The organism is Ravibacter arvi (genome assembly GCF_039540405.1).
In the GTDB taxonomy this organism is placed as follows: domain Bacteria; phylum Bacteroidota; class Bacteroidia; order Cytophagales; family Spirosomataceae; genus Ravibacter; species Ravibacter arvi.
Genome location: NZ_BAABEY010000002.1, coordinates 230,687 through 288,357, shown reverse-complemented (window position 1 = coordinate 288,357; position 57,671 = coordinate 230,687). Strand labels below are relative to the sequence as shown.

Here is a 57,671-nt window from a genome sequence, read left to right as displayed (position 1 = left end):
TCGAAATATCCAAGGGCCTCGCCGGGGTTACCCTCTTTCAGCAAAACCAGCCCACGGTTATTAAGCGCTTCTTTTTGCGCCGGATTAAGCGCCAGTGCCCTGGCAAAATCGTCGCCCGCCTCTTTGGTTTTGCCGTCTTCAAAAAACATGGCGCCCCGGTTGACAAGCGCCTCGACGTTCTCAGGATCAAGTAAAATGGCCTTGTCAAAATCGGCATAGGCTGCACCTTTTTGATTCTTATCTACCATCAGGTTGCCTCTGACCAGGTAAAAACGGGTGGAATCTTTATATACGTTGGTCAGCAACGAAAGGTCATCTTCGGCCTGGGCGGTCCGGCCCAGCACCAATGCGGCCTCCGCTCTCGCCATCCTGGCTTCATGGAAACCATCCTCCAGTTCAAGCGCCCTGGAAAGCGCGGCATAGGCTTCCTCTGATTTCCCCAGCTGGCTAAGTGCCAGCCCTTTATTCAGGTATGCGTCTGTCAGCTTTGGATATTTTTTGATCGCCTCGTCGTAAAACCGGATGGCTTCCGCAAACCGCTTGTCCTTGAATTGTATGTTGCCTTTAAGAAAAAAGACGCCGGCTTCCGACTTATCCTGGCTCGTACACGCCATCATCAGGCACAACAGGGAAGAGAGGACGGCAAAAATGATTATTTTCATGGCAGCAAGGTATGAGGTGTAAGTCATGAGCCCTCATACCTGACTGCTCACGCCTATTTCAATACTATTTATTAACTTTACGAATCCGCAAAACTATTTCAGACCCCTTTATGAGATATCTACGCGATATTCCGAATACCGCTTACAAAATTAGCCTTTATCAATGGAACGGAAAATACATTCTTAAATTTGAGGCGGGAGGGATGTATGAACAGATCTATAAACTGGATGAAACTGAGGTCGTTACTGATACCGAGATCGATGCGATCGTGGATGAAATACTGCTGGCACAGATCAGCGAAAGGTTTCAATTAATGCACCGGGATTTTACTGATTCGCTCCGCCGAAACAACGTGATCTTTTAGATTACCCACCCGAAACCCCTCTCAAATGATTATTTCCGGCCATTTTTCCCCGCCTTATACGCTTTTTGTACTACTTTCGTTTTCAATTGGTACGAGGAATTTGGCCGGTGAAAAGCCACTTTGGTAAATTTCCTTCGTATAACCGTGTAATACACTTTATTGTCGATATATGTCATTTAAACGAAGTCTTTTAATTGCCGGATGCCTCGTTACCTTGCATGGTACTTCGGTGGACGCTCAAAATACACTCGGTTATTCGGAGCCTGAAACAAGATTCAGACGGGGGCTTGAGTTTTTTGAAAAATCGAATTTCCTCGCCGCCCGCCAGGAATTTGACGAGTACCTGAAAGAGAACAGTCGTTTACTCAGTACCAGTGATTACAATTCGGTAACCGCCCAATACTATATAGCGGTAACGGGCCTGTACCTGAACTATCCGGAGGCCGAAATGCAGGTGGACCGTTTCGTCAGAAATCATGCCGAGCACCCCAAAGCACAGCAGATCTATTCGGATCTGGGAAAGCATTTTTATGACAATAAGGATTATGACAAAGCTATAGGCTACCTGGAGAAGGCGGTAAAATACGCAGGGTCAACTGCCAAAAAGGACGAAAGCACCTACCAGCTGGCCATGTCCTATTACAATACCAAACAGGAAGAAAAGGCGCTTGCGCTTTTCAACTCCCTCAAGGGCAATACCGGCTTTGCCAACTCGGCGGACGCGGCCTATTATGCCGGGGTTATCCAATACAAGAACAAGAACTACCAGGCTGCGTACAATGATTTCACCAGGATTGAAAACCATCCCTATTACAAGGACCAGGTTCCAAACTGGATCGTTACCTCCCTTTACCACCTGAATCGTTACGATGAGCTGGTAACCTACGGCGAGAAAATTCTCAAGCAGGGCGGGCAGAAAATGGATGAAGTGGCTTTATACGTCGCCGAAGTATATTACCTGAAAGGCGACTATAAAGGTGCGGTACCAGCCTACGAGCGTTACCAGAAGATGATTGGCAAGAAGGCGCTCAACCCGCTGGCGGCGCTTCACTACGGACACGCCCAATTCAGGAACGAAAACTTTAAAGGAGCGATCGACCAGCTTAAAAATGTTGCTACGGGAAAAGATTCTACCGCGCAATATGCATCATACCTGCTGGGAATCAGTTATTTGCAGGAAGGAAATCCGAATTTTGCCCTGACCTCATTCCAGAATGCGGCCCGTATGGATTTCAATCCTCAGGTAAAGGAAGAGGCGAGTTTCAACGGTGCAAAGGTCCTGATTGACGTGGGAAACCACAACGAAGCCCTGAAAGAATTGCAGAACTTCGCGTCGCGTTACCCGGGCAGCAAATATGCCGAAGAAGTAGACCAGCTGATTGCAGATACCTATGCAAAAGCCAACAACAATACGGCTGCCATTGCGTATATCGAGAAGTTGAAAAAACGCACCCCGGAGATAAACGCCACCTACCAGCGCCTTACCTATAACCAGGGGGTAACGGATTTCAATAAGCAGGCATACCCGGCAGCCATCCTGATGATGGATAAGTCGTTGAAAACGCCGATGGATGAGAACCTCAACATGGCTGCGCAGTACCTGAAAGCGGAATCTTACACGGCCATGGGCCAACTGGACAAGGCTACTCCGATTTATTCGCAGATGTCCCGCGACCCCAAAACCGGTATTTACGGACAGAAAAGCCTGTACGCGCTGGGTTATATACACTACAACCGCAAAGAATACAGGCAGGCACTGAATTATTTCAAAGATTTCGTGGCAAGGCCGGCGGGAATTGAAACGCAGATGCTGGAGGACGCCACCACGCGACTTGCCGACTGTTACCTGGCGGAAAAAAATTATGCAGAAGCGATGAAAACCTACGAAAGCGTTTCTGCTTCGGGTAAGGTAGACAACGATTATGCGCTCTTCCAAAAGGGAAGAACCATGGTTTATATGAACCGTGGAGACCAGGGAAAAGTACAGTTTGAGCAGCTGGTAAAACAGTATCCCAAGTCCAGCTATGTAGACGACGCGTTGTTCCAGATCGCGGACATTGATTTCCAGAAAGAAGATTACTCGCCGGCCATCAAGGGTTTTACAAGACTGATCAACGAGCAGCCCAAAAGCTACATGATCCCTGCCGCGTTGTTACGCCGTGCGCAATCCTACTATAACATCCAGGTTTACGAGCACGCGATTACCGATTTTAAGAGAATCCTGAGCGAATTTCCGTCTTCACCTTCAGCCAACAGCGCTTTGGAGGGGATCCAGGAGGCTTACACTGCTGTGGGCCGGCCGGAAGAATTCAACCAGGTACTCGGCATCGTCCGGAAGAACAACCCGGGCAACAACAAGCTGGAAGACGTTGAATTCGAAAATGCGCGCAACCTTTTCTATGCCCAGAAGTACCAGGCAGCGATTGATGCGCTCAACCAGTTTCAGCAGTCCTATGCCGGCAGCAAACACCTTTACGACTCCCGGTATTTCCTCGCTGCGTCCTATGACAAACTTAATGATATCGGAAAGGCCCTGCAACTGTACGGTGCAGTTATCCAGGACAACCGTTCAAGCTACGTAGCTGCTGCAGCGCAGCGTTCAGCGGAACTTGAAATTGACAGGGGCAATTTCTCCAACGCGGTTTCCAGTTACCGGGTGTTGCTCAGAAATGCGGAGAACAAGAAAGAACAGGGTATCGCGTGGGTAGGTTTAATGGATACTTATTACGCCATGAAGCGTTATGACAGCTCCATGGTGTACGTAAAAGAGGTGATTAACCTTGGCAATGTGGTGCCCGACGGTGTTGGCAAGGCCCGTTTGCTGGAGGGTAAAATAGCGTACGATCAAGGCAATATGCCCCAGGCGGCCGAGATCATGAAAAAAGTTTCCGGCGACTTCAAAGACGAAGTGGGAGCCGAAGCCAAATACTGGGTGGCAATGGCGGAATTTCGCCAGAAAAAATACAAGGAGACCGAAGCAACCGTTTTTGAATTGAGCAAAAACTTTGATGGTTATGACAAATGGCGGGTGAAATCGTTCCTCCTGCTTGCAGATGTATATGTCGCAACCAATGAGCCGGGCCAGGCAAAAGCCACGCTTCAGTCAATTATTGAAAATTCGGATGACCAGGAGGCGGTCGTCGAGGCTAAAGAAAAACTGGCTAAAATTGACGCAAACCGTTAGTACCTATGAAGTCATTCCGCAACCGATATACAGCAGGGCATATGAAACCCATTAAACGATATTTACTCTCGACGGTCATGGTTTGTACAGCGGCTGCCACCTATGCGCAGCGCGGCGAGATTGAAAGCCAGACTTACGAAATTCTCAAGGAAAAAAGCATTGAATTTCCAAAAGCGGACCGTCTGCTGGATAAAGTTCAGCCGGCCGCCGCAAAGACAGAACAATCCAAGGTAAACTACCGTTTCAACGACGTCAAAATGGCGCCCGGCAGTCCGACCATCGTACCTTCCGTGGCCGTTTCGTCGGATGAAAAAGAACGCAAGGAGCTGCCCGAACCGTTGAACAATTACATCAAGCTGGGGGCCGGCAATTTCAGCCGGTTTCTCGGGGAGGCTTTCATCAGCTCCCGTACCAGCGAAGATATGGTGGCAACCGGTGAAATCAAGCACCTTTCGGCCGGCACCGGGCCCGTTGACGGCAAAAATTCGGCTAACAGTAATTCGCTTTTCAGAGTCGGAGCGAAATACCTGGGCGCTTCATTCAAACTGGACGGCGGCATTGAGTACGAGCGCAAGAATTACTACTTCTATGGTTACCAGAAACAACCGGAGGGGGTTTCGGTAGACCGTGATTCCATCCGGCAAACGCTCAACAGGTTCGGCGTGAAGCTGGGGCTTGAGAATACCGAGCCCAACAGCCTGATTGACTACAAGGTTGTGACCATGCTGAACACCATCAAAGACCGCTACAGCTCTTCGGAAGTAGACTGGGGGACCAACCTGCAAACGTCACTGCCCGTAACCGAAAAAATTTATGCCATATTCGATGCCGACGCCTATGTTTCGCAGCGGGTTGACCTGGACAAAACCTATAACCGGAATATGTTCAGGGTTAAGCCTTCGTTCAAGTATGCGGATGAACTGTTCTCGCTGACGGTAGGGTTGAATGTGGTAAACGAAACCGACAACGGGCTGGATGTAAACCGCACCCGGGCGTTCCCGGTCGTGGATCTGGATGTGGCGCCCTTCCAGGGGCTGCATATCAAGGCCGGCTACAACGGGGACATCGTAAGAAATACGCTCAGGTCCTTTCTATCCGAAAACCAATGGCTCGGCCCCAACCTCCTGGTGGCCAACACCATCAAAAACTCTGACATCTATGCGGGTATCAAAGGAGAGGGCAACGGCCTGAACTATGAGGCGAAGGTGGCATTTACGGGGTATAAAAACTTTTACTTCTTTAACAACAGCCTTAGCGATACCAGCAAGTTTTCGGCGATTTACGATTCCGGTAAAACCAACGTGCTGACCATTTCGGGGGAAGCCGGCTACCAGGTAAACGACCTTTTCAACACCTCGGTAAAGGCCAGCTTTAATGACTATAGCGTAACCAATATAGAAGAGCCATGGCACCGTCCGAAATTCAACTTCAGCTGGTTCAACGCGCTTACCATCAGCAAAAAATTGTTCATCACAAGTGAGTTGTATACACTGAGCGGTATGAAAGGGGTCAACTTCCGGACAGGGGAGGTCAGGAAACTAAAAGCGATAGCAGACCTCAACCTTAAAATCGACTACCTGCTCACGCGTAACTTTTCTGCTTTTGTGAACATCAACAACATCTTCGGAAAAGAATACGAAAGATATATGAACTACCGCCAGCAGGGCCTGAATTTTGTTGGAGGTTTATCATTTTCTTTCTAACTTTCCCCATTCGTTGGATTAACTCCCGATAGATTATGGTAGAAGTAGAAAAATATATCAAACGGCTCCTTTACGATCACGACTGTGTGATTATCCCTGAGTTCGGCGGGGTAATCACGCACTATTTACCTGCCCGTTTTGATGCCGCATCCGGCAGGTACCTGCCTTCAGAGAGGAAAGTTGCCTTCAACGAGGTACTCAAAATTGACGACGGCCTTCTGGCAAAATTCATTTCGGAAAACGAAGGACTTAGCTATCCGGACGCCCAGCTTCATATTTCCGATTTTGTTCAGACTGCCCAGACGCTGATACGGAAAAACAAAATAATTACCCTGGCCGGTATCGGTACGTTTCGTTTGAGCGAGGAAGGCCGGATTTTGTTTCAACCCGACTTAAACCGTAATTTCCATGCTGATTTCTACGGACTGCAACCTGTGGGGGCGGCTGTTCTTAACGGTGGTTCGTTGCCGGTACTGCGGGAAGAGGCAGAAACGGATCAGCTAATTGTCCGGGACCTTTACCCGAAGAAAAAAGCAGGAAAGATCGCGTGGGGAAATTGGATCAGCGCAGCGAGCATTGCTTGCATTTTGGTTTACGTCAGCGCAGTGCTTTCCCAACAACCCGGTGCAACCAGTTCGCTTAGCCCGATAGAAACGATCCGGACTTTATTCAGCCCGGAGAAAAATACAAGCAAAGCCACCGAGATCGCGTCAATGCCTGAAGCCGCGCCTAAAGTTGTCCGGCCGATCGAGGAAGAACGCCCGGTAGAGGAACCGGCAGAGGAACCGGAAACTGTTCCCGCACCGGAGGTAGCAAAAGCGGTCACTGCCGGCAAATTCCATGTGATTGCCTCGGTATATGAATCGAAAAGCTCCCTGGACAAATACGGGGCCCAGATGGCCGGCACCCTGTCGTCAGAAGGATTCCAGAAGGTGCAAACCCTGACCGTCCGTGACAAGTACATGCTGAGCGCCGGGTCATACTCTACCTGGAATGAAGCGCAACGGGCACTTCCCCGCCTCGGTAAAATCGCAAAAGGGGCCTGGATTTACAGGCAGAGATAAAAAAGCAATTGTGGATAAGTTTATCCTTATTGTGGATAACTTATTTCCATTGTGGATAACTAACCGATCCGCGATTAAACCCAAGCGTAAAAACCCGGTCAAAGGCTTGTGAACAAGAACGAAAGAGATTTAAGAAGAATTGAATAATATGGCCATTGTAACAGCCGACGACCGCAAGCGGATCACAAAATCCTGGGGGTTTTCCTTCGGGATTATGGCCGTATTGCTACTTACCACGGCATTTATTAAGCTGACCCGTACCATGCCCCCGCTGGAGCCTATGGAGCTCTTCGTGGAAGTCAACTACGGGGTGGACCCGATCGGATCGGGCAATATACAGACCTTCAACAAAGCCAATGACTCGAAGGTAACCGAGAATATGCGGCCTGAACCGGAGAAAGCGGAAGTAAAGAAATCTGTTCCCAAACCGGTTCCTCCAACCCCTAAAGTAACCGAAGTAAAAAAAGCGCCCACCACCAAGGTGGTGGAAAAACCGGTAATCACTTCTAAAGTGGAAAGCCCGGTTGTGGAAAAGCCTGTGGAGCAGACCAAGAAAGCCCAGACCACTTCCAGTCAGCCCGCCGCTACTGCGCAGCCGACCAAAGCCCCGGAAAAGGCTATTAACAAGGACGCTCTTTTTTCCAAGTCAAAGGGAGGCGGCGCCAGCGGTTCTAACGGCACCAACGGCACGGCCAGTGGTGTTGGGGGCAACAACAATGGCGATGACGCGAGCGGAGTGGGAGATAAGGGGGCGAAAGAAGGAAGCCTGTATGCCAAGAGCTATAAAGGCAGTGGCGGAGGTGGCGGTACTGATGTCGGTTTCAACCTGAAAGGCTGGAAATGGAAACAACGCCCGCAGGTAAACGATAATTCCGACGCTACCGGTGACATTATTTTCAAGATCGTGGTGGATAAAAGCGGGCGTGTTAAAAATGTGATCACCCAAAGCACTACTATTACCGACTATGCTGTCGTTAACCAGTACAGGAATGCGGTAAGGGCGCTGACGTTTATTTCCGAATCTTCCAATGTGCCGGATGAATCCACCGGTACCATTACCTTCCGTATCCGCTCGAAGTAGTACCGTTCCCTATGAATTTTGAAGAGGCAATGGCCTACCTTTACAGTAGGCTGCCTGTTTTTCACAATATCGGGCACCGTGCTTACAAGCCGGGCCTGGAAACTACACGGGCTTTTTGCAAAAGATTAGGCGACCCGCACCTCGCTTATCCCACCATTCACGTGGCAGGAACCAATGGAAAGGGAAGCGTCTCCAATATGCTGGCGGCAATCCTGCAGCAGGCAGGCTACAGGACAGGCCTCTATACGTCTCCACACCTGAAGGATTTCAATGAACGTATCCGTGTAAACGGCATTCCGGTCCCCGGCGATTTTGTGGCGTCGTTTGTAGAAACCCACCAGGCTTACCTGGAAGAAATCAACCCTTCATTTTTCGAGGCAACGGTCGCGATGGCCTTTGACTTCTTCCGACAGGAGCAGGTAGACATTGCAGTCATTGAGGTAGGATTGGGCGGGCGACTGGATTCAACCAATGTTATTGAGCCGGTTGTTTCGGTGATCACGAATATCGGTCTCGACCATACACGGCAACTGGGGGAAACGCTCACGTTGATCGCGGGGGAGAAGGGCGGGATTATCAAGCCCGGTGTACCGGTGGTGGTAAGCGAGAGACAGGATGACGAAATACCGGGCGTACTCGAATCTATCGCTGGAGAGCGGGGAGCCCCCCTGTTTTACGGCGCAGACTACGGAAGGGTGGTGGCCGGGACCTTCTCAGAGGGGTTACTTCATCTCGATATTGAAAGAAATAACAATGATAAATATACTAACACTGTTAGTGTATCATTGGATTTATCCGGCAACTATCAGAAAAAGAACGTATTAGGCGTGTTAAGTGTGGTCGATCGCTTGAAAGAAAGCGGCTGGCAGATTCCTGATACCGCTGTGGGCGAAGCACTGGCCACTGTGACCAGGCTTACAGGATTTAAAGGGCGATGGACCCGGTTGATGGAGCGGCCGTTCGTAGTAGCGGATACTGCTCACAATTTGCCGGGGCTGCGGGGAACGCTTGAGCAGTTTATGACCGTGCCTTCGGCCCAACGGCATTTCGTGCTCGGCTTCGTCAGTGACAAAGACATCAGTGCTATGCTTGGTCTGCTACCGCGGGATGCAAAATACTACTTCTGCGCGCCCTCCAATACCCGCGCTATGCCGTCATTGGAGCTGCTGGCGAAGGCGGAAAGCGTAGGCCTGATCGGGACAGCCTTCAGCGATGTAAACGAGGCCCTGGAGCATGCACTCGCGGTTGCAGCCCCGGAGGACAGCATTTACATAGGCGGCAGCACCTTCGTAGTAGCCGACCTGCACCTGCTATAGAAAATCAAAAGTTAAACAACATAACCGGTCACCCGGGAAAATCCATCCCCGGATGGCGGCAACCCAAACATGACGCGTAAAAAAATGGCGCGCTTTTCGCATAATGCGGAGGCGTTTAATGTAATCGAAAGAGGAAAAGAACTCTACACGACGGTGAAGGGAAACTGGAGCACCGCGTACTTTGAAAATCCCAACCCGATTGTACTGGAGCTGGCTTGCGGAAAGGGTGAGTATACGGTAGGCTTGGGCCGGACATTCCCCGAGCGGAATTACATCGGAATAGATATCAAAGGGGACCGGATTGCGAGGGGGAGCCGGCAGGCCATTGAAAGCGACTTGCGAAACGTTGCCTTTCTCAGGACATCCATACAGTACCTGGAGGAATTTTTCGTCGCCGGGGAGGTAGATGAAATCTGGCTGGTGCACCCGGACCCTCAGCCACGGGACAAGGATGAAAAGAAAAGACTGACTAATGCCCATTTCCTGGGATTGTATGCGAAGACCATAAAAGAAGGCGGCATTTTTCACTTGAAGACGGACAACCCCTTCCTGTATGAATATAGCCTTGAAACCATCTCGAAGGCGCCTGGTTATACTATTCTTGCCCATACCGACGACCTGTACGAATCTGAACTGATGGCTGACCATCATAATGTCACCACGCATTACGAAAAGCTTTTCAGGGAAAAGGGTTTCAGTATCCGCTATATCAGGGCAATGGTAGGGCAGAAGGCCGGCCTGTAGATACCGGAGCACAAAAAAAATCCCCGGCAGCCAACTGTCGGGGATTTTTTTGATTCGGAACTAATTACTTCTTGATCAGGGAAGCAAAATAAGCCAGGGTGCGAACGAGTTGAGATACGTACGACATTTCGTTGTCATACCAGCTCACCACGCGAACCAGCTGTGTATCGCCTACGGTGAGTACCCTCGTCTGCGTAGCGTCGAAGAGCGAGCCGTAGTGCATCCCGATCACGTCGCTGCTGACGATTTCGTCTTCCGTATAACCGAAGCTTTCATCGGATACATTTTTGGCGGCAGCGTTTATTTCTTCAACGGAGGTCTTTTTCCCAAGAATAACGGTTACTTCAGTCGATGAACCGGTGATGGTAGGCACACGCTGAGCGCTGCCATCCAGTTTGCCTTTCAGGTTCGGCAGAACAAGCCCGATGGCTTTCGCCGCCCCGGTGCTGTTGGGAACAATGTTCTGTGCTGCAGCACGGGCTCTTCTCAAATCGTTTTTCGCGTGCGGAGCATCCTGCGTATTCTGGTCGTTGGTATAGGCATGGATGGTAGTCATCATACCGTTCAGGATACCGAATTGCTCATCTAGGAATTTAGCAACAGGAGCCAGGCAGTTGGTGGTGCAGGACGCCGCGCTGATGACGGTTTCCGATCCGTCCAGGATGTCATGGTTGACGTTGTAAACGACAGTTTTCAGGTCACCGGTAGCAGGAGCGGAGATCACTACTTTTTTGGCGCCGGCTGCGATGTGCGCCTCAGCCTTGGTTTTGTCGGCGAAAAAGCCGGTACATTCAAGCACTACGTCCACGTCGTGGTTCCCCCAGGGAATCTGGGCCGGATCTCTCTGGGCGTAGATTTTAATTTCTTCCCCGTTTACAATAATAGAACTATCGGTATGCTCAACTTTCTGGCCGAACCTTCCCTGAGCAGTATCATATTTCAATAAGTGAGCGAGAACAGAAGGACTTGTAAGATCATTGATGGCCACTACGTCGATACCTTCTTTGTTGTAAATCTGACGAAAAACCAATCGGCCAATTCTTCCAAAGCCATTGATTGCTACTTTAATCTGTGCCATGCTGTTAGAGATAATGTTTCATTATGATTTGCTGCAAAATTAGTGAAATACAGAGGAGAATAAAAGTGATAACCAGGATTTACAAAGCCCTGAAGTCTTTTTTATTTTTTTGCCGGGCTTGACGGAGATACAAGCACCTGAATGGTTTAGTAAATCGCTAATTTATCATTTACTACAATTACTAATATATGCGACTTGTATCACAATCCTGATTTCAGGCAATATTTTAAAGTGGGTCAATCTTCTTGGAAAGGCGGCCGGTGTGTGTAATTTTGTAAGAAGGTAAGAGGAGGGGAATGTGCTCTATTTGGGCTATATCATAGGATTCCTACCGTAGCGGATACGTAAAACTTTATATTTATTGAATTTGTAAGTTATTAAAAATAAGTTTCTTAGAATATTTTAATTAAACTAAAATTTTATGAGTGAAATTGCACAACAGATAGAACACGTTTGGGAGAACAGAGAGTTATTAAAAGAAGAGAATACCCAAAAAATCATCCGTGATATTATTGAAGAGGTAGATAAGGGCAGGTTGCGTGTTGCTCAGCCGGGCGATAGCGGAGAGTGGATCGTGAACGAATGGGTAAAAAAGGCCATCATCATGTATTTTCCTATTCGTCAAATGCATGTTAGTAAAGTTGGTATTTTTGAGTACCATGACAAGATGTTGCTAAAGACCGACTATGAAGCTTTAGGAGTTCGGGTGGTGCCGCCGGCAACAGCCCGCTATGGTGCTTATATTGCGAAGGGGGTCATCCTGATGCCTTCCTATGTAAATATCGGCGCCTACGTAGATTCAGGTACTATGGTTGATACCTGGGCTACCGTGGGTAGCTGTGCCCAGATCGGGAAAGATGTACACCTGAGTGGCGGCGTAGGAATTGGCGGTGTTCTGGAACCGGTACAAGCCTCGCCGGTCATTATTGAGGATGGCGCTTTTATAGGTTCCCGTTGCATTGTAGTAGAAGGTGCGCGCGTAGGAAAAAGGGCTGTGTTGGGCGCAGGGGTTACGATAACCGGAAGCTCCAAAATTATTGATGTAACCGGGCCTGAGCCTGTAGAATACAAAGGATATGTGCCAGAGAATGCAGTGGTTATTCCGGGATCGATTGCGAAGGAGTTCCCGGCTGGTACTTACCAGGTCCCTTGCGCGCTGATAATAGGTAAACGGAAACCCAGTACGGACCTCAAAACGTCACTGAACGATGCGTTGCGTGAGAACAATGTGAGCGTTTGATAGCTGGTCGGGGAGGGCTTTTTAAGAGCTATCTACAATAAGAGAAAGTGCCTTGTTTTTCCACAAACAAGGCACTTTTTTGTTTGTAACAAATGTAAATATTGTGAATTTCACAAAAGTAAATCAACAAAACATTTGTGAATGTGGGTAGTAACAATTGTGTATATTTGTGGAATACAGTTATCCACAAGCTCATAAACTATCATTTAGAATGGAACTTCTTGATAAAGTCCGGCTAATCATAGGAAACAAATGTGAATCGCCTTCACAATTCGCAGATGAGATCGGCATACCCAGATCAGCCGTATCGCACCTGCTGAATGGCCGGAACAAGCCCAGTCTTGACGTCGTAGGTAAGATTATCCGCAGGTATCCTGATTTGGGCGCAGATTGGATTTGGGACGACGAAAAAATGCCTCATCTGAACGCAGGTATAACTGACAGACAATCAAGCGCTACAAGTCCAAAAATAACCCGGGAAACGGTGCCGGGTAAGCCTTTAGATTTGTTTTCCCAGGCAAATGCTGTCCCGGAGCCCATGCAAGAAAACGTCAGGACGATTAGATCCGACAGCACTACGAGAAAAGTGGAGCGTGTGTTGTTGTTTTATTCAGACGGAACGTTCGAAGAGTTTGGCATTGGTTCTTAGCGACCCCAGGTTTCAGGAATCTATTTGTTTCATAATTTATATTATGTTAAGTAATAACATTGAGATATTTGTGCATTCCGTACAACCAACTTACAGAATAATGGAATGCATGGCTTCTATTGAATGGGTATCCAAAGATAAGCCTTCGACAGGCTCAGGCGCCGTCCGGATGGCGCCTGCCGGATGGCGGGTGAGCCCGTCGAACCCCTTTAACACAATCTGCAGGAACAAATCAGTCAATTCGTGCATTTGTGGCAGCACCAGGAGATTTCTCCGCTCCGTTTCACTCCGGTCGAAATGACGGCAGCGTCATCCTGACCGCAGCGGAAGGATCTCCCGCACTATGAAAGCCGCGAATTCACGAACAAATCAGTCAATTCGTGCATTCGTGGCGGCATCAGGAGATTTCTCCGCTCCGTTTCACTCCGGTCGAAATGACATAGCTAATCCCGATCAGCAGCATCAGCGCAGCTGTGCATCCAAAGGAAACCGAAAGACCGGCTTTTTCGGCTATGAAGCCAAGTGCTGCCGGACCGGCAAGCTGCCCGGCATAGCCTATCGTCGTTACAGCCGCAATTGCAGCGGTGGCCGGCACGCCCTTAACCCTTCCGCTTTCGCTAAAAAAAATCGGAACAATATTGGCCGCCCCCAATCCTACCAGGACAAACCCGAACAAGATTAAAGGTAGCCACGAAGCCATTACGGCAACCAGAAACCCGGTAGCCGTCACGAAACTTCCTGTAGCAACGATTACTCGTCCCGGAATTTTACTCACCACTTTATCGCCGACCAGTCGCATAAATGCCATAGCGACAGAAAAAGCCGCATAGCCAAGGCCCAGGAGATTTTCTTCCACCACCTTTACGTCACGGAGAAAGATACCGCTCCAGTCGAGCACCGCTCCTTCCGCCAGGAAGACAATAAAGCACATTACACCTAAAAACAGTACCCTCGGATGAAGCCAGGCAACTCCCCCACCCGGCTTTTTACCGTCCTCCCTCCCACCAGCGGTTTCCCGTTCGATCCCGGCTTTTAAAAGGTGGGAAGAAACACCAAAGACAAGAAAAATCAATAATACCGATACGATCACTAACGCATAGAAAGGAATAATATTAAAATAATCCAATAGTAGAATCACCATTGGACCCGCAAGTCCGCCTATGCTAAACCAACCATGTAAAGATGACATGACTGGTTTTTTGCCAATATCCTGGATCTGCAAACCCTGTGCATTGACGCCCACATCGATCGCGCCGATGCCGGATCCGAACAAAAAAAGTACAACGGCAGTGAGGGCGGGTGTATTGGTGGCCAGCAGGGACGGGAGGGTAATACCCAGTAAAATGGTAGCCAGTAAGATCACCATTTTGCTTCCTATCCTGGAAATTAACCAGCCGGTTGCCGGCATGGTCACAATGGCCCCGGCCCCCAGGAAAAGCAGCAGCCCCCCTATTCCACTGTCGTCCAGCGCGAGCCTCTCTTTTACAACGGGTACCATCGGCGCCCAGCTTGAAAGCGCAATGCCGCAGGCCAAAAAGACACAGCGGGCTGCAAGGATAGTTTTTTGTAGGGATGTTGAATTCAAGGGAAACCGTATTTGAACGGAGCATTGAGCCACGTACCTTAAAAATACGCAATCCCGGGAATGTAATTATGTTCAAGGCGTGTATTGCCCGAAAATGTTTGAGGCCAGCATGCCGTGCCGGATAGGTTTAACCTTTGTAGCTGCAAAGCATCTACTCACTTCGTAAACTCTTGACCGGGCTCATCAGCGCTGCCTTAATGCTCTGAAAACTTACCGTAACCAATGCAATTGCGGTTGCCAGCATTCCGGTCAGAGCGATAATCCACCATTCGAAGGGGGTTTGGTAGGCAAATCCCTGCAACCAATTGTTCATGGAATACCATGCAATCGGCGAGGCAATGACTATGGCCATTAGTATCGGTTTTAAAAAATCCCAGGAGAGCAAGCCCACGACACCGGCGACTGTCAAACCGAGCACTTTTCGCACACCGATTTCCTTGGTGCGTTGCTCAGCCATGAAGGCGGACAGTCCATATAAACCCAGGCAGGAAATGAAAATGGCCAGGCCGGCAAACAGATAGAAAATATTTCCCATCTGCTGTTCACTTCGGTAGAGATTATCCAGGTCCTTATCCAGGAAACCGAATCTGAAGGGAAAAGCGGGGTTGAGTTGTTGGTTGATCGCTTCTAATGCTTTGATAGTTTCTTCGTTATTTCCGGGAGCAGTACGGACAATTACCACACCGCCCCAGGTGTTGGGGCGCAGGATCAGCGGCTCCATTGCATATTGAAGGGATTTGAAATGAAAATCTTTAATTACGCCGATAATTGTCCCCTTCTTACCTCCGAGGGACATACTTTTTCCCACGGCATTCCGAAGGTTCATCCCCATGACCTCCATAGCTTTTTCATTGATCATATAGCTGGAACTGTCGCCCGGAAATGCCTTATCAAAACTGCGCCCCGCCAGCACCTGGGTTTTAAAAACACTTACAAAATTCTCATCCACGTCCAATGACGGGAAAACGACCTGGTTTCGGGAGATTTGTCCATCCCAAACCACATCGACGGTTCCTGATTCAACGGCAGAAGGCCGATCGGAAATGACCGTAAAGTTTTCTGTAAGCTGATTTTGACCCAATACCGATTTTAAGGCATGCTGTTTTCCCCAAAGATCTCCGTTCATCGGCATGTAAAGCAGATTCGATTGATCAAAACCGAGGTTTTGATTTTTCATAAAATTCAATTGTTTGTAGACCACGGCAGTGCCGACAAGCAGCAGGATGGCGACCACAAATTGTATCACCACCAGTGCATTCCGAAAAAGCAGGTTTCCGCCGGCCACCCTTAGTTTGCCCTTCAAGACTTTTACAGGTGCGAAACCCGACAGGAACAACGCGGGGTAGCTGCCGGAAAAAAGGCCGGTCAGTACCGCAATGCCCAACAGGCTCAGCAATAGGTTACCATCCATTGAATGAATGGTAAGGTTTTTCTCCGTCAACATTTTGAAAACGGGAAGCAGCAGGAAGACGATCCCGATTGAGATCATCAGAGAAAAGAAGGAGAAGAGAAGCGATTCACCTAAAAATTGCAAAACAAGCTGATAACGATTCGCGCCCACCACTTTACGCAGCCCTACCTCCCTGGCCCTGCGTTCGGAACGTGCAGTAGCGAGGTTCATAAAATTGATGCAGGCCACAACTAAAATGAATATTGCTACAACAAAGAAAATATTGACATACTGGATGTTGCCGTGGCCGGGAACATCCAGCTGAAAATGGGAGTGCAGGTGAATGTCCGTCAGGGGCTGCAGCTCGAAGTCAATTTTGATCGTCTGACCGTGCCTTTTAAAAATCGAAAAAATCTGCCTGATCAGTTGCTGCCGGGCCGGAACCGACGCTGAGGTTTTTTCGTCAAGCTCGAGATAAGTGTAGAAATTGAAGTTGCCCCATAAGTTTTTTTGCAGGTCCACGTTCGTCCGGGCCAGCGTTTGCATCGGGATCAGGCAATCGAACTGCAAATGCGAGTTGGGAGGCGTATTGGCAAGGATACCCTCTACGATAAAGTTTTCTTTATTGTCAATGCGAATGGTCTTGCCGATGGCATTACCGGTACCGAAATACTTTACCGCCATTTCTTCCGTGATCAGAATCGCTCCGGGATCTTTCAGAACTGTAGCTTTGTTTCCGCTCAAAAGCGGAAAGGAAAAAAGATCCAGGAAATTAGAATCTGCATACAGGACGCGCTTTTCTTCCAATTTCTTCTCCCCCACTTCAAAAAGCATCGGCGTCCATTTACTGATCCGTACCCCGTTTTTGATCTGCGGCAATTCTGATTTCAGCCCGGGCGCCATGCCCGCAGCGCTGACCGCAGCCCTGAAATCTCCGGCACTGCAAGTCAGGCGAAAAATTTGATCGGCGCGGGGGTGGAAGCGGTCATAACTGAGTTCATTCTGTACCCATAACAGGATCAAAATGCTGCAAGCCATACCGATAGACAAACCGGCAATATTTAAAATGGAGTAAGCCTTCGAGCGAATAATATTCCTCCAGGCAATTTTGAAATAATTTTTCAGCATGTCAGGGCTAAGAGAAAATCATTAAAAAATGATTGGTTACATTATCTGGTATAATAGGTATGCCAGGTTTGATAAAGCGCTGAAACCCGTTTTGATCTGCATTCCGGAAAGATTGATTGTTCGTAAACGAACGGATGTTGTCCGATATTGAACACTGCAGATACCGGGACGAGGCAATTGATTCCGGAGAGTATCGGTACTGTCTGGCTCCTTTACGGAAATAAAAAAGGCCGCCCACAAGGGGCGGCCCATTTTCAAAACGCTATACGGGTTACTATTCCGCGCAAGGAATATTTTTAGACTCCACTTGCTGAATAATATTGTTGATATTATCCAACGTGGTCTTCGCATCAGAATCCGGGTTCACTGCGGCAGCCCTTTCGAAATAGGGTCTTGACTTTTTAAAACGGCCACATACTTTCCCTTCCACCTCTTTTCCTTTCTGCTGGTATTCCTGCATGTTCATGTTGTCCACCTCACGCTTCAGTTCAACGCCTTCGTTGTAGTAGATAGCGCCAAGTCCAAACAATGCATCGTAATTTTTCTCGTCCACTGCAATCGCCTTCTCATAGGTTTTGAGGGCATTGTTTTTTGCTTCCGCCTGCTTCGCTTTCAGATCGTTGATCTGTCCTTCGATTTCGGATTTGTTGACTGCTTTTTCCTTTTCTTCGGCGGCTTTCAAATCACCCTCAATCTTAGCGATAGCGGTTTCGGTTTCTTTTTTGGAATTATTTACTTCCTGCAGCTGGCGTTTCAATTCAGCATTCTTGGGTTGGGCTTTAACCCGCGCAGCCAAACGCTTGATTTCACCGTCGTACACCTCAATTTTGGATTTTTCTGTCTGCAGTTCTTCGGCCAATTTTCCTTTTTGTCCACCGGAAGCCGCCAGTTTCTCCTCGAGCTCACGAAGGTTTTTAGTATGATTGGAATATGTGTTGTCATAAAGAATGCCGAGGTTGGTAAGATTGACCACATTATTCGGGTCTTTTTCTACCAAACCGGTCAGTTCTTTAATGGCCGCTTCTTCGCGTCCGGCGGCGAGCAATATGTTGACCTTTTCAGACATCAGGTCTTTGTGATTGGCATTGGCTTTCAGCCCCATGTCCAGCGCTTGCAAAGCGTTGTCGTAGTCCTTTTTTTCGCGGTAAAGCTGCGCATAACCGTAAAACGCGCTCGGATCTTTTCCACCGTTTTTGGCATAGCCGGCGTAGTTTTGAATGGCAACATCGTGGTTATTCAGCTGTTGCGCAGAAATGGCGGCATAGAGTGCTCCGGTAGTATCGCTTTTGAAAATACCGTGAGCGGCGCTGAAGTTGTCGAGTGCTCCCTGCAGGTTCTTACCTTGAAAAGCTTTCACACCCTGGTTGATAAAGGCGTCATAAAGCGGCGATTGCTTTTCTCCATCGACAATTGCCTGGGCTTCCTTGGCCAGTTTACCCGGTTCTCCTTTTTTGGTTTTGTCAAGCTCTGCCACCTTTTTGTAGGCTTCCAGTGCTTTGCTGGCTGCATCGGCGTCGATTACCTGCGTGGTGTCCCGTACAAGGGCGATATTCTCATACAGTTTAGCCCTGTCCATCCAGGTCGAAGCTTTTTCGGCAGCTTTGGGATCCTGGATCTTGGCATCGGATTTTTCCTTATCCTTTTTGTATTGGGAGATCATAGCACCTTCCAGGGCATCCTGGGAAAATGCTGGGATCACCAATAAGGCTAATATGAAAGAAACAAATACTCTTTTCATAAGTCAATGTAAAATGGTTTAAGTTGCTTGTATTACTCTTCTGTTTGGTTGCTGTCCATATCCTGCTGTTCATCAGCAGACTCGCCTGCGCTTCCGGAAATTCCTTCTGCCGGCACCTCATTTTCCGCCTCGTTTTCTACATCCTCATCCTCTTCCCGCACGAGCCTGGTAACAGAAGAAATCTCATCGGTTGAACCTAGCTTGATGAGTTTTACTCCCTGTGTGTTCCTTCCGGCCAGTCGCACATCCGAAACTGCCATCCTGATGGCAATTCCGTTTTTGGTAATGATCATCAGGTCATCCTGTTCGGTAACCTCTTCTATCGAAACCAATTTGCCGACTTTCTCGGTGGCGTTCATGGTGGTAACGCCCTTTCCTCCCCGGTTGGTGATACGGTAGTCCCCGATATCGGAACGTTTTCCGAAACCATGTTCGGAAACTACCAGCAGCTGGGTATCTTCCCGTGAGATACATACCATGCCGATCACCTTATTGCTCTGGTCCTCAGAGTCAAGGTTGACGCCCCGCACCCCGGTTGCGGTACGCCCGATCGGCCGTACCGTTTTCTCGTTGAACCTTACGGCCCTTCCGGCGCTGGTCGCGATTACAATTTCGTTGTCACCGTTGGTTAGGGCAACATTCAGAAGACGGTCTCCTTCGTTGATGTTGATCGCGATAATACCATTCTGGCGTGGCCGGGAATAGGCCTCAAGCAGCGTTTTCTTGATAACCCCCTGCTCGGTACACATAATGATATAGTTGTTGTTAATGTAATCCGGATCACTCAAGGTCCGTACATTAATCACGCTCCTGATCTTATCGCCCGGCTCTATGCTCAGGATGTTCTGGATAGGACGGCCTTTGGCACTTTTCGAACCTTCAGGAAGTTCATATACCTTCAGCCAGTACAGCTTACCGAACTCGGTAAAGAACAGGAGATAATTGAGCATGGTTGCAGAGAACAAATGCTCGGTAAAGTCCTCCTCTTTGGTCTTGACGCCGCGGGCGCCTACCCCGCCCCTGCTTTGGGTACGGTATTCTGCCAGTTGGGTACGTTTGATATATCCCTGGTGAGAAATGGTAATCAGCATTTTCTCATCGGCAATCATGTCTTCGTCGCTGAATTCTTCGGCGGCGTATTCGATCTGCGTGCGCCTGGCATCACCGTACCGGTCTTTGATTTCAGACAGCTCGGTTTTAATGATGTCATATTTCCGCCATTCGTTGGCCAGGATGTCCTTCAGATCTTCGATCAGTTTCACCAGCTCATTGTATTCCTGAACGATCTTTTCTCTTTCAAGACCGGTCAATCGCTGCAGACGCATTTCCAGGATCGCTTTGGCCTGGATCTCGGAGAGGCTGAACTGCTCCATCAACCCGGTTTTGGCAACTTCCGGATCCCTTGAATTCCGGATAAGCGTAATAACAGCGTCGAGATTATCGAGCGCGATCAATAAACCTTCCAGAATGTGCGCCCGCTTTTCGGCTTCCTTGAGCTCGTATTCAGTTCTGCGGGTAATCACCTCGACCCGGTGCTCGATGTAGTAACGGATCAGGTCTTTGAGGTTCAGGATCTGCGGCCGTCCTTTCACCAGCGCTACGTTGTTAACGCTGAAAGAAGACTGGAGCGGGGTGAACTTGTATAAGTGGTTAAGAACGATATTGGGAATCGCTCCTTTTTTGAGGTCGAAGACAATCCGCATCCCGTCCCGGTCCGATTCGTCGCGGATATCGGCAATGCCGTCCAGTTTCTTATCATTGATGAGGCCGGCGATCTTTTCGATCATCTGCGCCTTATTGGTCATGTAAGGAATTTCGGTAAAGATGATCTGCTCTTTACCGGTTTTGGTCTCTTCGAAATGCGACTTTCCCCTCACCACAACACGTCCCCGGCCGGTCTCGAAGGCAGACCTCACGCCCTGGTACCCGTAGATAGTCCCTCCGGTCGGGAAGTCGGGCGCCTTAATGAACTGCATCAACTCGGAAACGGAAATTTCCGGGTTTTCGATATAGGCGATGGTGCCGTCAATTACCTCGGAAAGATTGTGCGGCGCCATATTGGTAGCCATTCCCACGGCAATTCCCGAAGATCCGTTGACCAGCAGGTTAGGAAACTTTGCCGGAAGAACGGTCGGTTCCCGTAGCGAATCGTCGAAGTTGGGTTGAAAGTCGACGGTATCTTTATCAATGTCGGTGATAAGCTCATCGGCAAGTCTTTTCAGACGCGCTTCGGTATACCGCATTGCCGCCGGCGAATCGCCGTCGATTGATCCGAAGTTTCCCTGGCCGTCGACAAGCAGGTAGCGGAGCGACCACTCCTGGGCCATCCTGACCATAGTGTCGTAAACAGAAGCATCGCCGTGCGGGTGATATTTTCCTAGTACCTCTCCTACGATCCGCGCAGATTTTTTGTGCGGACGGTTGTATCTGACGCCCAAATCCTCCATCCCGAATAATACCCTCCTGTGAACAGGTTTCAGCCCGTCGCGTACGTCCGGAAGCGCGCGTGAGATAATTACGGACATCGAGTAGTCGATATACGCGCCACGCATTTCGTCCTCAATATTAATGGGGATTACGTTTTGTCCGGATGATGATTCCTCCATAAAAAGTTTTAAGGTGCTTTGTTCTAACTTACTTTAAAATATGGCAATTTAATCAAAATAAACCGATGTTTCCACATTTCCGCAAGCCAAATTACGTAATTAATGCTGGCTTAAACAAAAACCATACCTGGCGGACGGCTATTTGCCTTTTTGAATTTTCAGGGCCGGGAGAACCGGTTATCTCCCGGTAGCGGCAAGGCCGGAGTTGGTAATAGCGGAATGTATTTTTGAGGAAGGAAGTACCCAGGAATCGGCACTCCCCGAAACCGGTGACGAACCGCCGCCCGGGCCACGGCCGCCGCGATGCGCCGGGTATATGACGGCTCTGATCCTGCTTTATAACATAACGAAATTGCAAAAACTACATTATATATCGGCAAATACCTCCTTTTCTGTCGAAACGGAACCACCTAAATCCAGAAACTGTGCTACTCCTTTTAGTTTTTTTAAGTATACTTTGCCTGGTTCTCCTGATTTCCTGGGTAAAGCTCGACACCTTCATATCCTTTCTGCTGGTGTCCATCGGGCTTGGGTTTTCCGTCGGGCTTTCCGTTCCCCAGATTTCGGCTGCGGTTCAGAAAGGCATTGCCGGCACCCTCGGCGACCTGGTAATGATTGTGGGATTCGGCTCGATGCTTGGCAAGCTTGTCGCCGACAGCGGCGCGGCGCAGCGCATTACCGACGCGCTTATCAAATTATTCGGGCGTAAATACATGCTTTGGGGGCTGGCCCTGGCCGGGTTCGTCATTGGCATCCCGTTGTTTTATAACGCGGGTTTCATGATCGTGATCCCGCTGATTTTTATGATTTCGTCTGCGGCTAAGATCCCCATGCTGGTAGTGGCTGTGCCGATGTTGTCTGCGCTGTCGGTTGCGCACGGTTACCTGCCCCCGCACCCCTCTCCCGCCGCCATTGCCTCGCAGCTACAGGCCGACCTGGGGAAAACGCTGATCTATGGGGTTATCGTGTCCATCCCGGCTATTGCCATTGCCGGACCTATTTTCGGGAAAACCCTGGGGCGCTTCAAGCCCAACCCTAATACAGGCATGTTCAATCTTACGCCCCGGCCGGAATCGGAATTGCCCGGTCTGGGGATCAGTGTTTTGTGCGCTTTGCTACCGGTCATCCTGCTGGTAAGCATGTCGCCCATAAAAAATCGCTTCCCCGGCCACGCCGTACTGGAACTACTGGCCGAGCCGTGGTTCGGCATGCTTTTGTCGGTCCTGTTCGCCGCCGTGATGCTTGGCGTCAGGCGGGGAATGCCTATGCAGAATGTTTCCAAGGCATTTGAGGAGGCGATTAAAGGTGTCGCCGGCATCTTATTGATCGTGGCCGGCGCCGGGGTATTCAAGCAGGTTATGACCGAAGGGAATATTAATTCTTACCTGGGCGACCTCCTTGCCGGAATGAATGCTCCACCGCTGATACTGGCCTGGGGAATTGCAGCGGTAATCAGGGTCTGTGTGGGGTCTGCTACCGTTGCGGGCCTTACGACCGTAGGTATCCTCGCTCCGCTGCTGCAGGCCTCAAACGTATCGCCTGAGCTGACGGTGCTCGCTATCGGTTCCGGAAGCCTTATGTTTTCGCACGTAAATGACGGTGGTTTCTGGTTGTTCAAAGAGTATTTTAACATCAGCATCAAAGATACCATCCTGACCTGGTCTTTAATGGAAACCATTGTTTCCATCGTGGGATTAATCGGGGTCCTGCTGCTTAATCTGGTAGTTTGACATTCCTGCTAACAGATAATCAGAAAACACCCGCGTCGACCTGCCCTCAGGATTTGCCAAATAAGTTGAATAACACTAATTTTGGCTCTCCTCACTCTCTTTTTTAACAGATGGCTTCTACTCCGCTCAAAACAGGGATCGAGAAGTGATTTTCTTATTTAACTAACCGGATTATCAGAATGACACCTCAAAGCAAATTCGAAAGCTTAGGAATTGAATTGCCGCCTGCCCCCAAACCCGCAGGTGTTTATAAACCTGTTCTCCTCGTTGATGACCGTTGGCTTTATGTTTCGGGGCATGGGCCGTGCCTTCCTGATGGCACCCTGATGAAAGGCCGTGTCGGAAAAGACTTTGACATGGAGGGTGGTAAGGCGGCCGCACGCCAGGTCGGGATTTCCATTATTTCTACTCTAATCGCACAGGTAGGCTCACTCGATCGCGTGAAACGTGTGATAAAGGTATTGGGAATGGTGAATGGTACGCCGGATTTTGAGAGACACCCTTATGTGATCAACGGCTGCAGTGAACTATTTGCCGAAATCTGGGGAGAAGAAAACGGTATTGGCGTGAGAAGCGCTGTAGGTATGGGAACTTTGCCGGACAACATCCCGGTTGAAATAGAAGTGCTGTTTGAGCTGAACTAGTTTCAAAATAACTTTCATTACAGATATGCCCGCTTGGTACGAACTGAAAGACCCGAATCAGGTAGATTCGCCTGCTTTGGTCGTGTATAAAAAAAGGATTGAACAGAACATTAATTTTATGACCCGGATCGTGGGCGGCGATACCTCGAGGCTTATCCCTCATGTGAAGACGCACAAGATGGCTGAAGTGGTAAAAATGCAGTTGGCCGCCGGGATCAGCAAATTTAAATGTGCTACAATAGCCGAGGCAGAAATGCTGGCTCAGGCCGGAGCCAAATGGGTCCTGATTGCCTACCAGCTTACGGGGCCGAAAATTGACCGGATGCTTGAGTTGATCAAGGCTTATCCCGATGTGCAATTCGGATCGCTGATCGATGACCGCAATGTCGCCAAACATTTAAACGACTACATCAAGGGGAAGAAAGCTTCATGGCTGATTTTCGTTGACGTTAACGTGGGTATGAACCGTACCGGTCATGCCGTTAATTCAGACCTGCTCAACTTGTACGAGTACGTTTATAAGCTTCCCAACCTGTTACTGGCCGGTATACATGTATATGATGGCCACATCAGGGAGAAGTTCTTCAAGGACCGGAAGGTGCAGGCGGACCAGGCGCTGGAGCAATTGGCGGTTTTGTATGAGTTTATCGAAATCAACGGCCTGCCTGATCCTTTCGTCATTGCCGGAGGCACGCCTACCTTTACGGTGCATGCGCTGCGTAAAGGCGTGTATTGCAGTCCGGGGACCTGCCTCTTCTGGGATGCCGGTTACGGTGACCAGTTCAGGGAACAGCCTTTTGTCTACGCAGCCCTGGTGCTGACACGTGTCATTTCCAAGCCTGCTTCAGGTACGATTACGCTTGATCTCGGCCATAAGGCAATCGCGGCCGAAAACCCGATCGACAAAAGATTCAGGCTGCTTAACCTTCCGGATGCAGAACTGGTCAGCCAAAGTGAGGAACATGCCGTGGTCAAAGTCAGTAACTGGGACAGTATCTCCATAGGTGACGTATATTATGCAGTTCCTTACCATATCTGCCCTACCGTGGCGCTGCATGGCTATGCCTCGGTAGTGGAAGACGGTGAAGTCTCCGAAGTTTGGGAGGTAACCGCCAGGAACAGGAAGATCGTGCATTAGTGCGCTGATATTCTCCGCCAGGAGAAAAAGGGGTGACATGCTGTTTTACGGCCATGTCACCCCTTTTTTGATTTCGTTATTCCGCCGATTGTGTGTCGCTTAATTGCCCTTCAAACCGACCAATTGCTTCGGCGAACAGAGCGCACCATTATTACCAATGGCCATCATTTAAATTCTGAGATTTCAATAAATACAGACTTTAATAATTGCCTTTCCCGAAATCTCGGAATATTTCATTTTTTTCTCTGCTCAACAATAAAACCGGTTATTTATACAAATTATATATAATTAAATTTTTATAAATATTCCTATACAAGTTTTTCCTATACTCCTATTCTTTATTTGGTTGAATAAAATTTTGAAAAACACCTGAATAGCCAAATTTTTTTATTACTTATTTTGCAGAAGATTTATGCTTCGGCCTGGCCTGACCGGATAACCGTATTCTCAAGGCTGCTCCGGCGGGCTTTGTCAGAAAGCATAGACATATTCCAGATGTGTAACCTTTATCATATTTAGTCAGATGTCATCAGAAGTATTGGAAAAGGAAGGACTTTATCGCAGCGAGTTTGAGCACGATGCCTGTGGTATCGGTTTCAGGGCGCATATCAAAGGCCACAAGTCGCACCAGATTGTTGCAGATGCGATCCATATGCTGGAAAGAATGGATCATCGCGGCGCTTGCGGGGCAGATCCTAATACGGGCGACGGAGCTGGAATACTGATTCAAATCCCTCATGAATTTTTCGTAAGCGAATGCTCCAGGCTCGGTTTCCAGTTGCCTTCGCTGGGCGCTTACGGGGTAGGTATGGTATTTTTCCCCCAGGACCCGACCGTGAGGGAGGAGTGCCGCAATATTCTGAACCGGAAAATCAAAAAACTGGGTTTGACCCTGCTGGGCTACCGCAAGGTTCCTACCCTTAACGATACTTTAGGAGAAGGCTCGCTCGCCGTGGAACCTTATGTTGAGCAGGTTTTTATCCAACGCCCGGAATTACTGGCCGACGACCTCGATTTTGAACGGAAGCTCTATATCTTCCGCCAAGTTACCAGCAGGCTTATCAACGAATCCGTCAAAGGTGCTAAAGGCTTGTTTTACTTTACAACTGTATCGAGCCGGACGATTGTTTATAAAGGTCAGCTGACCACAGCCCAATTGCGGTATTATTTTCCCGACCTTGAAAACGAAGAAGTGGTATCGGCCCTGGCGGTGGTGCACTCCCGTTTCTCAACCAATACTTTCCCTTCCTGGAAGTTGGCACAACCCTTCCGGTACATCGCGCACAACGGCGAGATCAACACCGTAAAAGGAAACGTAAACTGGATACGGGCAGGAGAGAAATCATATAACTCCGAATATTTCACGCGCGAGGAAATGGACATGATCCTCCCGATTTGTGAGAAAGATCAATCGGATTCGGCTAACCTGGACAATGCTATTGAGCTGCTCTACCTGAGCGGCCGTTCATTGCCGCACGTGATGATGATGCTGATTCCCGAAGCCTGGGATGGCAATGAGCAGATGGATCCGGCCAGAAAGGCATTTTACGAGTACCACGCGGCCATTATGGAGCCGTGGGACGGGCCGGCGTCCATTTCTTTTACCGACGGGAAAATGGTAGGTGCAACACTCGACCGGAACGGTTTGCGCCCCTCCCGCTACTGGGTGCTGAACGACGACACTATTATTATGGCGTCGGAAGCGGGTGTTCTCGAAAATGTAGATCAGTCCAAGGTCATCCTGAAAGGGCGTTTGCAACCGGGCCGGATGTTTATTGTAGACATGGAGCAGGGTCGGATCATTCCTGACGAAGAGGTCAAGTCGGAAATATGTTCGAAACAACCCTACCAGGAATGGCTGAACGAAAACAAATTGAAAGTAGAAGACCTCGGAAACCCCATCCGGATGTACCGCAACTACGACGATCAGGCGCTTTTGAAACGCCAGATCGCTTTCGGGTTTACTTCTGAGGACCTACGCATGATCCTCGCCCCGATGGCGCAAACCGGGATGGAAGCAGTCGGGTCAATGGGTACCGACGTACCGCTGGCCGTACTTTCTGAACAAAGCCAGCATCTTTCCAGCTACTTCAAGCAGCTTTTTGCACAAGTAACCAACCCGCCGATCGATTCAATCCGGGAGCGGGCAATCATGTCCCTGATCTCTTTTGTGGGTGGCGGGGAGAACCTGCTGGAAGAAGGCCCGAAGCATTGCCGCCAGATTGAAATCCCGCACCCGGTACTGACAGTTTCCGAGTTTGACAAGCTGCGTTTTGTCGATAAAAGCCATTTCCAGGCCAAAACCATTAATACCTATTTCAGGTCTGACCAGGGAGGAGCCGGCCTGGAACGGGCGTTACGGCGTATCTGCCAGTATGCTGAAGATGCGATAGAGGACGACTTCGAAATCCTGATTCTTTCGGATCGTTCCATTGATTCCAACCACGCTCCTATCCCCTCGCTCCTGGCGACCGCGGCGGTACACCACCACCTCATCAGGAAGGGACTTCGGGGAAAAGTCGGGCTGCTCGTTGAACCTGGTGACGCCTGGGAAACACACCATTTTGCCACCCTGATCGGCTACGGCGCATCAGGCATCTGTCCCTATATGGCTTTCGAGACCATTTCGAGCATGAACCGGAACGGCATGATCGAAGGTAATTTTGAAGACGACAAGCTTTATTACAACTATATCAAGGCTGTCAATAAGGAGTTGCTTAAAATCTTCTCCAAAATGGGTATCTCTACTCTTCAGTCTTACCAGGGCGCGCAGATATTCGAGTGTCTCGGCCTGAACAAGGAGGTAATCGAGAATTACTTTACCGGTACCATTTCCCGCATCGGCGGTCTCGGGTTAAATGAAATTGCGCGCGAGGTGCTGGTTCGCCAGAAGGTAGCCTATCCCGAAGGCCCGGGGCTGAATCAAAAGCTGGAAGTGGGCGGTGTATACCAATGGAAACAACGCGGGGAATCTCACATTTTCAACCCGCAAACCGTTCACCTGCTCCAACATTCAACCCGTACGAACGATTACCAGCTTTTCAAAAAATACAGCAGGCTCATCGATGATCAGACTCAAAAAGCGCTGACACTCAGAGGCCTGACAAAATTCCGGAAAGGCACTCCCATCTCAATTGACGAAGTCGAGCCGATCGAGCACATTTTCAGGCGCTTCGCGACCGGTGCGATGTCATTCGGTTCTATTTCCTGGGAGGCCCACACTACCCTCGCAATTGCGATGAACCGGATCGGCGGAAAGTCGAACTCCGGTGAAGGCGGCGAGGACGAACTGCGCTATACCCCAAAAGAAAACGGCGACAACCTGAATTCCGCCATTAAACAGGTGGCTTCGGGGCGTTTCGGTGTAACCAGCCATTACCTGGCCAATGCGCGGGAGCTGCAAATCAAAATGGCGCAAGGTGCGAAGCCCGGAGAAGGCGGGCAGTTGCCCGGTCATAAAGTCGACGACTGGATCGGCCGTACGCGCCACTCTACGCCGGGCGTGGGGCTCATTTCTCCCCCGCCGCACCACGATATCTATTCGATCGAAGATCTGGCTCAGCTTATCTTCGACCTGAAAAATGCAAACCGGGATGCCCGGATCAGTGTAAAACTCGTATCCGAGGCGGGTGTTGGGACGATTGCTGCCGGGGTAGCCAAGGCACATGCCGATCATATCCTGATCTCGGGTTACGACGGCGGCACCGGTGCTTCACCATTGAGTTCCATCCGGCACGCCGGTCTGCCGTGGGAGCTTGGATTGGCCGAGGCGCACCAGACGCTCGTAAAAAACAAACTCAGAGGCCGTGTTACGGTTCAGGCCGACGGTCAGCTGCGCACCGGTCGCGACCTGGCCATTGCCGCCCTGCTGGGCGCCGAGGAATGGGGCGTAGCTACTGCTGCGCTGGTAGCCGCCGGCTGTATCATGATGCGGAAATGCCACCTCAATACCTGCCCGGTAGGTGTGGCCACCCAACGCAAGGAACTGCGCGCCCTGTTCAGCGGAAAACCGGAACATGTAGTCAATATGTTTACCTTCATGGCGATGGAACTCCGGGAAATAATGGCACAGCTCGGTTTCCGGTCGGTAGATGAAATGGTAGGGCAATCGCAGTACCTTGAATTCCGGAAAGACCTGAACCACTGGAAGCACAAGAACCTGAATTTTGACGCCATCCTTTACCGGGAAGATGCCGGGCTGGAGGTAGCACAATTCAAACAGGAGGACCAGGACCACGGCATTTCGGAAGTACTTGACTGGACGCTCATCGATAAAGCACAGGCGTCTATTTCCCGGAAAGAAGAAACCTACGGTGAGTTCCCGATTTCCAACCTGAATCGCTCTGTGGGCAATATGCTCTCGCATGAAATTTCAAAAGTTCACGGCGGAGCCGGTTTGCCGAAAGGCACGATCCACTTCAAATTCCGGGGAACTGCCGGTCAGAGTTTCGGTGCGTTCAATACCAGCGGGATTAAACTCGAGCTCGAAGGTGACGCCAATGATTACTTCGGCAAAGGCCTTTGCGGAGCGGAACTGATTGTATACCCCGACCGCGATGCGAAATTCAAGCCGGAAGACAATATTATCATCGGGAACGTTGCCTTTTACGGGGCCACCGCCGGAAGCGCCTTTATCAGGGGTACTGCCGGAGAACGTTTCTGTGTACGAAATTCAGGGGCACATGTGGTGGTGGAAGGAGTAGGCGATCACGGTCTCGAATATATGACGGGCGGACTGGCGGTTATCCTCGGCGAAACCGGCCGGAATTTTGCCGCCGGAATGTCAGGCGGAGTCGCCTATGTATGGGATCACTCCGGGAAGCTGTCGGAAAACGTCAATACCGAAATGGTTGACCTGGCACCGCTCAACGAAGAAGACGAGGCCATCCTGAGGGAATTTGTAGACCGTCATTTCCAGTACACTACCAGCAATGTGGCATTCGGATTGCTGCAAAACTGGAGCAAGGGCGTACAACAATTCGTAAAAGTTATGCCACGCGACTTTAAAGCCGCTCTGGACGAACGCGGTATCTCGCTCACCGAGCAGATCAAAGACAAGAACGTCGTGTACAAAGACATCGTAGTGGACGTAATCGCTTCCTAAAATATTCAGTATCCAAATATTAGAATTTCAGAACCAATGGGAAAAATAACGGGATTTTTAGAGTTCGACAGAGAACTTCCCAAAAAACGATCGGTTGAAGTAAGGGTGCAGGATTACAAGGAAATTGAACCGATACCCACAGAAGAACAGTCTACCCGGCAGGCCTCCCGCTGTATGGATTGCGGAATACCTTTCTGCCACAACGGTTGCCCCCTCGGAAACGTGATACCGGAGTTTAATGACGCCGTATATGAAAAGAACTGGAAGCTCGCTTACGAAATCCTGAGTTCTACCAATAACTTCCCCGAATTTACCGGCCGTATCTGCCCGGCCCCCTGCGAAGCCTCTTGTGTACTGGGCATCAACAAGCCGCCCGTAGCGATAGAACTGATCGAAAAATCGATCATTGAAAAGGCTTACGAACTGGGGCTTGTACAACCTAAAATCCCGGAGAAGCGTACCGGGAAAAAAGTAGCCGTAGTGGGTTCGGGCCCGGCGGGATTGGCCGCTTCGGCACAGCTTAACCAGGCCGGCCATACGGTAACGTTATTTGAACGGGCCGATCAGATCGGCGGACTGCTTCGCTACGGCATCCCGGATTTCAAGCTGGACAAAGCTACGATTGACCGCAGGATAGCTGTTATGGAGGCAGAGGGTGTCATATTCAAAACCGGGGTAAATATTGGTAAAGACATCGGCGCCAACGACCTGCTCAATGATTTTGATGCGGTGGTGCTCACCATCGGGTCAACTGTGCCCCGCGACCTGAAGATTCCCGGGCGTGAGCTGAAGGGGATCTATCCGGCTATGGAATTCCTGAGCCAGCAAAACAAGCGGGTAGCAGGAATTGACCGCACCTACGACCACCGCGGTGTGAAATATGCCAATGGCGAACTGCATGCGGGCGGTAAAAATGTCTTCGTAATCGGCGGCGGCGATACCGGTTCTGATTGTGTGGGTACTTCCAATCGTCACGGCGCCAAATCCGTGAACCAGATTGAGCTCCTGCCCATGCCGCCGAAAGACCGCGATGCCTCCACACCATGGCCGAACTGGCCCATGATGTTGCGAACCTCCACTTCACACGAAGAAGGTTGCGAGCGTTCGTGGTCCATTAACACCAAGGCCTTCATTGGCGACGAAGAGGGCAACTTAAAGGCGCTCCAGATCGTAAAACTCGACTGGCAGACAGACCCGGAGACGGGCCGTATGCAAATGAAAGAAGTAGCTGGCTCAGAAGAGGAAATCGCATGTGAACTGGCTCTTCTTGCGGCCGGGTTCCTGCACCCGCAGGCGGAAGGGATTGTAACCGACCTTGACCTTGAACTGGACGAACGGGGAAACATCCGGACCAACCAATACCAGTCCATATCCAACCGGAAGGTATTTGCGGCCGGAGACTGTCGCCGGGGACAATCACTGGTGGTATGGGCGATCAGCGAAGGCCGCGAGGCCGCACGTGCAACGGACCAGTACCTGATGGGTGAGTCATTGCTGGAGGCCAAAGCCTTGTCTGTTTTCAACTCCGAATTCGCGGATGTTTCCTGACGGGCAGAATCAGGCACGAACCACAAAAAAGCCGCTGAACTTCATGTTCAGCGGCTTTTTTGTACGCGATTTCGACGCTTACCTGGCTTCCAGTTTCACCACCTTGGCCTCATCAATACCGTAAGCTTTTGCCACCTCTTCATAGTTGGAAAGATCTACCGCAGCTTTCCGTTCAGGCGCTTTGTCGGCGGGGATCACCACTACCCTGAACAATTGGTCCTTGGTCCAGGTATTATCCAGCGTTGTAAGGTCAATTGTACCTTCCAGGAAGAATTCCACATCATACTGGGTGAAGTCGAAATTGTATTGGAAGAACCCGGTATTAACCGGCACAACCAACGGGAGCGCCCGCCAGATTTTCGCTTCTTTACCGCCAATGGTGGTTACGTCATAGTTCAGGTAAACCATCACCACGTCTGTGTCATACACCTCCAGTTTACTTGGCATTGTTATGGACTGACGGTATTGATTGGCCGCGGTAAAAGTAGCAGACACGTCAAAAACCGCAGGCAGAATTTCGGGGCCGGCCGGGCCTTCGGGACCTTGCGGCCCGGGCAGCCCCTCGGGGCCGCGACAGCTTTGAAACACAAAAGCTACTCCCAATATGAGTGCGGACAATAGCGCGAATCTTTTCATAATCAGCAAAAATTTATAGGTAAAAACTACTTGACTGTTTTATTACAACGGTGGTTAGATCCACCTTTTGTTGTATCGTTTAACGTACACCGGGCGAAAATAGCCTGCCGGGCCGGGAATTTTGCAATTATTAACACAAATGCGCTTCGGAAAACCATCCCGAAACCGGCCGTTCATAAATGCATGCGTTTCCTGTCGCCGGGGATAAACAGGGAGCTGACCAACGTAATGACCATACAAAACGTCATATAGTAATAAAATCCGTCGCTATGGCCGACATTTTTAAACCAAAGTGCGATATACTCCGCTGTTCCGCCAAACAAGGCAACCGTCATGGCATAAGGAAAGCTGACCCCCAGCGAACGTACATGGGCCGGGAACAGCTCTGCTTTGACAATGGCGGAGATGGAGGTAGAAACGGTCAGGATAAGCAGTGCGATCGTGATGTAAAGAATAGCTTCCTGGTTGGTAGTTGCAGTTTCGAGCTGCTTCATGAGGGGGAAGAAGCATACGGTTCCCACCACACCGAACAGCACCATCATGGGTTTGCGGCCCAGGCGGTCGCCCAGCCAGCCGAAGAAAGGCTGGGAAACCATGAAAACCACTAGCGTTACCAGCGTAATAACCGTTGAATCTTCTTTGGAAAAGCCCGCGGTATTGACCAGGAATTTCTGGATATAGGTTGTGAACGTATAATAGGCAATGGTCAGGCCTAATGTAAAACCAACTACCAGGAGGCTCTCTTTGCGGTGTTTGCGCAACGCCGCCAGCGTTCCCCGGTCCTTTTCCGCATGTGATTGTTCTTTAAACTGGTCGGTTTCCGCAAGATTTTTCCGGAGGTACAATGCGGACAGCGCCAGGATCGCGCCGATCACAAACGGGATTCTCCAACCCCATTCCATAAGCTGTGCGTCGCTCAGCACCCACTTTTGCAGGACCAGGAGTACCAGAAGTGCTACGAGCTGGCCCATCGTGGTGCTTACGTACTGGAAACTGGAATAGAGTCCTCTCCGGTTACGGGGGGCTATTTCGCTGAGATAGGTGGCCGCTGCGCCATATTCGCCGCCAATGCTAAGCCCCTGGACCATCCGGGCCACGACCAGCAGCACGGGCGCCAGAATGCCAATGGTTGCGTAACCGGGTGTAAATGCGATCATAAGCGACCCCAGGCTCATCAGGAGTACCGAAAGCGTGAGGCCTGCTTTTCGCCCTTTCCGGTCGGCATAAGCGCCCATCAGCCAACCACCAATCGGGCGCATCAGGAACCCGATGGCGAAAATACCGGCGGTATTCAACAGTTGAGCCGTCTGGTTATTGTCCGGGAAAAAGGAATCAGCGAAATAAAGAGCGAAAACCGAATAGGCGTACCAATCGTACCACTCGATGAGATTTCCGATTGATCCGCCAAAGATGGATTGAAGGTGGGAGGTTCGGGACATGGGATATCAGGAATGCTTATTTAAAACCCGATTTTCCCTTTCCGCCTGCTACTCTTGTCTTTGTCGAAATCCGCGCGCAACAACGCCAGTTCCCTTTCGAATCCGCCCGAAAGAATAGGGAAACGACACCAGCTTCTGGGGTTAAGATTATGGTCGTCCAGATGGAATGACGGCGCATAGCGTTCGCGCTTCCACTGGTTTCTGCTCCACAGCCTGAAAAACCGCTCCGTCCAATGCAGCAGCTGCTCCTTGCTCCAACGCCCGGCAAATTGGTCTTCTACCTGCCGGAAACACTGCAACGGCGACATTTTGTCCCGGATGGCATAATTTTCCAACTCGTTCAGAAGCTCATAAGGCATAAGATCCGCTTCATCGGTTTGTACTTTTTCGAGCGGTCTTAATTCGGCTGTAGGCTGCAATGCGTTGACTTCTTTAAGCCCGGCGATCTGTATATGCCTGCCTTTCACCTCACAACCAACCTTTTCCAGCCAGATGAGCCAGCCCCTGAGCCAGAATTTATCAATTCCGGCGATAGGGCTGATGCTTCCGGCGGTATCACCATCCATTGTCGCATAACCGACGGCGACTTCTGAACGGTTTGAAGTAGCCAGCAGCAGGTTGCCGGACAGGTTGGTCAGCAGCCATACACCCGGCGCCCTGACGCGGGCCTGGATATTCTGAAGGGGTATGTCATCGGTTTCCCAACTCAGGTTTCTCCCGATCTGGCTTTCAATCAACGCTTTGTACCCTTCCACCATCTCATCGATGTTGATCTGGTAAAACGTAGCATTTACTGACTCTGCCAGCGACCGGGCAGAGGACAGCGTTGTATCCGAGCTGTTTCTTGTCCCCTGGTAAATGGTCTCAAGCAAGACTTTTGTGAGCCCTGCAACATCATTGAGGCCTTTTATTTTTGCGATGTAAGAAAGTTTTTCCTTCAGGCCGCTTATCCCGATACTTTCGTCGCCCAGGTAGAGCATGAGGCTTACAAGTGCGGCACAGGCGCTCGAATCGGCTCCGCCAGAGAGAGAAACGGTAAACCCATTGGAGCGGCTTTTCCGCAAATAGTCAAACAGTGCCAGGCAAACCGCGCGCGCAAATTCTTCTTCCTTTACAAAATTGCCTCTTTCAAACGCCTCTGTTTCGGCGTTCTGGACCGGCATGCTTTTTGTCTCATTGAACGAAAAATACACCGGCACCCGCCAGTCGGCCTCCTTCGAGGCTTCCTTTTTATTCTGCACCTGGCTAAGCCTGGTTCTGTCGGTATCCACGATCGCAGAAACAATAAAATAGTCAGCATAGCTGAACCGGGGGCCAGACGCCAGCATTTTCCCGTTGGATGCAATCATGGCATCGCCGTCATACACGGCCTGCCCGGCTTCATTTCCCAGGAGGTTTGTATATACGTAACTACAGCCAAACGCCCGGGACCCCTCCAGGACCAGCTGCTCGCGGGTTCTGTATTTTCCGAATGCGAAATGGCTGGCGCTGGGATTAAGGATAATATCGACCGCACGATCATAATGCCGCTTTCCGGGCCGGTCAGCCACCCATGCATCCTCGCATATCTCGAAGGCAACGCGTATTTTATCGGTACTGCCGGCGCCAATTTCAAAAACAATATCGCCTATTGGGAATTGGATTCCGTCTATTTCAATGCTCCCTACCAAACCTTTTGGCCAGGCATGAAACCATCGGGCCTCATAATGAATGCCGTTGTTGGCAAGAAATTGTTTGCAATAGAAACCGACAATACGCCGATCGGCGATCAGGCAGGCGGCATTATAGAGCCGGTTCTGGTAAGACACGGGAAGCCCCACCGACACGATTATTCCTTCGGTGTGCGGCACAAGATTCAGCAGGACCTCCTTTGATCGCTGAAGCAGGTCGGGAGAAAAGAAGTAATCTTCACACCCGTACCCGGATACCGATAACTCTGGTAGACAAAACAAGCCTACATTTTCTTTTTTTGCCAGCCCGATTGCATTAAGCAGGTGCTTTTCATTGGTATCCCAGGCCATGGGGGTTTGATTAACCACCCCGGAGGCAATTTTAATAACGGGCATAAGTTGTGATAATCGGAACGAAGTATTAAACTATTGCAACTTACAAAAATTGCCCGATCAATGGTAAATCCCCGCCTCAAAACCCGTGCCGGCCCTGAAGCCGCGGTGGGCTGCAAAATGTGATAATAAAGCCGGAAGGGTTGACGTTGCGGCGAAACTTTTTTTGACGATTGGTGCGTATTAAGCGTTAATCATGTAAGTTTGAAAAAGTGAAAACTGTAGCAATTTTTGAAGTTATTGACCTATTTTAACGAAACATTAAAAGCTAATCCCTGTGTCAAAAAGAGATTCATACATCGCTGCCATACAGAAATCCTATACCACCGATAAGCCCACAATCAGGCTGGGGTCAGGCATCCTGGATGGCGAAATAATCAAGGAGGCCGAAATTTATCTTCCTTTGAAAATGATGAACCGTCACGGGCTGGTGGCCGGAGCAACCGGCTCGGGCAAGACCCGTACGTTACAGGTCCTGGCCGAACAGCTTTCCAACGCCGGTGTACCTGTGTTTATGTCGGATATAAAAGGAGACCTGTCAGGGTTTGGCCAGGCCGGACAGTCCAACAAGGCAATAGAAGAGCGCTGCCAGGCCTTAAATGTCACCTTTGAACCACAGGATTTCCCGATCGAATTGTATTCATTGAGCGGGAAATTGGGCAGCCCGATGCGTGCGACTGTACTGGAATTCGGACCGACGCTGCTGGCAAAGGTGCTCGATCTGAACGCAACGCAAACGGGTGTGTTGTCGGTTCTTTTCAAATACGCGGACGACAAGCAACTTCCCATGATCGACCTGAGCGATTTGAAAATGACGCTAAATTACCTGTCTGACGGTCAGGGCGCTGCCGAAATAAAAACAGATTACGGCAGCATTTCCACCACTACGGCGAGCACTATTCTCCGGAAGATTGTCGCATTGGAACAACAGGGAATCGGGGCGATTTTCGGTGAAAAGTCTTTCGATATCGACGACTTGTTGAACCGGGTGGACGGTAAAGGGGTAATCAGCCTGCTGAATGTCTCGGACGTCCAGGACCAGCCGGCCCTTTTTTCTACGTTCATGCTGAGTCTTTTGGTGGAAATTTACAACACATTCCCGGAAGCGGGCGACCTGGATAAGCCCAAGCTGGTATTTTTTCTCGATGAAGCTCACCTGCTTTTTAAAGACGCACCCAAAGTTTTCCTGGACCAGGTTGAGCAGATTGTACGCCTGATCAGGTCGAAAGGCGTGGGCGTATTTTTTTGCTCTCAAATGGCGCAGGACGTGCCCGACAATATTCTGTCCCAGCTCGGGAACCGTGTGCAGCACGTGTTGCGCACGTTCACACCCAACGACGTTGATAACCTGAAGAAAACTGTCAAAACCTTCCCAAGGTCCGACTTTTATGAAATCAGCGAAGTTTTGACAACGCTGGGTACGGGCCAGGCCCTGATTACCGTTTTAAATGAAAAGGGTATCCCGACAGAGGTCGCAGCCACTCATTTGCTGCCGCCCACTTCGGTAATGGGGCCGTTGTCCACGGCAGACTATGAAAACCGGTACCGGAACTCGGAGTTATACCGGAAATACAAAGACACCGTCGACCCGGAAAGCGCTTATGAAATCCTTACCAGGCGCGTTGAGGAGCAAAACCGCGTTGAGGAAAGAGAAAAAGCGGAGCAGGAAGCAGCCAAACAAAGCCGAAGCTCAGGGTCAAGAGCAGAAAAATCTACCTTCGAGCAGGTACTTTCGGCGCCCATCACACGACAGATCGGGCGTGAGTTAATCCGGGGAGTATTCGGAATGCTTACCGGAAAGAAATCGACATCACGATCAAAGGGATGGTTTTAAGGTTTGAGGTGTGAGGTTTGAGGGGCCGGCTTCTGCTTTTCCCTCACCCCTCACACCTTACACCTCACACCTCATCCCTTAAACCCTTTTACAAATGAATCTTAACCTGACAGAAAAAGTAATTATTGTTTCCGGCGGCGCGAAAGGAATCGGCGAAGCCATTGTTAACGTGCTGGCGCATGAGAGCGCAATCCCGGTGATTGTCGGGAGAAGCGAAAAAGACAACCAGAAAGTGGTGGACATGCTTACCGGTCTTGGTTTGCTGTCGTCGCACGTGGTAGCGGAATTGACGGACCCGGCTGCGGCAAAACTGGCGGTAGAGACCGTCCTGAACCGTTACGGGAAAATTGACGGTTTGATCAATAATGCGGGCGTAAACGATGGCGTAGGACTGGAAAACGGTTCTTACGAAGGTTTCATGGCTTCGCTGCATAAAAATGTGGTGCATTATTACCTTCTGGCGCATTATGCATTGCCGGCGTTAAAGGAATCAAAAGGTGCTATCGTGAATATCACTTCCAAAACTGCCGATACGGGGCAGGGAAATACCTCGGGGTACGCCGCTTCGAACGGAGCCAGGAACGCACTGACCAGGGAGTGGGCGGTCGAGTTGCTGAAATATGGCATCAGGGTTAATGCTATTGTAGTCTCCGAGTGCTGGACGCCCCTGTATGAGCGTTGGATCAATACGCTTCCTGACCCTGCGGGCACGAAGGCTGCCATTGAAAAAAATATTCCTTTAGGTCAGCGAATGACTACTGCGGAAGAAATCGCCAATATGGCGGCTTTCCTTATTTCGAAAAAATCGAGCCATACCACCGGCCAGATTGTTTACGTGGATGGCGGCTATGTGCACCTGGACAGAGCTTTGAACAGCCTGACATAGCCCGGCCGGCAATTGAATTCTGAATTAAACTGAATCAATACCATGGACAGCAACGACAAAAAGAAGAAGTTCCCGGGCTATCCACCTTATCCCGGCTCTGAGGATATCTTCAAACGTGGAAAAAGGGAAGCCAGAACACCGGAGGAAGGTGAGGAAGAAGACCTGGAAATGGGTCTTGACGTTCCGGGCAGCGACCTGGATGACGACCAGGAAATGATCGGCAATGAAGACGAAGAAAATAACTACTACAGCCTCGGGGGCGACAATCATGACGACGAAGACAATCCCGATCTGGTTGACGATGAGGATTGATACCTTTGGCCACGAATTCACGAATGAGCCTGGTCTATTCGTGAATTCGTGGCCTTCCGCCGTCATATCGCAACGGAGGGATCTCCCGCATCCTTCACCCAATACTTTAAATAGGATTTTTCTAACAACAGGAGATCCTTCGGCTCCACTGCGTGCCGCTACCATTGACAACAACAAGTTTGGTGCCGCTCCAACCGGAGGGTCATCCCGACCGCAGTGGAGGGATCTCCCGCTCCCCGTACCCAATCCCTTTCAGAGGGCTTTTTTCTTGCAACAGGAGATCCTTCGACTCCGCTGCGCTCCGCTTCAGGATGACCGTCCGGGTGGTAGCCTCCGGCTACCATTGACTTCTATTGACAACATCTATTTGTCATCTCCGCTACAAGGTGTTTTCGCAAAAAACTTCTTTCTCAGGATGACCCAGTGGCCGGCCGTGATGACCGTCTCAAATTTCACCCGCCAGTTCTTTCGCAAAGTAAGTCAGAATAACTTTTGCGCCCGCCCTTTTGATACTCAGAAGTATTTCCAAAGCTATCTTCCGGCCATCCAGCCAGCCGTTACGGTCGGCGGCCTTTACCATGGCGTATTCTCCCGAGACGTTGTAGGCAGCTACCGGAATATCGAAATTATCATTGAGTAGGCTGATAATATCCAGGTAAGACAAAGCCGGTTTGACCATGAGGAAATCTGCTCCTTCTTCCAGGTCAAGCTGTGCTTCGATCAAGGCCTCCCGCTTATTGCCCGGGTTCATCTGGTAGGTTTTTTTATCGCCGAATTTAGGCGCTGACTCGAGTGCGTCCCGGAACGGGCCATAAAATGCGCTGGCATATTTGGCCGTGTAAGACATAATAGAAGTATTGGAGAATCCCGCCTCATCCAGTAACTGCCGGATATGCCCTACCCTTCCGTCCATCATATCGCTAGGCCCTATAATATCTGCTCCGGCTTTGGCCTGGGCAATTGACATTTTACCGAGAATTTCAAGAGTGGGATCGTTCAGGATTTCTCCGTTTACTACCACCCCGTCGTGGCCGTCACTGCTGTAAGGATCCATCGCAACGTCGGTCATCAGGGTAATATCCGGGAACTTTTCTTTTACTGCCGTGAGCGCTTTGAGGTAGAAAGTATCCTCCCGGTAGCTTTCCGAAGCCAGCCGGTCCTTGGTGTGTTCTGCATAATTGGGAAAAAGATCAATGGCACGAATGCCCAGGTCCTGTAATTCCTTGATTTCCTCCAGAAGAAGGTCAGTTGAATGCCGGTATATCCCCGGCATGGAAGACACTTCGGATTTTATTCCGGTCCCTTCCACAACGAACATCGGAAAGATCAGGTCATTAACGGAAAGCCGGGTTTCCTGAATCATATCCCGGATGGCGCCTGATTTGCGATTCCTGCGCGGGCGACGTGAAATACTAAACATGGTACAACAGAATAAAGCAGTTAAGCGGAATGAGCCGGTTCGCTGCCTGGTTAAATCGACATTAAGAAGTCAAAATTAACCAATCTCTGCCACTTATTCCTGAAAACAACGGCTAAACCACAAGCCTGAAACCTTCGCCGTGCAGGTTGATGATCTGTATGGAAGGGTCGTTCCTGAGATGCTTCCTTAATTTTGTAATGTATACGTCCATACTGCGCGCATTGAAATAAGAGTCATCACCCCAGATCATTTTCAATGCATAACTCCTTCCTACGGGCTGATTCATATTCTGGCAGAACAATTTAAGCAGTGAAGCTTCTTTGCTGGTAAGCTTAATGTGTTCACCGTTGCGGCTCAATTGCTGAAGGTCATAATGAAAGCTGTAGTCTCCTATCCGGAAGAGGTTGTTCTCTTCCTTTTTGTCGGGCCCGGTCCGCTGGTAACGCCTGAGCACCGCCTCAATCCTGGCCAGGAGCACTTCGCGGTCAAAAGGCTTGGTCAGGTAATCGTCGCCGCCCAGTTTCAGGCCCTGGATTGTGTCCTCTTTCATCGACTTTGCGGTCAGGAATATAATAGGCACTTCCTTTTTGCCGCTCATCCGTACCTCTTTGGCCAGGGAGAACCCGTCTTTCCGGGGCATCATGACGTCAAAAATGCACAAGTCATAGTTGCCGGCGATGAATTTATCCCATCCTTCCTGGCCATCCTTTGCCCAGTCGGTCGGGTAATTTTTATCGTTCAGATACTCCTGCAACAGTGCACCTAAGTTCGGATCATCTTCAACCAAGAGTAGTCTTCTCATCAATAAAAAGGTTTGAGGTACGAGCGGTGAGGTATGAGTGGTGTTGAGGTTGGTTAATTGGGGGCTGCGGCGAACGGGAGCCAGATGGTGAAAATGGCTCCTTTGCCGATAGTACTGCTGACCGACACGGTTCCCTGGTGCTCGTCGACGATTTTTTTCACGTAGCTCAGGCCTAGTCCGAACCCCTTCACGTCGTGCAGGTTTCCGGTGGGCACCCGATAGAAACGGTCAAAAATACGGCTTATATGTTCTTTTGTCAATCCGATGCCCTTGTCGGATACCGACAGTGAGATGCCTTCATCTACGTTTTTGGTTGCAATACTGATTTCAGGGGGGCCTGAAGAATATTTTATGGCATTGTCCACCAGGTTATAAATTACATTGGTAAGGTGTACCGGATCGGCATTTACCTCCTCATAGCCGGCCTGGTAGTCGAGTGAAAGTTCACCGTTGAGCTTTTCTATCTGCACCGAGAGACTGTTGAGTGCCTTTTCAATCAAATCGTGAATACTGACCATTTCCTTCCGCAGTTCCAGGCTTCCGCGGTCCATTTGCGCCATCTGTAGTACGCGTTCCACCTGGGCTCCCAGCCGCCTGTTTTCATTGCCTATGATTTCCATATAACGTACCGCCCCTTTTTCACCCGTACTCGCACTCTTTTCCATAGCCATATCTACAGCGAGGCCGATGGTTGAAATAGGAGTTTTCAGCTCATGGGTCATATTGTTAATGAAATCGTTTTTAATATCCGACAATTTTTTCTGCCTGATAATGGTGGATACCGCAATATAAAAACACATCATAACCACCAATACCAGCGCGACTGACCCTGTCATCATCGCGCCGGTTTTTTCAAGTACATACTTTTGCTTGTCAGGAAAATAAACGTACAAAATGCCGCTGGAGAGAGGCCCGGCACCTGGAAACAGTACGCTTTGATAGGCGTTTTTCTCCCAATCTTCCGGTTTTACATTGGCCGTTGAAAAAAGCATTTCAGGTTGCTGGTGCGGCCGGACGGCGAACGAAAAGGGCAGTGAAATGCCATTTTGTACAAATTCATTCCGAAGCAGCGAATCCATCAGGAACCGGTTGACCCGCTCCCTTACGGGGCGCTTTACATACATAATTTCTTCCAGTACTTCGCGGAGAAGTTCCTCAGCCTGGGTTGATTTCGGAACTGCCGGGAGTTTCTGACCGGCGCCTCCCTTTTGAAGATGGTCCTGCAGGCTCATTTCAGGCTGTTTGCCTTTCTGTAGATTTCGCCTTCCGGCTTCGGCGAAGCCATCGAGCGCATTTCCCCAGTAATGCTCATCTTCCATACGCCGCCGTATGAATTCTTCGATTCCGGCGGCCCCCATCTGTTGCGCCCTGAAAAACTCATCGATCACCTGTTGTTCTCTCTCCATGAACTGATGAAAAGAAGGCACCAATGCGTCTGACTGCACACCGCCGTTTTTATGCGGAATAGGGATCTGGCGCCCGGCGCTATTCTTCCCGTAAGCCCAGGTCCGGGGGTCGGAAGGTGCTTTCGACGTATCGTCGGTCTGAGGCGAGCTTCCCTTTTTCCGGGCGAGAATCGTCATTTGACGAAGCTTTTCCTTTTGGATTTCGTCTTCGCGCCTTTGCTGAAGCAGGTAGACAATTTCCTGCTTTTCCAGTTTATGCGCAACATTTTGAACGGCTTCCGCCACTTTATCGTTGAACCGGTCGTTCTGGACCTTCAACGCTTCCCTGATCCAATACCATTGAAAACCGATAAGCCCAATCATCGACACACACATCAAAACTACAATGGCTTTTATTTTTCCCGGCGTCATTTTTTCAACAATTCATGCAACGTTTGCTTTTCCAGGTCGTCTTTTCGTTCAACTGTTCTAACAAAAATACGGGATCATCCGCGAGCGGCCGGTCATTTAACATACTTTAACACCGGTCAGGGGCATCGTTAATTCCCACGGAACCAACACCTATTCTATTATCTAACCAAGTTTTTGACATGAAAAATGCAGTATTATTGCTTGGACTTTCCACCGCCTGCGTACCGCTTTTCGCGCAGGAGCAGTCCGCTAAAGTGGAGTCCTCGCGGGTAACCGTACAAATCATTGAAGAAAAGGGAGGCGACCGCATCGTAGAAGAGCGGAGTTACGACGTAGGAACGCTCACCCCCGAACGGCAGCGCGTCTACCTGGACAGCCTGCTGGATGCTGTCAGCCAATCGGAAAAGGGTAGCAACCGGCGGGTTACCATCACCATGGAAGAAGGTAAACTGAAGAACTCCAGGAAGGGTACCGATACTTTTACTGAATTTCATTTCCCGCAGGACTGGAAGCAATTCGGTGACCATGCCACCGACATCGCCGGAAGGGACCTGGACAGGCTCGGAAACCGCATCGACGCCGGTGTAGCCAGGGGAATGGCCCGGATGGAAAGCCAAATGGGCCGGCTCTTAGCCGATGCGAAGGTTCGTCCTGCAGAAATCAATGCCGATATTCAGAAAAGTCTTTCCGGCCTGCGTGTTTTTGTGGATGAACCCGGCTTCTTCAACGCCTCCAAAACCGTAAGGGCGCTGACCGTTCAACCCAACCGCCCCTTTGACGGGAGTTTCAATGTAAGATTTTCGACAAAAGCCAAAGGCGACGTAGCCATCACGGTAACCGACACCAAAGGCAAAGAACAGGCCCGTAAAAACCTGAAAGACTTTGAAGGCGAATTTGTCGGCCAGATTGAGCTGAAACATTCAGGCACCGGCACCTACTTTGTCAAAGTAATCCAGAACGAGGACGGTTTGGTGCAGCGGGTGGTGGTACCGTGAGGAAGGACTGAGGAGTGAGGTGTGAGGTGTGGAGCTGGAGTCCCATCCTCCTCCTTTGAAACTAGTTCAGAGTCAGAAGAACATCCGTAAATTATTGATTTACGGATGTTCTTCTGACTCTGGTATTTTCAGATCGCTTGTAATGCTTCGGTTGTTTCGATGAGTGATAACCAAATCTTCACCTGTTTTATTGCGCTTTCGGTAATATAGATCCTTCAGTTTCACTACGGGATGACCCTCCGGTTGGAGCGGCTCCAAACCTGTTGTTGTCAATGCTAGCGCATCTGCCGGATGGTCATCCTGAATGGAACGCAGTGGAACTGAAGGATCTCCTGTTGCTATAAAAAAGCCCTCTGAAAGGGATTGGGTACAGGGAGAGGGAGATCCCTCCACTGCGGTCGGGATGACCCTCCGGGTGGAGCGGCGCCAAACCTGTTGTTGTCAATGATAGCGGAGATGACAAATAGATGTTGTCAATGGAAGTCAATGGTAGCCGGAGGCTACCACCCGGACGGTCATCCTGAAGCGGAGCGCAGCGGAGTCGAAGGATCTCCTGTTGCAAGAAAAAAGCCCTCTGAAAGGGATTGGGTACTGGGACCGGGAGATCCCTCCACTGCGGTCGGGATGACCCTCCGGTTGGTGCGGTTCCATCCATCGTGTTGTCAATGGTAGCGCATCTGCCGGATGGTCATCCTGAATGGAACGCAGTGGAGCCGAAGGATCTCTTGTTGTTAAAGCCTATTGATTGCTATAAAGCGTATTGAAAACTGGATTGGGTGCAGGGACGGATAAGTACGTTTTTTTTAGGTCACTTTACACTCGCGCACAAACCCTGATTCTGGGCAAATAGGCAACCCTCAGAATCTTCTCCCCCCCCTCAAACCTCACGTCTCAAACCTCACCCCTCCTCTTTGCTAATTCCAAAAAGCACCTGAGGCTTCACCCGGCCATAATAGTCGAAATCAACCGTGCCAAGCTGCTTCGCGCCGAGCGCGGCAACAGCTTTTTGGGAGCGGATATTGTCAGGGCCGACATGAAAGAGTACCTGGTCTACATGCTGAAAGGCGTAGTCCAGCATCATTCTTTTTACTGCCCGGTTATAAGTTCCACCCCAAAACGCACGGGCCAAAAAAGTATAACCGATGGCTACGGATGAACCGGCTTCATTGAAGTCATAAAACCGGGTGGAACCTATGACCCTGTCATCGGCCTGGTTGACGATCAGGAAGGCTGACCCGGAGGCTATCGCGCCGTCGAAGAAAATCCGGAATACTTCCGCTTTGTAGCGTTCGCGCTCCGGATGCTGCTCCCATATCAACGGATCCGATGCCACTTCATACAAGGCGTCAAAATCCGTCGCCTTGACAGGGACAAGTTTTATCAAACCATCCGAAAGGTAACCAGGTTGCCAATCAACACTCATTTTACAGTTATTTAGGTAAGAAATGCAGCTGCTTCGGGTTGCGAAACCCGTAAATCCGGCGCGCCTCCCAGGGACGATATTAAGCATTTCTAACGTCCGATCTGTTTCAGGGCGCGGATTTCTAGGGATAATTGTTCAATTTTAAACCTTAGTATTTTTTATCACGCGCCTGTAAACACCCGCTCCGCCATAGAAAAGCCACTTCGTATCCTGGTAGCTCCTCTCGACTGGGGACTGGGGCATGTCACCCGCTGTATCCCCATTATCCGGTACCTGCTCGGTAAAGGTCATATGGTGACGGTGGCCGCCCATGAAAACGGGGCCGTTCTGCTTCAAAAAAATTTCCCCGAACTCAGAATACTGCCGCTCGCCGGTTATGAAATCCGGTATGGCAGCAGCCGGGCAACATTTACGGCCCGCATCGTTTTGCAAATCCCTAAGATACTTGCGGCCATACGCAGGGAAAATCACTGGTTGAGAAGAACGTTAGCAGCAGAACCTTTTGACGTTGTCATCTCGGATAATCGCTACGGATTATACCACCCTGTCCCCTATTCGGTGATTCTCACCCATCAGTTGCGGATTATTACCGGGTTAGGAGGTGTTGCCGACCGGTTGCTTCAACGGTTGCATTACCGGTTGCTCAACCGTTTCGACGCCTGCTGGGTAGTAGACGGCAAGGAATGGCCGGATCTTGGCGGAGCCCTTTCGCACCCCGCGCAAAAGCCCAAAAATCCCCAATATATAGGGCCGCTTTCTCAATTTGAAGCCGGCAATTCAGGGCATGAAGCTGTTCCGGGGAAAATACTGTTCCTGCTTTCAGGGCCGGAGCCGATGCGCGGGTTGCTTGAAAATAAACTGATCGTGCAGGCATCCCGTCTTCCTTCTTACCGGTTCGTTATGGTGGCCGGGTCAGTCGGGCAACAAAAGCCGGCTGTTGTTCCGCCTAATATGACCTACCATGCGTGGCTGGAAGCCAAAGCCTTGCAAGCTGAGATTGAGTCCTGCGAGCTCGTGGTTTGCCGCAGCGGCTATTCCACTTTGATGGACTTGTGGGTTTTGGGTAAAAAAGCGCTCCTCGTACCTACTCCCGGGCAAAGTGAGCAGGAATACCTGGCAAAAAACCTACAGGACCAGGCAGTATTCCCGGTACGGCAGCAGGAGGACCTGAACCTGGAAACGGATATCCCCAGTGCGCTTCAATTTCAAGGCTTCGGCGCCCGCGAAAAAAGGTTAGAAGCTCCCGCTTTCCAGGCGGTCACCGACATACTCCTCGAAAAACTCTCCGCCCCCGCGCCTGGTTTCCGGCAAATGTGACCTGTATTTTAATTTCAGGTCTAATGATTGTAATGCCGGTATTTTTCGTCTAGATTTGAGAAACTTGTCGTGCTTTCAACTTAATCTTTCCACCTAAATAATACTGTCAAAATGGGTCTTTTATCATTTCTTAAAGGAGTAGGAGAAAAAGTTTTCAAAAAAGAAGAAGCAGTCCCGAGTCCTGAGGTTGAACCGCTCAGAGCCAGCGCGTTGCTTGCACACGTTAAATCGTTAGGCCTTGCTTATAACAGCCTTACCGTTAAAACATCGGAACATACTGTCACGCTTGAGGGTGAAGTAGCAAAACAGGAGGACGCTGAAAAAATTGCGTTGGCTGTAGGAAACGTTGAAGGAGTTGACTCCGTAGACAATCGCCTTTCAGTTGCTGAGCCGCAGCCGGAAGCCCAGTTCTATACAGTTGTTTCAGGCGATACGCTTTCCAAAATTTCGAAACAATATTATGGCGATGCCAACAAGTATCCCGTGATTTTTGAAGCTAACAAGCCTATGCTCACCCATCCGGACAAAATTTACCCGGGACAGGTTCTGCGTATCCCCGCCTTGTAATCATTTACCTCTGACGAGTTTAAAAAGCCTGTCAATCCCAACGAAATGCAGTGAAACCGGGGAATCTCCGGTGTGAGGAGATCTCTCCATTCCGCTGCGCTTCAGTCGAGATGACAGGCTTTTTCATGTCCTCGCTTTCCGACCAGCCGCTTATTTAAGCCGGGTGATAATCGCTTCAATATCCGCCTCCCAGACAATAGCCGCGTCACCGACCGATGCCTGGTATTGTTTTCTCTTCGCAGGTTCCAGCTCATGGTCCGCGGCAGTCCGGGGCGCCATCAGCAGCGCCTTTTCTCCATGCAATGCGCGCACGAGATCAGGCAGGTCGTAACCCGCGTTAGGCAAAGCCGACGGGATAAACCGTGTTTTATAACCCGGTTCTTCCCATATTGACGAAAAACTCGCGAGCGGGTTCAACAATACTATCTTCTTGAACGCGTTGGGCTGTATGACGCCCAAATGGAGCGCATCGGTCGCCAGGCTCCCGTTACCAATCAGGGCAATCCCGGCATTTTCCGAAACCTGCTTTCTGATAAAACTTACGACCCGCTGCATTTCCTCCAGGCGGAAGCTCAGCAGGGGTTTGTCTGTTAGCAGGCCCAGGTACCAAAGATTCAGGGAAACCCCGTCGATCTGCGCATCACCGCCTGGAAGGCCCACATTGGCCAGCTCGCCGTAGCCGCTCAGATCGGGAATAATTACGTCATGTCCTTCCCTCACCAGCCTGTCAGCCAGTCCGCCGGGTTTTGCCGCCTCAGACTTCCCGTTTTCGTCGACAAGCAGACAGGCCCCGCGCGGGGCATTACCTTGTGGTTTCAGCCACAAAAGCGGCGTCATGGGGGTATCTTTTCCGCCTATCAGATACTTTTCTATCGTATAGCCCTCTTTTGAAATCTTACCCGAGTACATGATTTGTGCCAGGGGAGCGCTTCCCGGTGCGGAAGCAAGCCGCGCAACCGCTTTTGCGGGATCCACTGACTTTTTTTGTCCTGCCTTGGGCATCAGGCTTACATGGGCTTCGAGCAGCGTCTTACCGCCAAGCGAAATGTAAGCGTTCCCCTCCCGGGTAACGTAGAGCGCCTCTTCTGGCAGGATCCGGACGGGCACCTCTGCCGGGCTTCCGGGGTTGGACAGGTGCTTTTGGAAAAAAGCGTAGGCGGCTTCCCGGTTTTTGACGGTTGAGGCATGGCCGGCCTCATCTTCCACCATGGTTAAATTCTCTTTTCCGCCCAAAGCGTTAAAAGCGCCGGCCGCTTCACGGTAGACGTCACGCGCGCCCTGGATGCTGAAAAAATCGTTTTGCGTGGTAATCAACATCGTGGGTCTCGGCGCCCGCATTTCAATCAGGTCCGGAATGTCGAATCCCTTTGCTATGGATCCTATGAAGTTTTGCTCCGCATCCTGAGGTCCGATTGAGCGCAGGAGTTTATCAAAAGTCGTGATGTAGCATTCGGGCGCTGCAGCGAGCACGCGTTCGTCCAGGGCGGCAATGTAAGCAGCCTGGGTTCCGCCGCCGGACCGGCCGGTAATCCCTACCCTTTGTATATCGATTTCCCGGCGGCTTTCCAGGTAGTCAATGGCCCGGATGCCGTCCCAGATAAAATACCGGGCCGGTGAAACCCCCGACGCAAACACCTGGCTTCCGGGATAGGAATGTTCATGAGTAGGCCCCATAAGGCTCTTTTTCTTCGCATCCAGGAACTGCTTTCTTTCCCCCTGCCCGACCGGATCAAACGCCAGAACGGCAAACCCTTTTTTGGCATAATTGAAAATAGCTTTCTGGTAAACGTCACTTCTGAAACCATTGGCACTGTGACCGCTGCAATACACGATTGCGGGCAGCTTGCCGGTAAAGGAAGCCGGCATAAAGAGTCCGGCAGTTACAAAATAACCGGGCGCCGATTCGAAGTACAACTTTTCAATCTTCACCCCATCGTGCTCCAAAACTTCCGTTACTACGGCGTTCAGGGGTGTTCGGGCGGGAAAACCGCCTATTGCTTCCTCCAGTATCTCCTTTACTGTTCCCTGTCTCTTTTTCCAGTCGGATGCCGATTTCATTTCGTTAATCTGCCTGCTTCGCTCCTCCAATTGGGAAAAAGCGCGTTGACAAAGCAGCGAATAAAGTGTCGGAGCACGTTGTTTGTCCAGCTTCCACTGTTCGAGCACGAGCAGTTCTTTCTGAGCGAACGTTGGGCCGATACAGCTTGCCAGTAGCAAAGTAACCAGGCACTTTTTCATAGGAATCTATATTTTTGATTATCAAAAAGGGAGCCATTCAAACGACAGCTCCCCTTGAAAAACAGAATTGATTTCGCTTCTACTGACTACTGGCGTTGAGCACCGGGTTTTAGAGAAGTGAGGCTGCCAATCTTAACCGGTTGATTGGTTGCTATACTTTTCCGTGCCGCAACACCGATTAACACCGCCATTGCGCCGTCGCGAATACCGGCGGCGTGCTTAAGCGGATCCGGGGCGGCAGGATTTTTGAACAGCTTGTCCTGCAGACGCCGGTCGCCGCCGCCATGTCCCGCACGTTCGCTGGTAACCTGGAGAATTTTATAGTCGCCGAAGCTTTTCTGAATAAAAATAGGCTCATTCAGTACATCTCCCTTACCGCTCTGGTTCATTTCGGCGGCATGCAGTGCTTCCTGATCGAGCTGGCTGTTTTTCATGAACGGAATATCCACCCAAGCTTCAATCCGGCCTTTGGTGCCGTTGAACGCCACACGCCAGCCTTCGTATGGAGAGTAGGTTGTGAGCGAATAATTCACAACCACTTTATTGGCGTACTTGATCTGCGCCGACATTTTGTCGTAAATATTGATCTCATTCCTGAACACACAACCGTCGCGTACATAACCGTCGTATTTTTCGTTTTCGGCATACATTTTCATGTCGTGCGCACTCTTGGTAATGTCCCAATAGTATTCGCATTTGGCCTTATGCTCGCAGGAGCGACAATTTTTGCCGCGGAACGGTCCGTTTTTGCCGTAATGTTCCAGGGCGCCATAAGCAAATACCTCTTCCGGGTCGCTATCTACCCACCAGTTGAGGAGATCGAAATGGTGTGACGCTTTATGTACCCACAACGACCCGCTTTTTTCCATCTGGCCGTGCCAGCGACGAAAATAGGAGGCACCGTGGTGCACGTTCAGATACCAGTTAAAATCGACCGACGTAATCTCGCCTACCGCCTTTTCTGCCAGCAGTTCCTTGACCTTGGTTACATAAGGGCTCCACCGGTAGTTGAATCCTACCAACAGCTTCTTCCCGGAAGCTTTCTCAGCATCCAGGATTAGCTGGCACTTTTCGGCGTCAGTCGTCATCGGCTTCTCCGTGATCACATCGCAACCGTTTTTAAGCGCCTTTATAATAAATTCATGGTGGGTGGCATCTACCGTGGTCACAATCACCAGGTCGGGCCGGGCTTCACGCAGGGCTTTATCGAAATCGACAAAGGTGGGGCAATCTACGCCCATATAAGTTTTGGCATAAGCCATACGCCCCGGATTGATATCCGAAAGTGCTACAAATTCGAGAATGTCCGGATATTGTTTGACCAGCCTTTGGCCCCAGAAAGAGGAACCTCTGACGCCGGTTCCTACCAACATCACTTTTAACTTTTTGTTAACCCCGAAAGCGTCTTCAGGCAGGGGCATATTCATGCCGGCCGCCAGTATGCTCAGGTTTTTCAGAAAATTTCTCCGGGAACTATTTTTCATTTCAAAAGGCAGGTTGGTTCGGTTTCAGATTGATTTCATCTGCAATGACTATAGAATCATGTTTTTAACACTACTGACGGGGTTAATTTAGAACGGGTCTAAGCTATGGGGAGTGAGGTTTGAGGGCGTGGGTGGCGGCCGGCTCAAGCCTCACCACTCACAGCTCACGCCTCATTCTTTGGAGAATTTGCGTAAGTTACCTTCTTTTGTAACCTGTCAATGGAGGGTCAACCTTCATCATTTATTTCCTCAATTAAGCTTTAACCGTGAATTATACTTCTGATGTTGCCGCCGCAGACGCTCTGAAAGCGGCTTATGAAGACTTAAAAACTGAAATAGGAAAGGTTATTGTCGGACAAGATGAAGTAGTACGACTGCTTCTCACCGCGATATTCTGCCAGGGCCATTGCCTGCTGGTCGGTGTGCCGGGTCTGGCCAAAACACTGCTGATCCAGACCATTGCTTCCTCCCTCGACCTTTCTTTCAACCGGATTCAGTTTACACCCGACCTGATGCCCTCTGACATCCTGGGCTCAGAAACATTGGACCAGAGCAGAAATTTCAAATTTATACACGGGCCTGTGTTTTCAAACATCATCCTTGCCGACGAGATCAACAGGACCCCGCCCAAAACCCAATCTGCCCTTCTTGAAGCCATGCAGGAGCATGCCGTAACCATTGGGGGGCAGAAGCATTTGCTGCCGCAGCCGTTTTTTGTTCTGGCCACTCAGAACCCGATCGAACAGGAAGGAACCTATCCTTTGCCGGAAGCACAGCTCGACCGCTTTATGTTCATGGTGACACTCGATTACCCGACCTATGAGGAAGAGGTCAGGATAGTCAGACAGACTACGTCCGAAAACAGGGTAAAAGTAGGCCATGTATTGTCTGCTTCGGAGATTCAGTACTTTCAGCAACTGGTTCGGAGAGTACCGGTGACCGACAACGTGGTGGAATATGCGGTTAGCCTGGTGCAAAAGACAAGGCCCGGAGCTTCCAATCCTACGCAACTGGCCAACGATTACCTCGAATGGGGAGCCGGGCCCCGCGCCTCACAGGCACTCATTCTGACTGCAAAATGCCAGGCACTTTTGAGTGGAAAATACTCTCCCGACATCGAGGACGTTAAAAAAGTAGCGGTAGCGGTATTGCGGCACCGGGTGGTACGAAATTTCAAGGCCGAGGCGGAAGGGCTTACCGTGGACGAAATTGTCAAACGCCTTTTGTAGTCCCGACTCCGACGGGCGATTAAAAAGTCCGGCTGTTTTTTTCATTAGAGAAATAGAATTAATTATTACCAAGTTATGTCCATTCAGGGAAAGAATTTTATCGGTTACCAGTTGTCTGCTCAGGGACAGAAAAGTTTTCAATCCTATGTCCCGGCCGAAGACAAATATCTTCCGGAGACTTTTTTTTCTGCGACGCCTTCGGAAACAGAGTTGGCAATGGCCCTGGCGCAGCGGGCAGCCCTCCCCTATGCGGCAGTACCTGCAATCCAAAGGGCCGGGTTCCTGAAGGCAATTACAGAAGAAATCTCGGCTTTGGGTGACGAACTGCTTGAGCGTGCCCATTTGGAAACCGGCCTGCCGATGGCCCGGCTGCAGGGGGAACGAGCGCGTACCATTAACCAGCTGCTGCAATTTGCCGACCTGGTGGCGGAAGGTTCCTGGGTAGATGCTACTATCGACACGGCCGTACCCGGCCGCGCACCTGCACCGAAGCCCGATTTGAGAAAGAAACAGGTGCCGCTGGGTCCAGTCGTGGTGTTCGGCTCAAGCAATTTCCCCTTTGCCTATTCCGTAGCGGGCGTGGATACAGGCCCGGCATTGGCAGCCGGGAACCCGGTAATTGTCAAGGCGCACCCGGCACATCCCGGCGTCAGTGATCTGACAGCACAGGCCATTGTAACGGCAGCGAAGAAAACCGGGATGCCCGAGGGAGTTTTTTCCATGCTTTTTGACAACGGATTCGAAGTAGGTACTGCGCTGGTAAAACATCCTGTAACCAAAGCGGTTGGATTTACCGGCTCTTTTAAAGGCGGTATGGCACTCTATAAGCTCGGCCAGGAAAGAGAGGAACCCATACCGGTTTTCGCCGAAATGGGGAGTGTCAACCCGGTGGTAATACTACCGGAAAAGATGGCTGCTTCTGCGTTGCAGCTGGCCAAGACCCTTGCATCGTCAGTCACCCTGGGAGTCGGGCAATTCTGTACCAATCCCGGCCTGGTTTTCATAATCAAATCCGAAGCCAATGCTGAATTCGAAGCTGCGTACCGGGATGAAATCGAGCAGGTAGCCCAGGCAACCATGCTGACCAAAGGTATTTGCGAGAATTATGTCAGGCTTTCCGGGCAGGCGCTGGCGCAGGATGATGTGCAGGTCGTAGGCAAGACCCTGCAGCCTGTAACGGCTTTCAACCAGGCCGAAGCACTCATCCTCAAAGTAAGCGGTGACACCTTCATGAGTAACCCTACCCTCCAGGAAGAGGTGTTCGGGCCGTTCTCGGTACTGGTGGAGTTTGACAGCCCGGAAGCACTGAAAAAGGGGATTGCTCTTGTAAAAGGGCAATTGACAATTTCGTTGTTTGCCGATCCGGCCGAAGCCGCCGCTCAAACGGAGCTGATTGGTTTAATGGCATCCAAAGCGGGCAGGTTTATTATGAACGGCGTACCCACCGGAGTTGAGGTTTGTCCATCCATGCACCACGGCGGACCATTTCCCGCCGCTACCGATGCGCGCTTTACTTCGGTCGGCCGCCATGCCATTTACCGGTTTACGCGCCCCCAATCGTACCAGGATTGGGATGATGCCCTGCTGCCCGAAGAATTACAGAATGCCAATCCGCTCGGGATCCTGAGACTGGTAAACAACCAGTGGAGCAAAGATGCGGTGAAGCAGGGTTGAGATATGAGGTTTGAGGGGTGAGGGAGGTGCAGAAATTGTGTGGCACGGATGATTCCGTACTTTTAAAATTTGAACGTTTGATATTTTTCTGGGTATCTTTGTCCGTTAAAACCATAGTTTAGAACTCCGACGTCAAGTCATGAATGATTTATTGATACAAGACTCTACCAAAACACTGTTTTTCTTCCTGGCGTTTCTCAGCATCCTGAGTGCCCTTATGGTAATTCTTTCGAAAAACCCGGTACACAGTGTATTGTATCTTATTCTTACTTTTTTCACCCTTTCCGGGCATTATATCCTGCTTAACGCGCAGTTTCTGGCGGCGGTCAACATTATCGTGTATGCCGGTGCGATCATGGTACTTTTCCTTTTCGTGATCATGTTCCTGAACATGAAAGATGATAATTACAAAAGAAATCCGGCCCTCACCAAATTAGCCGGCGCAATCGTAGGCGGTACGCTTTTTGTGATCCTGCTCGGGGCCTACCTTAAATCAAAGGTGGCGGGAGTAGATCCCAACACCTTCGATTCCCAGACCGGTATGGTGGAAAACCTGGGAAAAGTACTTTTCAGCACCTACATATTGCCCTTTGAACTCGCAGCCATTCTTTTACTGGTCGCCATGATAGGCGCTGTCATGCTGGGCAAGCGTGAAATGGGAGAAAGACATTTCTAGTTGAAGCATTTTATGGAAGTCAATCCGCATGAGGTAAGCGACCTTATCCGTCTTGCAATTTTAGAAGATGTTGCAGACGGGGACCATTCGTCACTTGCCTCCGTTCCCGCCGGTAAACAGCAAAAAGCACGTTTACTGGTTAAGCAGGACGGTGTGCTGGCCGGGGTTTCGGTTGCCCTGCAGGTATTTGCTGAAGTTGATCCTAATCTTGAGGTTTCGCAAATACTGCACGACGGAGACGCCATCCGTAAAGGAGATATCGTATTGACGGTTTCCGGAAGCGCCCAGTCCATCCTGAGGGCCGAACGCCTGGTGTTGAACATTATGCAGCGTATGAGCGGGATCGCTACCCATACGCGTCGCCTGGTAGACGCAATCAGAGATCTCCCTGTTAAATTGCTTGATACCCGCAAAACGACGCCAAATTTCCGGGTTTTCGAAAAAATGGCCACCGCAATCGGTGGGGCTCATAACCACCGGATGGGTTTGTACGATATGATTATGCTGAAAGACAATCATATCGATTATGCCGGCGGGATTGAAGCTGCTATCCGGAAGACCCGCGAATACCTGGACCGCACCGGGAAAAATTTAAAGATTGAAATAGAAACAAGGAACCTTGCCGAAGTGGATGAAGTCCTTCGTATCGGCGGGGTAGATATTATTATGCTCGACAACTTTTCGATTGCCGACCTCCGGGCTGCGGTTGAGAAAATTGGTGGGCGGTTTGAAACGGAAGCCTCCGGTAACATTACGGAAAGCTCGATCCGGCAGGTAGCAGAAACAGGCGTTGACGGCATTTCGTCAGGTGCGCTTACCCACCAGATTAACAGCCTCGATCTTAGTCTGAAGGCTTACTAACTGTTCTTACTGACGAAAAGTAACCCGGCCCCGGACAGGAAGCCGGGTTACTTTTTTTACGGGAGAGTATACCGTATGCCCAGAAACCCACGTATTCCCTGGTTGGAAGCATAGACATAACTGGGATCGAATATTAACCGGTGCGGGTTATCAGGAGTAGCGAGTACGTCACCATTAGCATCGAAAGCCACATTTTTATTAAAAGGGTCGAAAGGCCTTGCAATTGAGTTGGCCGGCGGCCTGAAGTTCAGCAGGTTTTTAACCCCGCCGTATACCTCCCATTTCTGCCCCAGGCTTTTGGTTAGCTGGATGTTCTGGATGGACCACACAGGTGAATATTCTGCCCGGGGATCATCAGGTCCCAGCAAAGGCAGGCGCATGGGCCCGTACACGTTGGCCGTGTAGTCGAAAGTAAGTCCGGCACGCTCCCAATCGTAGGAAAGTGTTCCCACGCCCATAATTCGTTCGGTCAGCACCGGAATGGTTTTTACCCCGTTTTCTACGAAGAAATTCTCGGAGAGCGTAGCCCCGGCCGAAATCTTGAGCGGGAAAGTAAAGTTATAATCCAGGTTGAGGCTGATGCCTCTTGACACTGCATAACCTTCCAGGTTGTTGTAAATAATCTTTTGCGGATCGGTATCGTAATCGGGCAGGATCCGATTGGTAAAATGGGTATAAAACAAGGCTGCGTCCACTCCCAGGAAAGAGTTGCCCGTTACAATCTTCTTCACATAGTTAAGATTGGCGTTCCAGCTTTGTTCCGGTTTCAGTTCATTCATGATTACCACTTCCCTGGCGCCCGTTAACGCCGAATGCTCTTCGGTGAACAGGTTCACAACCCGGTACCCGCGTCCGATGTTCAGCCGCAGCACATCGGCCTGTCCGAACTTTTGTTTCCAGGCAATCCTGGGTGTAAAAATGTTGCCGTGAATGGAGTTGTAGTCATATCGGGCGCCAAGCAACAGGGTATTTTTGCCAAATGTGATTTCATCCTGCACGAAAATACCGGGAAGGAAAGTCTCGCTGGGTTTATCGGTGAGATCTGCGGTAGCTGTGGCCGGCGTATTGTCATTGTAAAAAGTATAACGGAAAGGCGTACCTACCAGAATGCTGTGTTTCCCGACGGTTTTGTCCCAGAGAAACTGGCCGAAAGCGATTTTCTGATCCGCATTATACGGGGTGTTGCCGTAGGCCGAATTCTGGTGATGCGTGTTGAAAGAGTACTGAAAAGTCACTTTTTCCTTAAAGGGCAGCTGGTAAGCCCCGATTAATTCAAAACGCCGCGTGTAGATACTTTCACCGTATACTTCGGTCCCGCCGCGGTAACGGCGGTTCCAGTTCATTTGTCCGCCCCACCTGTCTTCGTTGAAATACCTGACGGCGAGAGAAGAGACCCGACCATCCGAATGGGCCATCTGCCACTTGTTGAAAACGGAAACACGGTGCTGCAGAGTCAGGTCGGTAAAACCGTCCCCGTTTTTATCAACGGGACGCTGGTAGTTGAAGTAATTGACCCCAAACAGCGAGGTAATCCTTTTCCCGACGCTCAGTTTCGCGCCCAGGTCGGCGTTATATTCCTGGTAGCCGGTTGCAAATACGTCGGCCGTAAATACCGGGGCTTTTTTGCTGTCTCTCGTAATGATGTTTATTAAACCGCCAACCGCTTCAGAGCCGTACAGCGTGGACGCCGGCCCCTTCACGATTTCAATTCTTTCGATCAGGCTGTTGGGGATACCGGTCAAGCCGTATACAGTAGCCAGGCCGCTGACAATGGGTACGCCGTCGACCAGTACCATGGTATAAGGACCTTCCAGGCCGTTGATGTGAATGTCGCCCGTATTGCACACGCTGCAATTGATCTGCGGCCTGATGCCGTTGACGTAAGAAAGCCCCTCAAATATGCTGGGTGTGGGATTTTTGGCAAGAAATTTGGGGGTAACGATATCCACCGGAACCGGGCTGTCGAGCTTTGAAACTTCTTTCATCGTCCCCGTAACAACGACCTCGTCCAGGTTCATATCCGAGGAAGCCAGGTCAAAACCAGTGGTAACCGTTTCACTTCCCCTAAAGGTCACTTTCTTTTTCAGGCTCTGGTAACCCACGGCCGACACGATGCCTTCGTACGACCCCGGCGGGACTTTTTCTATCTTAAAAAAACCGGCAGAATCCGCCAGCGTACCTATGGACGTTCCAATGAGCGAAACGGAAGCAAACGGAATACCGTTATTTCCGGACTTCACACGCCCCTCCCATCGGGCCGATGCTTTTTGTTGACCGTGCGTAAAAGCCGGGATCAGCAGC

General features: G+C 50.3%; 44 protein-coding genes (2 of these 44 running past the window's edge). 26 read left to right on the top strand and 18 right to left on the bottom strand.

The features are described from left to right. Window positions 1–662, bottom strand: the 5' portion of a protein-coding gene (locus ABD852_RS02660) for a tetratricopeptide repeat protein (protein ID WP_345026463.1). 367 nt of this gene lie to the left of the window's left edge; only the first 662 of its 1,029 coding nucleotides appear in the window; it begins with the start codon at window positions 660–662; its stop codon lies beyond the left edge, outside the window. Between the two features lie 110 nt (window positions 663–772). Here ABD852_RS02660 and ABD852_RS02655 point away from each other — a divergent pair, with 110 nt between their 5' ends. From ABD852_RS02655 to trmB, 7 genes are all read left to right on the top strand, one after another. Then, window positions 773–1,027 carry a hypothetical protein gene (locus tag ABD852_RS02655; RefSeq protein ID WP_345026462.1) on the top strand — a complete coding sequence of 85 codons (255 nt, stop codon included), beginning with the start codon at window positions 773–775 and terminating at the stop codon, window positions 1,025–1,027. A gap of 169 nt (window positions 1,028–1,196) precedes the next feature. Beyond that, window positions 1,197–4,211: a tetratricopeptide repeat protein gene (locus ABD852_RS02650; RefSeq protein ID WP_345026461.1), complete on the top strand. Its 3,015-nt coding sequence runs from the start codon at window positions 1,197–1,199 to the stop codon at window positions 4,209–4,211. 41 nt (window positions 4,212–4,252) lie between these two features. Then, window positions 4,253–5,914: a TonB-dependent receptor gene (locus ABD852_RS02645; protein ID WP_345026460.1), complete on the top strand. Its 1,662-nt coding sequence runs from the start codon at window positions 4,253–4,255 to the stop codon at window positions 5,912–5,914. Between the two features lie 35 nt (window positions 5,915–5,949). Then, window positions 5,950–6,978 (top strand): HU domain-containing protein, encoded by a 1,029-nt coding sequence (locus ABD852_RS02640; RefSeq protein WP_345026459.1) that lies wholly within the window; start codon window positions 5,950–5,952, stop codon window positions 6,976–6,978. Window positions 6,979–7,126: 148 nt separating this feature from the next. Next, the gene (locus ABD852_RS02635; protein ID WP_345026458.1) at window positions 7,127–8,059 is read left to right on the top strand and encodes a hypothetical protein; all 933 of its coding nucleotides are present in this window, start codon (window positions 7,127–7,129) and stop codon (window positions 8,057–8,059) included. A gap of 11 nt (window positions 8,060–8,070) precedes the next feature. Continuing rightward, complete coding sequence (locus ABD852_RS02630) at window positions 8,071–9,375, top strand: bifunctional folylpolyglutamate synthase/dihydrofolate synthase (RefSeq protein WP_345026457.1); 1,305 nt, start codon at window positions 8,071–8,073, stop codon at window positions 9,373–9,375. Window positions 9,376–9,444: 69 nt separating this feature from the next. Then, window positions 9,445–10,119 (top strand): tRNA (guanosine(46)-N7)-methyltransferase TrmB, encoded by a 675-nt coding sequence (trmB, locus tag ABD852_RS02625; protein ID WP_345026456.1) that lies wholly within the window; start codon window positions 9,445–9,447, stop codon window positions 10,117–10,119. A 64-nt stretch (window positions 10,120–10,183) separates the two neighbouring features. Here the strand turns inward: trmB and gap are convergent, their stop codons facing one another. Next, window positions 10,184–11,197, bottom strand: a complete 1,014-nt coding sequence (gene gap, locus ABD852_RS02620) for a type I glyceraldehyde-3-phosphate dehydrogenase (RefSeq protein WP_345026455.1) — start codon at window positions 11,195–11,197, stop codon at window positions 10,184–10,186. Window positions 11,198–11,618: 421 nt separating this feature from the next. Here gap and ABD852_RS02615 point away from each other — a divergent pair, with 421 nt between their 5' ends. Both ABD852_RS02615 and ABD852_RS02610 read left to right on the top strand, forming a co-directional pair. Beyond that, window positions 11,619–12,437, top strand: a complete 819-nt coding sequence (locus ABD852_RS02615) for a 2,3,4,5-tetrahydropyridine-2,6-dicarboxylate N-succinyltransferase (protein WP_345026454.1) — start codon at window positions 11,619–11,621, stop codon at window positions 12,435–12,437. A gap of 211 nt (window positions 12,438–12,648) precedes the next feature. Beyond that, window positions 12,649–13,086 carry a helix-turn-helix transcriptional regulator gene (locus ABD852_RS02610; RefSeq protein WP_345026453.1) on the top strand — a complete coding sequence of 146 codons (438 nt, stop codon included), beginning with the start codon at window positions 12,649–12,651 and terminating at the stop codon, window positions 13,084–13,086. A 90-nt stretch (window positions 13,087–13,176) separates the two neighbouring features. On the opposite strand, the gene ABD852_RS02605 is transcribed toward ABD852_RS02610, so the two are convergent. From ABD852_RS02605 to gyrA, 5 genes are all read right to left on the bottom strand, one after another. Then, on the bottom strand, window positions 13,177–13,335 hold the full coding sequence (locus tag ABD852_RS02605; RefSeq protein WP_345026452.1) for a hypothetical protein: 159 nt from the start codon (window positions 13,333–13,335) through the stop codon (window positions 13,177–13,179). Between the two features lie 148 nt (window positions 13,336–13,483). Further along, window positions 13,484–14,704 (bottom strand): MFS transporter, encoded by a 1,221-nt coding sequence (locus ABD852_RS02600; RefSeq protein WP_345026451.1) that lies wholly within the window; start codon window positions 14,702–14,704, stop codon window positions 13,484–13,486. Window positions 14,705–14,822: 118 nt separating this feature from the next. Continuing rightward, complete coding sequence (locus tag ABD852_RS02595) at window positions 14,823–17,189, bottom strand: ABC transporter permease (protein ID WP_345026450.1); 2,367 nt, start codon at window positions 17,187–17,189, stop codon at window positions 14,823–14,825. A gap of 274 nt (window positions 17,190–17,463) precedes the next feature. Further along, a complete protein-coding gene (locus tag ABD852_RS02590; protein ID WP_345026448.1) occupies window positions 17,464–18,927 on the bottom strand; it encodes a tetratricopeptide repeat protein in 1,464 nt (487 codons plus the stop codon). A gap of 32 nt (window positions 18,928–18,959) precedes the next feature. After that, window positions 18,960–21,533 (bottom strand): DNA gyrase subunit A, encoded by a 2,574-nt coding sequence (gene gyrA / locus ABD852_RS02585; RefSeq protein WP_345026447.1) that lies wholly within the window; start codon window positions 21,531–21,533, stop codon window positions 18,960–18,962. Between the two features lie 425 nt (window positions 21,534–21,958). Between gyrA and ABD852_RS02580 the strand changes: the two genes are divergently transcribed. The 5 genes from ABD852_RS02580 to ABD852_RS02560 all read left to right on the top strand — a co-directional run bounded on the left by ABD852_RS02580 (window position 21,959) and on the right by ABD852_RS02560 (window position 31,697). Further along, window positions 21,959–23,263, top strand: a complete 1,305-nt coding sequence (locus tag ABD852_RS02580; protein ID WP_345026446.1) for a gluconate:H+ symporter — start codon at window positions 21,959–21,961, stop codon at window positions 23,261–23,263. A gap of 179 nt (window positions 23,264–23,442) precedes the next feature. After that, window positions 23,443–23,907, top strand: coding sequence for a RidA family protein (locus tag ABD852_RS02575; protein ID WP_345026445.1), 465 nt, complete (start codon window positions 23,443–23,445; stop codon window positions 23,905–23,907). Window positions 23,908–23,932: 25 nt separating this feature from the next. After that, window positions 23,933–25,045 (top strand): D-TA family PLP-dependent enzyme, encoded by a 1,113-nt coding sequence (locus ABD852_RS02570; protein ID WP_345026444.1) that lies wholly within the window; start codon window positions 23,933–23,935, stop codon window positions 25,043–25,045. Window positions 25,046–25,568: 523 nt separating this feature from the next. Next, entirely contained in the window at window positions 25,569–30,149 is a 4,581-nt protein-coding gene (gene gltB, locus ABD852_RS02565) for a glutamate synthase large subunit (protein ID WP_345026442.1), read from the top strand. Window positions 30,150–30,185: 36 nt separating this feature from the next. Next, on the top strand, window positions 30,186–31,697 hold the full coding sequence (locus ABD852_RS02560; protein ID WP_345026441.1) for a glutamate synthase subunit beta: 1,512 nt from the start codon (window positions 30,186–30,188) through the stop codon (window positions 31,695–31,697). A gap of 78 nt (window positions 31,698–31,775) precedes the next feature. Here ABD852_RS02560 and ABD852_RS02555 read toward each other — a convergent pair whose 3' ends face one another. From ABD852_RS02555 to nadE, 3 genes are all read right to left on the bottom strand, one after another. Then, window positions 31,776–32,333 (bottom strand): collagen-like triple helix repeat-containing protein, encoded by a 558-nt coding sequence (locus ABD852_RS02555; RefSeq protein ID WP_345026440.1) that lies wholly within the window; start codon window positions 32,331–32,333, stop codon window positions 31,776–31,778. A gap of 173 nt (window positions 32,334–32,506) precedes the next feature. Further along, the gene (locus ABD852_RS02550) at window positions 32,507–33,772 is read right to left on the bottom strand and encodes an MFS transporter (RefSeq protein ID WP_345026439.1); all 1,266 of its coding nucleotides are present in this window, start codon (window positions 33,770–33,772) and stop codon (window positions 32,507–32,509) included. Window positions 33,773–33,792: 20 nt separating this feature from the next. After that, a complete protein-coding gene (gene nadE / locus ABD852_RS02545) occupies window positions 33,793–35,838 on the bottom strand; it encodes an NAD(+) synthase (RefSeq protein WP_345026438.1) in 2,046 nt (681 codons plus the stop codon). A gap of 274 nt (window positions 35,839–36,112) precedes the next feature. On the opposite strand from nadE, the gene ABD852_RS02540 reads away from it, so the two are divergent. The 3 genes from ABD852_RS02540 to ABD852_RS02530 all read left to right on the top strand — a co-directional run bounded on the left by ABD852_RS02540 (window position 36,113) and on the right by ABD852_RS02530 (window position 38,867). Further along, window positions 36,113–37,669 (top strand): helicase HerA-like domain-containing protein, encoded by a 1,557-nt coding sequence (locus ABD852_RS02540; protein ID WP_345026437.1) that lies wholly within the window; start codon window positions 36,113–36,115, stop codon window positions 37,667–37,669. Between the two features lie 94 nt (window positions 37,670–37,763). Next, complete coding sequence (locus ABD852_RS02535) at window positions 37,764–38,555, top strand: L-fucose dehydrogenase (RefSeq protein ID WP_345026436.1); 792 nt, start codon at window positions 37,764–37,766, stop codon at window positions 38,553–38,555. Window positions 38,556–38,597: 42 nt separating this feature from the next. Next, the gene (locus ABD852_RS02530) at window positions 38,598–38,867 is read left to right on the top strand and encodes a hypothetical protein (protein WP_345026435.1); all 270 of its coding nucleotides are present in this window, start codon (window positions 38,598–38,600) and stop codon (window positions 38,865–38,867) included. A 158-nt stretch (window positions 38,868–39,025) separates the two neighbouring features. Here ABD852_RS02530 and ABD852_RS02525 read toward each other — a convergent pair whose 3' ends face one another. The 4 genes from ABD852_RS02525 to ABD852_RS02510 form a co-directional block, all read right to left on the bottom strand. After that, window positions 39,026–39,211, bottom strand: coding sequence for a hypothetical protein (locus ABD852_RS02525; protein ID WP_345026434.1), 186 nt, complete (start codon window positions 39,209–39,211; stop codon window positions 39,026–39,028). Window positions 39,212–39,312: 101 nt separating this feature from the next. Beyond that, complete coding sequence (gene hemB, locus ABD852_RS02520; RefSeq protein ID WP_345026433.1) at window positions 39,313–40,287, bottom strand: porphobilinogen synthase; 975 nt, start codon at window positions 40,285–40,287, stop codon at window positions 39,313–39,315. Window positions 40,288–40,399: 112 nt separating this feature from the next. Continuing rightward, complete coding sequence (locus ABD852_RS02515; protein ID WP_345026432.1) at window positions 40,400–41,089, bottom strand: response regulator transcription factor; 690 nt, start codon at window positions 41,087–41,089, stop codon at window positions 40,400–40,402. Window positions 41,090–41,142: 53 nt separating this feature from the next. Then, window positions 41,143–42,906 carry a sensor histidine kinase gene (locus ABD852_RS02510; RefSeq protein WP_345026430.1) on the bottom strand — a complete coding sequence of 588 codons (1,764 nt, stop codon included), beginning with the start codon at window positions 42,904–42,906 and terminating at the stop codon, window positions 41,143–41,145. 179 nt (window positions 42,907–43,085) lie between these two features. Here ABD852_RS02510 and ABD852_RS02505 point away from each other — a divergent pair, with 179 nt between their 5' ends. From ABD852_RS02505 to ABD852_RS02495, 3 genes are all read left to right on the top strand, one after another. Continuing rightward, window positions 43,086–43,901 carry a T9SS type A sorting domain-containing protein gene (locus tag ABD852_RS02505; protein WP_345026429.1) on the top strand — a complete coding sequence of 272 codons (816 nt, stop codon included), beginning with the start codon at window positions 43,086–43,088 and terminating at the stop codon, window positions 43,899–43,901. Between the two features lie 304 nt (window positions 43,902–44,205). Continuing rightward, on the top strand, window positions 44,206–44,349 hold the full coding sequence (locus ABD852_RS02500) for a hypothetical protein (RefSeq protein WP_345026427.1): 144 nt from the start codon (window positions 44,206–44,208) through the stop codon (window positions 44,347–44,349). Window positions 44,350–44,357: 8 nt separating this feature from the next. Next, window positions 44,358–44,573 carry a hypothetical protein gene (locus tag ABD852_RS02495; protein ID WP_345026426.1) on the top strand — a complete coding sequence of 72 codons (216 nt, stop codon included), beginning with the start codon at window positions 44,358–44,360 and terminating at the stop codon, window positions 44,571–44,573. A gap of 226 nt (window positions 44,574–44,799) precedes the next feature. Here ABD852_RS02495 and ABD852_RS02490 read toward each other — a convergent pair whose 3' ends face one another. After that, on the bottom strand, window positions 44,800–45,324 hold the full coding sequence (locus ABD852_RS02490; RefSeq protein ID WP_345026425.1) for a GNAT family N-acetyltransferase: 525 nt from the start codon (window positions 45,322–45,324) through the stop codon (window positions 44,800–44,802). Between the two features lie 291 nt (window positions 45,325–45,615). Between ABD852_RS02490 and ABD852_RS02485 the strand changes: the two genes are divergently transcribed. Together ABD852_RS02485 and lysM are read left to right on the top strand one after the other, a co-directional pair. Continuing rightward, the gene (locus ABD852_RS02485) at window positions 45,616–46,641 is read left to right on the top strand and encodes a glycosyltransferase (protein WP_345026424.1); all 1,026 of its coding nucleotides are present in this window, start codon (window positions 45,616–45,618) and stop codon (window positions 46,639–46,641) included. A 111-nt stretch (window positions 46,642–46,752) separates the two neighbouring features. Further along, window positions 46,753–47,208, top strand: coding sequence for a peptidoglycan-binding protein LysM (gene lysM / locus ABD852_RS02480; RefSeq protein ID WP_345026423.1), 456 nt, complete (start codon window positions 46,753–46,755; stop codon window positions 47,206–47,208). Between the two features lie 150 nt (window positions 47,209–47,358). Here the strand turns inward: lysM and ABD852_RS02475 are convergent, their stop codons facing one another. Next, on the bottom strand, window positions 47,359–49,446 hold the full coding sequence (locus ABD852_RS02475; protein ID WP_345026422.1) for an alpha/beta hydrolase: 2,088 nt from the start codon (window positions 49,444–49,446) through the stop codon (window positions 47,359–47,361). A gap of 86 nt (window positions 49,447–49,532) precedes the next feature. Next, a complete protein-coding gene (locus ABD852_RS02470; protein ID WP_345026421.1) occupies window positions 49,533–50,930 on the bottom strand; it encodes a Gfo/Idh/MocA family protein in 1,398 nt (465 codons plus the stop codon). A gap of 266 nt (window positions 50,931–51,196) precedes the next feature. Here ABD852_RS02470 and ABD852_RS02465 point away from each other — a divergent pair, with 266 nt between their 5' ends. From ABD852_RS02465 to nadC, 4 genes are all read left to right on the top strand, one after another. Beyond that, on the top strand, window positions 51,197–52,159 hold the full coding sequence (locus ABD852_RS02465) for an AAA family ATPase (protein WP_345026420.1): 963 nt from the start codon (window positions 51,197–51,199) through the stop codon (window positions 52,157–52,159). 75 nt (window positions 52,160–52,234) lie between these two features. Further along, complete coding sequence (locus tag ABD852_RS02460) at window positions 52,235–53,833, top strand: aldehyde dehydrogenase (NADP(+)) (RefSeq protein WP_345026419.1); 1,599 nt, start codon at window positions 52,235–52,237, stop codon at window positions 53,831–53,833. A gap of 139 nt (window positions 53,834–53,972) precedes the next feature. Next, on the top strand, window positions 53,973–54,509 hold the full coding sequence (locus tag ABD852_RS02455) for an NADH-quinone oxidoreductase subunit J family protein (RefSeq protein ID WP_345026418.1): 537 nt from the start codon (window positions 53,973–53,975) through the stop codon (window positions 54,507–54,509). A 12-nt stretch (window positions 54,510–54,521) separates the two neighbouring features. Continuing rightward, window positions 54,522–55,370 carry a carboxylating nicotinate-nucleotide diphosphorylase gene (gene nadC, locus ABD852_RS02450; RefSeq protein ID WP_345026417.1) on the top strand — a complete coding sequence of 283 codons (849 nt, stop codon included), beginning with the start codon at window positions 54,522–54,524 and terminating at the stop codon, window positions 55,368–55,370. Window positions 55,371–55,426: 56 nt separating this feature from the next. Here nadC and ABD852_RS02445 read toward each other — a convergent pair whose 3' ends face one another. Continuing rightward, window positions 55,427–57,671: the 3' portion of a TonB-dependent receptor gene (locus tag ABD852_RS02445; protein WP_345026416.1), read on the bottom strand. Its footprint extends 35 nt past the window's final position; only the last 2,245 of its 2,280 coding nucleotides appear in the window; its start codon lies off the right edge, out of view — the gene reads right to left on this strand; it ends in the stop codon at window positions 55,427–55,429.

Bases quoted from the DNA above. Each gene is read 5' to 3' on its own strand.
- ABD852_RS02650 (WP_345026461.1), top strand. From the start codon at position 1,197: ATGTCATTTAAACGAAGTCTTTTAATTGCCGGATGCCTCGTTACCTTG.
- ABD852_RS02605 (WP_345026452.1), bottom strand. From the start codon at position 13,335: ATGCACGAATTGACTGATTTGTTCCTGCAGATTGTGTTAAAGGGGTTC.
- ABD852_RS02515 (WP_345026432.1), bottom strand. From the start codon at position 41,089: ATGAGAAGACTACTCTTGGTTGAAGATGATCCGAACTTAGGTGCACTG.
- ABD852_RS02555 (WP_345026440.1), bottom strand. From the start codon at position 32,333: ATGAAAAGATTCGCGCTATTGTCCGCACTCATATTGGGAGTAGCTTTT.
- gltB (WP_345026442.1), top strand. From the start codon at position 25,569: ATGTCATCAGAAGTATTGGAAAAGGAAGGACTTTATCGCAGCGAGTTT.
- ABD852_RS02490 (WP_345026425.1), bottom strand. From the start codon at position 45,324: ATGAGTGTTGATTGGCAACCTGGTTACCTTTCGGATGGTTTGATAAAA.
- ABD852_RS02535 (WP_345026436.1), top strand. From the start codon at position 37,764: ATGAATCTTAACCTGACAGAAAAAGTAATTATTGTTTCCGGCGGCGCG.
- ABD852_RS02550 (WP_345026439.1), bottom strand. From the start codon at position 33,772: ATGTCCCGAACCTCCCACCTTCAATCCATCTTTGGCGGATCAATCGGA.
- ABD852_RS02575 (WP_345026445.1), top strand. From the start codon at position 23,443: ATGACACCTCAAAGCAAATTCGAAAGCTTAGGAATTGAATTGCCGCCT.
- ABD852_RS02590 (WP_345026448.1), bottom strand. From the start codon at position 18,927: ATGAAAAGAGTATTTGTTTCTTTCATATTAGCCTTATTGGTGATCCCA.
- ABD852_RS02525 (WP_345026434.1), bottom strand. From the start codon at position 39,211: ATGGTAGCCGGAGGCTACCACCCGGACGGTCATCCTGAAGCGGAGCGC.
- ABD852_RS02510 (WP_345026430.1), bottom strand. From the start codon at position 42,906: ATGACGCCGGGAAAAATAAAAGCCATTGTAGTTTTGATGTGTGTGTCG.
- lysM (WP_345026423.1), top strand. From the start codon at position 46,753: ATGGGTCTTTTATCATTTCTTAAAGGAGTAGGAGAAAAAGTTTTCAAA.
- ABD852_RS02635 (WP_345026458.1), top strand. From the start codon at position 7,127: ATGGCCATTGTAACAGCCGACGACCGCAAGCGGATCACAAAATCCTGG.
- ABD852_RS02470 (WP_345026421.1), bottom strand. From the start codon at position 50,930: ATGAAAAATAGTTCCCGGAGAAATTTTCTGAAAAACCTGAGCATACTG.
- ABD852_RS02630 (WP_345026457.1), top strand. From the start codon at position 8,071: ATGAATTTTGAAGAGGCAATGGCCTACCTTTACAGTAGGCTGCCTGTT.
- ABD852_RS02495 (WP_345026426.1), top strand. From the start codon at position 44,358: ATGACAAATAGATGTTGTCAATGGAAGTCAATGGTAGCCGGAGGCTAC.
- ABD852_RS02485 (WP_345026424.1), top strand. From the start codon at position 45,616: ATGGTGACGGTGGCCGCCCATGAAAACGGGGCCGTTCTGCTTCAAAAA.
- ABD852_RS02655 (WP_345026462.1), top strand. From the start codon at position 773: ATGAGATATCTACGCGATATTCCGAATACCGCTTACAAAATTAGCCTT.
- nadE (WP_345026438.1), bottom strand. From the start codon at position 35,838: ATGCCCGTTATTAAAATTGCCTCCGGGGTGGTTAATCAAACCCCCATG.
- gap (WP_345026455.1), bottom strand. From the start codon at position 11,197: ATGGCACAGATTAAAGTAGCAATCAATGGCTTTGGAAGAATTGGCCGA.
- ABD852_RS02500 (WP_345026427.1), top strand. From the start codon at position 44,206: ATGGAACGCAGTGGAACTGAAGGATCTCCTGTTGCTATAAAAAAGCCC.
- ABD852_RS02475 (WP_345026422.1), bottom strand. From the start codon at position 49,446: ATGAAAAAGTGCCTGGTTACTTTGCTACTGGCAAGCTGTATCGGCCCA.
- ABD852_RS02530 (WP_345026435.1), top strand. From the start codon at position 38,598: ATGGACAGCAACGACAAAAAGAAGAAGTTCCCGGGCTATCCACCTTAT.
- ABD852_RS02560 (WP_345026441.1), top strand. From the start codon at position 30,186: ATGGGAAAAATAACGGGATTTTTAGAGTTCGACAGAGAACTTCCCAAA.
- ABD852_RS02570 (WP_345026444.1), top strand. From the start codon at position 23,933: ATGCCCGCTTGGTACGAACTGAAAGACCCGAATCAGGTAGATTCGCCT.
- ABD852_RS02640 (WP_345026459.1), top strand. From the start codon at position 5,950: ATGGTAGAAGTAGAAAAATATATCAAACGGCTCCTTTACGATCACGAC.
- ABD852_RS02615 (WP_345026454.1), top strand. From the start codon at position 11,619: ATGAGTGAAATTGCACAACAGATAGAACACGTTTGGGAGAACAGAGAG.
- ABD852_RS02645 (WP_345026460.1), top strand. From the start codon at position 4,253: ATGAAACCCATTAAACGATATTTACTCTCGACGGTCATGGTTTGTACA.
- ABD852_RS02460 (WP_345026419.1), top strand. From the start codon at position 52,235: ATGTCCATTCAGGGAAAGAATTTTATCGGTTACCAGTTGTCTGCTCAG.
- hemB (WP_345026433.1), bottom strand. From the start codon at position 40,287: ATGTTTAGTATTTCACGTCGCCCGCGCAGGAATCGCAAATCAGGCGCC.
- gyrA (WP_345026447.1), bottom strand. From the start codon at position 21,533: ATGGAGGAATCATCATCCGGACAAAACGTAATCCCCATTAATATTGAG.
- nadC (WP_345026417.1), top strand. From the start codon at position 54,522: ATGGAAGTCAATCCGCATGAGGTAAGCGACCTTATCCGTCTTGCAATT.
- ABD852_RS02595 (WP_345026450.1), bottom strand. From the start codon at position 17,189: ATGCTGAAAAATTATTTCAAAATTGCCTGGAGGAATATTATTCGCTCG.
- ABD852_RS02610 (WP_345026453.1), top strand. From the start codon at position 12,649: ATGGAACTTCTTGATAAAGTCCGGCTAATCATAGGAAACAAATGTGAA.
- ABD852_RS02455 (WP_345026418.1), top strand. From the start codon at position 53,973: ATGAATGATTTATTGATACAAGACTCTACCAAAACACTGTTTTTCTTC.
- trmB (WP_345026456.1), top strand. From the start codon at position 9,445: ATGACGCGTAAAAAAATGGCGCGCTTTTCGCATAATGCGGAGGCGTTT.
- ABD852_RS02505 (WP_345026429.1), top strand. From the start codon at position 43,086: ATGAAAAATGCAGTATTATTGCTTGGACTTTCCACCGCCTGCGTACCG.